The following is a 57,671-nucleotide window of genomic DNA, read 5'->3' as shown; positions in this document are numbered from 1 at the left end:
TCACCAGGTGACCCTGGCAGAACCGGCTGCACCCATGCTCGACGGCGCCCGGGCCCGTTTTGCCGAAGCCGGCCAGACGGCCACCTTCGTCCAGGCCCCCTGGCAAGACCTGCTCGGCCAATTGAACGAGCCCTACGACCTGGTGCTGTGCCACGCTGTGCTGGAATGGCTGGCCGAACCCGAGAGCATCCTGCCCGTGCTGCACCAGCTCACCGCCACGGGTGGCTGGTTGTCGCTGGCGTTCTACAACCGCGACGCCCTGGTCTATCGCAACTTGCTCAAAGGCCATTTCCGCAAGCTGCGCAGCAACCGCCTGGAAGGTGAAAAGCAGAGCCTGACGCCACAGAAACCGCTTGATCCACGCGAGCTCAAGGCGCACCTTGAACCCTTGTGGCAGGTGCAAAGTGAAAGCGGTGTGCGGGTGTTCCACGACTACATGCCCAAGGAGTTCCAGGCCAAGGCCGAACTGCTCGACCTGCTGGAGATGGAGCTGGCGTACCGCCGCCACCCTGGGTTCGCCCGGCTCGGGCGCTATCTGCACTGGGTTTGCCGCCCTCGCTGAGCGGCCTGCCGGGAGGAATACATGCCATACCGTCTGTTGTACCTGGCCCTGCTGCCGCTGGCCCTGGCTGGCTGCCAGAGCCCCAATCCGTATGTTGCCAGCAGCCGGCCGTTGCCCCCGGCGCCGGCCCAGGCGGCCGCTATCTTCGATGCCAGCGCCTACCCGGCACCGGCACGGGACTATGGGCGCTACCGCAGCTGGAGCTGGCGTAACGGCCGGTTGCCCAGTGGCTCGGCGGGGGCCGACCCGGCGCCCCTGGCCGATGCCGTTGGTGGTGCCCTCGACCAGCATGGCCTGCGCCCGGCGCGGGGCGGCCCCGGCGACTTGCTGGTAAGCGCCGACATGCGCCTGGAAAGGCGCTTGCGGCAAGTGCGCGATTACGACACCTATGACCCTTACCCCTACGGCAGCGTGGGCTATGGCGGTTACCGCCATGGCTACGGCGGCTATGCCAGCGTGCCAGTGGTGCGGACCTACGAGGTGCAGGTGATGGTGGTGCGCATCGACCTCTACGACGCCCGTACCGGCCAACCGGTATGGAGCGCCAGCGCCGAAAGCGGCAGCGACAAGGACTCGCCACGCGAACGCGAAAACGCCGTGCGCGATGCTGTGCACAAGGCGCTCAGCGGCTATCCTCCCAGTTAATAGCCAACGGAGAACCATCATGTTGCGCCGTCTCGTTCTACTGTCATTCGCGCTGGTATTGTCAGCCTGCTCGAGCACTAACGTTCAGCAGGATTTCGATGCCAGCCGCGACTTTGCCGCCTACCGCAGCTGGGCATGGCAGGAGCCAGGTTTGCAGTACCGCCCGGATGACCCTCGCATCAAGAGCGACCTGACCGAGCAGCGCATTCGTACGGCAGTGGCCGAGCAGCTCGACCAGCGCGGCCTGCGCCCGGTGCAGGGCGGCGCGCGGCCAGACCTGACCGTACGCACCTACCTGATCGTCGAGCAGCGCCAGCAACAGATCACCACCAATTACGGCGGGGGCTGGGGTGGTTATTGGGGCGGGTACTGGGGTGGCCCCATGTACAACGAAACCCGCAGCGTCGATTACAAGGTGGCCACCATTCAGATCGACCTTTTCGATGGCCGTGACGGCAAGCTGGTCTGGCGCGGCAGTGCCGAGCAGATCATGAACAACTACCCACCGGGCCCTGAAGAGCGTAACAGCGCCATTCAGAACACCGTGGCCAAGGTGCTGGGCAATTACCCGCCGGGTAGCCGGAAATAACCTCCAAAAGCAGCCAGGGGCTCAAGCGCAGCCCCCGGTGACAGCTACGACAAAATCCGTTCCGACTACGCCTTTTTCGGTTGCAAGGCCTACTCGTGCGCACGTTCCGGTCTATCTTCAGTCAAGGAAACCTGACTGACCGGGTAGAAGTGTTCAACTTTTAGGAAGGGCGACCTGCCAATGCAAAGCATTGTACTGCTGCTGTGGCTTGCCTTGTGCTCCGAACAGGATGTGCGTCAACGCCAGATCTCCAACCTGCTTACCCTGGGTGTGGCCAGCTGTGCCCTGCTCTGGCTGTTCGCCACTGGCCATAGCTGGATGGGGGCCGATGCCAGCGATGCCGGATGGGCGCTGGCCATCGTCATGCTGTTGACCCTGCCCGGCTATATGTACGGCCACTTCGGCGCCGATGATGTCAAGCTGATGGGCGCCCTGGCCTTGGCCAGCGGCACGCAATACGTGCTTGGCACGTTCATTGGCGCTGGGGTCAGCGTGCTGGTCTGGCTGCTGGCCCGTCGGCGTCTATGGCTGCTGCTCAACCCCAAGATCAAGAAGCGCCTGCAAGCCCTGGCCGAGGAAATGGGCGACAAGCAGGCGTTCGTCCCCTATGTGCTCACCGGCTTTCTGCTGACAGCCGTATGGATCCAATAGCGATGCCTGTGGTCGGACAATGTGTACAGGTTTTGTACAGAATCGCCGTGTGCGACTACTTTTTACATTGCCAGAGCGTCTGGCCCGGGAGCAGGGCCGTATACGAACAGGGAGTTGATCGTGTCCAGACCAGTGAGTGAAGTGAAGGTATTGGTGGTCGACGACCAACCGGTCATTGTCGAGCAGCTATGTGAATACCTTGAAACCGCGGGTTACACCTGCGTACCCGCCTATTCCACCGACGAAGCCATAGAGCGGTATACGTCGGACCCCGCAGTTGGCCTCATCATCTGCGACCTCGAAATGCCCGAACGGGACGGCATCGAGCTGGTGCGCGCCTTGAAGGAGATCGACGGCAGCCAACGCATGTTCGAGGCCATCATGCTGACCGGCCGGGGGGAAAAACAGGACGTGATCCGCGCCCTGCGCGCAGGTTTTGCCGACTATTACCAGAAACCCATGGACCTTGAGGAACTGCTCGAAGGTGTGCGCCAGCAGGAGCAGGCCTTGCTCGAGCGCCAGCGCAACCTCCGCAACCTGGGCGGCTTGAACCAGCGTTTGCAAGACTTGGCCGAGTCTGTGGACGAGCTCTATCAGGAGCTGGAGAAAGCCCGCGGCCAAGGCGCCCACCGGCGTGCCACGGATGGCGAAGAGAGCGAGAGCGAGCTACCCGCAGCGTTCGAGAAACTGTCGCCCCGCCAGTTGGAGGTCGCGCGGCTGGTGAGCAAGGGCAAGACCAATTACCAGATTGCCTGTGAACTGGGGATCACCGAGAACACGGTCAAACTGTACGTGTCGCAGGTGCTGCGGTTGACACATATGCATAACCGTACCCAATTGGCGCTGGCGCTGACGCCCAGCTCATCGCCAGTGCATCAACGCTTCACTACCCACTGAGCGGCGGCCTGTTGTACCCGGGGCGTATTACCGCTCCACATTGCGCTCGGGCACCTACTCACTGACCTGAAACGCCACCCGGGCAGTCTCACCGCTTTCATCCAGGGCGCTGAGTTCGGCCTGGCCAACCTGGGGCAAACGCAGCAGCAGGCTGTCCTGCCCCTGGGTCTCCCCCAGCGGCTGGCCATTGAGGAACCACCAACGCCGGCCGCCGCCTCCCAGGGCCGAAACATGCAACTGCAAAGGCTCGCTGCTGGTGGCCGGCCGCCGCAGATTGTCGCCCGGGCGCACCCCCACGATCGACAGCGGTGGTGCGCTGGCCGGTACCTGTGGCGGGCAGTTTGGGTCGATGGCCGGCAACCGTGCGGCACGCCGCTCCATCCGCGGTAGCCAAGGCTCCAGCGGTGCCGGCCACAGGGCAATATCGCGGGCCGTGGCGCCTGGACAACTCCCATCCACACGCAAGCCATGCGGGTTGACCCACACCGTCTCGCGCAAGCCCAGGCCCAGCGGCTGGTCGGCGGCCTGCAAGGTTGGCGGCGTGGTGCCGTCCAAGGTCCAGGCAAACCGCTGGCGCCGGCAGTTACTGTCCTGCCTGGCCATGGGCTGGCCAAGCGGCCAACAGATCGCGGCCACGCCGACACTGGCGGGCACCGGCAAGACTGGCACGCTGATACCCCGCTGGCTGTCGCGATTGCTCAACAGGTCGTGCACCTGCAACATCAGGGGGGCGGCCGATGCCAGGCCGAACTGCCCGGCTACCGGCGTACCGTCTGGGCGACCGATCCACACACCAATCAAGTAGCGCGGGCCCACGCCAATCGACCAGGCATCGCGAAAGCCATAGCTGGTGCCGGTCTTCCAGGCCAGTTGCGGGCGCTGCACCAGTTCGGCATGCGGGTCGCGGTCGGGGCGTGCCTGGCCGCTGAGAATACGCCGCACGATCCAAGCTGCACCCGGCGACAACAGACGCCGCTCGAGCAGCGGGTCCTGCGGTTGCAGGCGTACCTGCGCGCTATTGCCGCCCCGGGCAAACGCCGCGTAGCCGCCAACCAAGTCTTCCAGGCGGCTGCCGGCGCCGCCCAGGATCAGCGACAGGTTGGGCTCTGCCAAAGGCGGCAGTGCCAGTGGCATACCCGCCATACGCAGTTGCGCGGCAAAGCGCTTGGGGCCGTAGGCTTCCAGCAGCTGCACTGCCGGCAGGTTCAGCGACAGCGCCAACGCCGAGCTGGCCGACACCGGGCCGCTGAAACCCATGGAGAAATTGCCGGGCCGGTAGTCGCCGTAGCGTCGCGGTACATCCTGCAGCAGCGATTCGGAATGGATCAGGCCGTCGTCCAATGCCATGCCGTACAGGAAAGGCTTGAGCGTAGAGCCGGGCGAGCGCAGCGAACGCACCATGTCGACATGGCCAAAGCGGCGCTCGTCGGCCAGGTCGATCGACCCCAGGTAGGCACGCACGGCCATGGTCTGTGCTTCGACCACCAGAATGGCGGCAGAAGTGCGCTCTGGCAGCCGTGCGCGCCAGCCCAGCAGCAAGTCTTCGAGGCGCCGTTGCAAGGCGGCATCGAGCGTGGTGCGGATCAGCGGTGGGCTGTTGGCGCTGTTCAAGCGCCGCGCCAGCAATGGCGCCAGCGCTGGCTCTTGCCGTGGGGCCAGCACCAGCGGTTCTTCGGCCGCTTCACGAATTTGCCGTGCCGGCCACACCTGATACTCCGCCAGGCGCTGCAGTACCTTGTCGCGTGCGCGCTGTGCCCGCTCGGGGTGGCGGTCGGGGCGCAGGCGGCTGGGTGCCTGCGGCAACACCGCCAGCAACGCGGCTTCGGCCGGGGTCAGGTGCCGCGGCGACTTGCCCAGGTAGGCCCAACTGGCTGCGGCCACCCCCTGCAAGGTACCGCCGAACGGCGCGCGGTTCAGGTAGATTTGCAGGATCTCGCGCTTGGACAGGTGCCATTCCAGTTGCAACGTGCGCCACAGCTGGCGCAGTTTGCCAGCCAGGGTGCGGTCGTGCGGGTCGAGCAGGCGGGCCACCTGCATCGACAGCGTGCTGCCGCCCGACACCACTCGCCCACCGCGCAGGTTCAGCCAGGCAGCACGGGCCAGCGCCAGCGGGTTGAACCCGGGGTGGTGATAGAACCAGCGGTCTTCGTAGGTCAACAACGCCTGCAGATACAGCGGTGAAACCTCATCAGGGCTGACCGGGTAACGCCACACGCCATCAGTATCGGCAAACCGCCATAACGGTGTGCCATCCTCGGCCAGCACTACCCGCGCCAGGTCGTCACCCGGCATGGGCAGGGGCAAGATGCGGTCTGCCAGCCACAACAGGCCAGCCAGCAACAGCAGGCCGAGCAGCACGGCGCGCAACAACCTGCCCGCACGGCTGCGTGGCCGCGCTAAGCTTGGCATCGGGAACCGACCTGGCCAGGTAATGGCCAAAGGCTTTGGTACGGCAAACTCGCCGGCTCGTTCATCAGGAAGCAACTATGCATGTAGAAGGTTTTTTCGAGTGGCTGGGCCAGGCACTGGGATCGTTGATTCGCTTCATCGTCGACGCATTGAGCGGGCTGTTCAACCTGCTGGCCAATGCCGGTGGCAATTTCATCGACGGTCTGGCGCGCACCTTGGGCATGGACACCTCGCTGGTCAGCATCCTGGCCCTGATCATCGGCCTGATGCTGCTGTACTCGGCCATCCGCGCATTCATGCGTGCGTCGATCATCCTTGGGATCATCTGGCTGGTGCTGGGGTTGTGGGTAATGAGCTGGGTCATCCACTGAGCCTTCCCGGGGGCCGCCCGGGAAGCCGCACGGCGGTCCGATCGCCAGCAAGCCGGCTGCCACGGTGACCGCAGCGGCATCGAAGCCAGGTGCAGCACCTGGCTTGCCAGCATGAGGCCGGTAACAGCAGCACAAGCCTAGCGGGCTTTTACCGTCATCTCGCCTTGCCCATCACCCACCGCCTGCAGGTTCGGCCGATACATCGACTCAACCTGCGGCGGCGGTATGCGGTAGGTGCCCGGGGTCACCGCCCGCGCCAGGTACAACAGGTGCGTGGTGCCATAACCGTCGAGCTTGAGCGCCGCCACATAGCGGTCATCACGGTACTCCTGATGCACCACGCTGGCGTTCTGCATCGATTCGCGCCATTCCTTCACCGCAGTGCTGGCGTTGTCCAGGCTGGCGGCACTTTGCGCCAGGTTCTGGTTCTCCAGCTCCAGGCCAGCCGGCAGCAGGTCCACTACCAGCGCGTCGGGCACGCGGTCCTGGGCCTTGAGCGCCAGGTGCACCAGGACCAGATCGCCACTGCGCAGGTTGTGCAAGTCCAGTGGCTGGCCATTCATGCCCAGGTATTCGCGGCGGATCTGCATGCCGTTACCGCCGGCGGCAGGCGCCTGGCGCGGGTAGCCAGACAATGTCAGTTGCTGGTAGAGGGTCGCGCTGCCTTCATTCTGCACGCTCAGCGGCGAGGCCAGCAGCGGGCCCTCCAGCTTCATGCCAGACTCGGCGTTGTTCAATTCGCGCACTTCGCCGGCACTGTCCAGGCGCGCCTGCCACTGGCCCTCGGGCTTGCCCAGCAGGCCACGGCCGGCGAGGAACAAGGCATTTCGCTCCTGGGTCGACAGCCAGCGGTTGGCCGACAGTTCATCCGACAGGGCAAACAGACGCTGGTCGACCTGGTTGGTGGCCAGGTTGCTTTCCTGCAGCAGCGCCAGGATCAGCGCCTGATCACGCAGCGGGCTGCCATAGTCAGCCATCCAACCTTTGCTGCGGCTGATGCCAAGCCCGGCTTGCAGGGCTTGCTGGGCACGCGGTTTGTCGCCCATCTTGTCCAGTGCCACCGCCAGTTGCACCAGCGGCAGCCCAGAGCGGGCATCGGCCCGGCGCTCGAACAAACCACGCAACGCGCCCAGCGGCGCTTGCTGGCTGCGCGCGAGCACCAGCGCGGCATAGGCCTGCACGGCGAAGCGGGTATGTTCGGCGTTTTCGCTGTAGTCGACCTCGATCAGGTTGCGCTCCTGCAGGTAGCGCAGCAGGCGCTCGCTGGCCTTCTTCAGCGCTTCGGCCGGTACCCCATAACCTTGGTCGCGGGCCCGCAGGAGGAAGTCGGTGACATAGGCGGTCAGCCAGTATTCCTCCTCGCTGTCCGAACTCCACAGGCCAAAGCTACCGTTGTAGCGCTGCATGCCCAGCAGGTGCTCGATGCCCATCTCGATCTTGCGCTTGCGCACATCTGCCGGCTCACCCTTGATGCCCAGGCGCTTGAGGCTTTGGGCATCGGCATACAACGACGGGTAAAGGCCACTGGTGGTCTGCTCCAGGCAACCGTACGGGTACGCCTCCAGCGCGCGGATCTGCTCGGCCAGGTTGAGCGGTGGCCGGCTCGACAAGGCCAGGCTGGCTTCCAGGCCCGCCGGTTCGAAGGCCGCCAGGTCTGCTTCGGGCAGCGTCCATGGCTGGTCCTTCAAGGCCACGCGGTAGTGCTTGAGCATCGCCGGGTAGGCAGGGCGCACGCCCAGCGCCCACTCGCGCTCGAAGGCGGTGCTTGGCTCGTTGGGCAGTTGCAACCCGGTGACACGCACCCGGACCTTGCCCTGCCCCAGGCCGCCCTGGGCCTGCACTGGAATCAGCAGCGTCGAGCGCTGGCCTTCGGCCAGGGCCACGGTATGCAAGGCATTGGCGGCCAAGCTCAGTTGCCCTTCGCTGCTGACTTCAACCTGCAACTGCTGGGCCCGGCCCGACAAGTTGGCCAAATCCAGGGCCAGGTTGGTGCGGTCGCCGCCGGCGAGGAAACGCGGTGCCGACAGCTCGGCGATCAGCGGCGCAGCGACTACCGTCTTGCCTTCGGCCATGCCGAAGTGGTCGTCGGTCCAGGCTTGGGCCATCAGGCGCAGTTCACCATTGAAGTCGGGGATATCGACCGTTACCTGGCCCTGGCCGTTGTCATCCAGGGTAACCGGCACGCTTTGCTGGGCGACGATGGTCACCGTGGTGTTGGGGCGCTTGCCCCCCTTGGCCATGGCCGCGTCACCGCCGAATGCCAGGCTGGCCAGGCGGCCTTGCCCGGCCTCGATCAACTGGCCGTAGATGTCCAGCTGGTCGGCACCGTAGGCCTTGCGCCCGAACAGGCTGGCGAACGGGTCAGGGGTCTTGAAGTCGGTGATATTGAGAATACCTACGTCCACTGCCGACACCAGCACATGCACTTGCCGCGGCACACTACCGTCGGCGTTGGCGGCCTTGACGTTCACCGTCAGCGGCTGTTTGGGGCGCATTTTCTCAGGGGCTTGCAGGCTCACCGCCAGCTTGCGGCCGGCGCGGTCCAGCGGCAGGTGCAGCACACCGACCGAACGCTTGGGCGTGGCATTGGCCTTGCGCTCGCCAGGGCGGATTACCAGCGCACTGATGTACAGGTCGTGGCGGGCCCAGGCCTTGTCCAGTTGCACGTCGAACGTCTTGCCCTCGGCGGGCACGTCGATTTCCTGCCACCACAGCGGGCCGTCACTGGACTCGATCATCAGGTAACCGCTGCCCGCAGCCGGCGGGGTCACGGTGACTTTGGCCAAAGCGCCATCAGCATAGGCCGGCTTGTCCAGCGCCAGTTTGACCTGGTCGGGGCGTACGGCACCGCCTTCGGCGTTGTCCTGGGCACGGTAACCGGCCCAGAAGCGCTCGCTGGACACCAGGCCGGTCTGCGGGTCTTCCACCTCGACCCGGTATGGGCCCCATTCCACCTGGAAGCTCAGCTTGGCCGTGGAGCCGGCCTTGACGCTGACCGTCTCTTCGCTCTGGGTCAGGAACTTCTCGTTGTAGGCATAGCTCCAGCCATCGCTTTGCGAGTAGTTCCAGTAGTAATCACGGCGCTCACGCACCAGGCGCACCTTGAGGTCGTTGGCCGCCAGCTTGTTGCCGTCGTGGTCGGCCACCAGTACCTCGAACTCCACCGGCCCGTCGCTATCGGTTTCCTCACCGTCAAACAGGCCGCGCAAGCCTGGCAGGCGCTCGCCCGGCCAGATCGTCTGTTCCAGGCGCCGGGTGATCGGCCGGCCGCCGGACTCCTGCAAGCTGGCCTGCACGGTCAGTTGCAACGGCGAGCGGGCTTCGGCCCAGCGGCTTTCGATATCGACCACGGCCTTGCCCGCCTGGTCGAGGGTGACTTCATCCAGCTCCAGGTCCTGGTTCAGTTCGGTTTCGGTGACCGAGCCGAACTGGTAACCCGGCAACGCCGGCACCGCCTCGCGCAAGGGGCGCACGTAGGCTTGGCCACTCAGGCGGTTGCCGGCCGCCGGAGCGCCGTACAGGTAACGGCCAGTGACCTGGATACGCGCGTTTTCATCCGGTGACAGTGGCTGGCTGCTGCCCTTGAGCTCCAGCGCAAGGCGCTCGGGCAGGAAGTCTTCAACCAGGAATTCATAGACCTGCTGGCGCCCACCGCCGAGGTCGAGCAACAGCTGCCAGCGACCGGTGGGGGCCTCGCTGGCCAGCTGCAACTGGTACTGGAACAGGCCATTGGCATCGGCCTCCCAGACGAACTTGCGGCTGACCTGTTCATCCGGGCGGCGCACTTCCACGTTCACCGGTTGGGCCTTGACGGGCTTGCCGTCCTGGTCACGCAGCAGGCCGTTGAGCAGCACTGTTTCGCCCGGGCGATACAGGTCGCGCGGGCCGAAGATGAACAACTGCAAGGGGTTGGCCTGGGGCCCGGTGATGTCGAACTCGGCGAGGTCCAGCGCGGCCGTGTTCAAGCGCAGCAGCGTGGTGTGCACACCCTGGGTGGCGATCAGGGTGTCGGCCTTGGGCGTGATCGGCAACTGGGCGTGGCCCTTGCCATCGGTGGCGGCCTGGGCCAGCAGCTTGCCCTTGTCGTCATGGATTTCCAGGTTGACGCCGCTCATGGCCTTGCCGCCTTCCAACGCCTGGGCGAATACGTCCAGGCGGTCACGGTAGCGGTGCGCGGAAACGCCAATGTCGCTGAGGGTGAACAGGGTGGCCGGCTGCGAGTAATCGTAGGTGCCGGAGGCACGCATCACCGCCAGGTACACGCCAGGCGCCTGCAGCGGCTTGATGCCAGCGATGGGCAGCAGCACGGTCTCGCGCGTGTTGCGTGCCGGGTTCAGGTCGAAGCGGCCACTGTAGACCAGTTCGGCCATGTCCAGGGTTTCCTTGGACTGGTAGTAGTACAGGCTGCTGTTGCGCCCCCAGCTGGCCAGGAAGTTCGAGAGCATCTCCGGCTTGACCCGGAAGAATTCGACATCGACCTTGTCGACGTTCAGGGCGATGACCGGCAGGCCCTCTGCCAGGCGTGTGGGCAGCAGCGAACCGCGGCTGGCGAAGCCGATGGTCGGCTGCATGTCGCGGGTTTCCAGGCGGGTCACCGACTCACTGGCCAGTTGCTCGCCGTTCACCGCCAGCAGGCCTTTGTCCACGGTCAGCACCAGCTTGCGCTGGGGTTCGAGGTGGCGCAGGCGCAGCTCCATCTGGTTGTCGGAGAGCTCCCAGGCGCCATCGAGTTTGCCTTTGACGGTATCGACCAGGTGCACTTTGGTGGCGAAGTCCTGCTTGGCATCCAGCGGGGCAGAGAAGCTGATCGACAGCGTCGCGGCGCCGTCGAGCTGCACTTCGGAAACGTCGAGCACAGTCAGCTCGCGGCCTGCATAGCGCTTGGCGAGCACAGCAGGGTCTTCGCGTTTGGCAGCGGGGGCCTCGGCGGCCGCGGTGGCTGCCGGCTTCTCGGCCGGCGCCGGTTTGTCCGGCGTGGAAGAGTCACAGGCACTGAGCAAGGCCAGCGCGCAGGCCAGCAACAATCCTTTGTTGAACATGGAGTAGGAACTCTTTGGCAGCGGGTACTTAAGGGCCGCAATTATAGCTGGCCGGAATCATGTTCGCGCGGTTTGCTTGCCTGGCCGTTACACTGTGCCCATTCAGAATAGCCCACAAAGGCCTGCGTACGCCGATCAATGTGGGAGCGGCCTTGTGTCGCGATTGGGCTGCGCAGCAGCCCCAGATTCCCAGGGACCGCAATGACTGCACTGACCGCCGACTGGCGCCACCGCCCCACCCACCACAAGGTCTGGGCGCTGGCCGCGCCGATGATCCTGTCCAACATCTCCGTGCCCTTGGTAGCCCTGGTCGACAGCACTGTCATCGGCCACCTGCCCCACGCCCACCAGTTGGGCGCAGTGGCCGTGGGCGCCACGTTGTTCACGTTCATGATCGGCCTCATGGGCTTCCTGCGCATGGGGTCCACTGGTTTCGCCGCCCAGGCCGCCGGGCGGCGCGACGGCGCGGCGTTGCGCCAGGTGCTGGTTCAAGGGCTGCTGCTGGCGGTCGGCTTCGCCCTGTTGATTGGCCTGCTGGCCATTCCCTTCAGCCAATTGGCACTGCATGCGATGCAACCCAGCGACGCGCTGCAGCAAGCCACCGAAGACTTCTTCCACACCCGCCTGCTCGGGCTGCCTGCGGCGCTGGCCAGCTATGCCTTGGTCGGCTGGTTCCTTGGCACGCAGAACGCCCGCGCGCCGCTGGCGATCCTGCTGACGACCAACCTGCTGAACATCGCGCTGAACCTGTGGTTCGTTCTGGGCCTGGACTGGGGTGTGCTGGGTTCAGCGCGGGCCTCGGTGATTGCCGAGTGGAGTGCCGCCCTGCTTGGCCTGGCCCTGACCCGCCCGGCGCTGCGCGCCTACCCGGGGCAGGTCGCATGGGCAGCACTGAAGCACTGGCACGCCTGGCGACCGCTGCTGGCCGTGAACCGCGACATTTTCCTGCGCAGCCTGGCGCTGCAGTTGGTGTTCCTGCTGATCACCCTGCAAGGCGCACGCCTGGGCGAGGCGACCGTAGCGGCCAACGCATTGCTGCTCAATGGCCTGCTGCTGACCGCCTATGCGCTGGATGGGCTGGCGCATGCGGTGGAGGCACTGTGCGGCCACGCCATCGGTGCCGGTGATCGCCTCACCTTGCGCCGCTCGCTGGTGGTGGCCTGCGGTTGGTCACTGATCACCAGTCTCGGGTTTGCCGGGATGTTCCTGCTGGGTGGGCACCTGTTCATCGATCTGCAGACCGACATCGACAGCGTCCGCGCAGCGGCTTACCCGTACTTGCCTTACCTGGCGTTGCTGCCATTGATTGCGGTGTGGAGCTACTTGCTGGACGGTTTGTTCATCGGCGCCACCCGCGCGCGGGAGATGCGCAATGCGATGCTGGTTTCGGTGCTGATTGCGCTGCCGGTGGCGGTGGCCATGAGCGGGTTTGGCAACCATGGCTTGTGGTTGGCGTTTCTCGGGTTCATGGGGTTGCGGGCGGTGACGTTGGGGTGGGTGGGGTGGCGGTTGCAGCAGCGGGGGCTGTGGGTTGGCTGAGCGGGGATAGCCCATCGACCGGATAACGCGGCTCCAACTGTCATAGTCAGTAATGATCCACCTGCGCCGATCCTTGTCCCGCCTCCTATCCTGCGAACGGGATGTTCAAAGGAAATCGACATGGATCGTCGCGGCAATCACCGTTTGCGCCAAGGGCGCTTCTCAGAGCCGGGCAGACTGTATCTGCTCACAACCATTACTCGCCAGCGGTACCCCTTGTTCCGCAACCTCTGGTTTGCGCGCGCGGTGATCCGGCAGTTGCAACTCAGCGATCAGCAAGGCGACTGCCGGACTCTGGCCTGGGTATTGATGCCGGACCATTTGCATTGGCTGATCGAGCTTGGGCCAACCCATCTGAGCAAGCTCATGTGCGCCTTCAAGTCGCGGAGCAGTTGTGCCCTCTACCGTACCGGTGCTGCGCGCCAGCACATATGGCAGCCAGGCTTCTACGACCGCGCGCTGCGCAAAGACGAAGATGTGAGAGTTGCCGCACGCTATATCATCGCCAATCCCATTCGCGCCGGTCTGGTGCGCAAGGCGGGTGAATATCCACATTGGGATTGTGTGTGGCTGTGACAGCGCCGGTGAGGGCTTCGCCCTCATTTCGCGACACAAGGCCGCTCCTACAGGGATGAGCTGTAGGAGCGGCCTTGTGTCGCGATGGGCCGCAAAGCGGCCCCGGCATTTACGACGACAGGTATGACGACCGGGTCAGACCAAGCCGCAAGGCATCCAGATACTGCGTGCGCTCACGGGCCGTGATCTTGGCGCTGGCAACCTTGTCACGGTAGTGGGTCATCAACTCTTCGGGCGACAGGTGCACGTAGCGCAGCATGTCCTCGATGGTGTCGTGGGTTTCGATGCCCGCGTGGTACACGCTGCCATCGGCGTTCTGGTAGATGTTCACCGAGTCGGTGTCACCAAACAGGTTGTGCATGTCACCCAGAATTTCCTGGTACGCACCGACCAGGAACACGCCCAACAGGTAATCCTCGCCCTCCTGCACCGCATGCACCGGCATGCTGGTCTCGATGCTCTGCTCGTCGACGTACTGGTTGATCTTGCCGTCGGAGTCGCAGGTCAGGTCCTGCAATACCGCACGCCGCAGGGGCTCTTCGTCCAGGCGGTGCAGCGGGATGATCGGCAGTACCTGGCCAATGGCCCAGGTGTCGGGCAGGCTCTGGAACACCGAGAAGTTGCAGATGTACTTGTCGGCCAGCTTGTCGTTGAGTTCGTCCAGCACCTGACGGTGCGAACGCTGGCGCGCCTTCAACGAGTTGTGCAGGCGGCGGCAGACCGCAAAGTAGCACTGCTCGGCCAGGGCCTTCTCGCTCAGGGTGAGCTTGCCATCGGCATACTGCGCAGCCACGTCACCCATATAGTGGGTGGCACGCCAGTAGGTTTCGGTCACCATCTCGATGTCGGTCGGGCCAAGCAGGTCGACCAGCCACTGCACGGTCTCGGGCAAGGCTTCCTTGTTCTCGATGGTCGGAACCTGGTCGTTGTGCTTCTCGACGTCGGTCACCTGGATCACCAGCATGGCGTGGTGCGCGGTCAGCGAACGGCCGCTCTCGGAGAAAATGTGCGGGTGCGGCAGGCCCTGCGCATCGCAGAACTCCTTGAGCATGCCCACCACCACGCCGGCGTAGTCGTCCATGTCGTAGTTGATCGAACTGGCATTGCGCGAGTGGGTACCGTCGTAATCGACACCCAGGCCGCCACCCACATCGATGTGGTCCACCGGCAGGCCCAGCGCACGCAACTCACCGTAGTAACGGATGGCTTCCTTGAAGCCGTGCTGGTAGTCGGCCAGGTTGGCGATCTGCGAACCCATGTGGAAGTGCAGCAGGCGGATACCCTGGTCCAACCCGGCATCGCGGAAACGCTGGACAACAGACAGCAACTGCGCGGCCGACAACCCGAACTTGGACTTTTCACCCCCGGTGTCGGCCCACTTGCTCGAAGCCAGCGACGACAGGCGTACGCGCAGGCCAACCTGGGGTTTGACCTTGAGCTCGGCGGCCTCTTCGATCACCAGGGCCACTTCCGACTCTTTCTCGATGACGATGAACACATTGTGGCCGAGCTTCTGGCCCATCAGCGCCAGGCGGATGAATTCACGGTCCTTGTAGCCGTTGCAGACAATGGTGCCGCCTTTCGGCGCCAGCGCCAGCACCGCCAACAGTTCTGGCTTGGAGCCGGCCTCCAGGCCAATCGACACGTTCTGCGTGGCGATGATGTTCTCCACCACCGCTTCCTGCTGGTTGACCTTGATCGGGTACAGCGCGGTGTACTGGCTCTGGTACTCCAGGCGCGCGATATTGGCGTCGAAAGCGCCGGTCAGCTGGCGAACGCGGTCCTGCAGAATGTCGGGGAAGCGCACCAGCAAGGGCAACGACAAGCCGCTCTGGCGCAGTTCGTCGACCTGTTCGAACAGGTCGATCGGCGCGCTGTTCGGGCCGTTGGGGCGCACTTCGACGCGCCCGGCCTCATTGATGGCGAAATAACCAGCGCCCCAATGGCGGATGCCATAAACACTGCGGCTGTCGGCCACGGTCCATTGGCTACCATCGTCTTTGCGTGTGCGTCGTACGGACATTCAAGTCCCCTATAGATAAGTCGAAGACACTGCCCTGCATGCTGGCGGGCGCAGTGTAAAAGCCGAAAATGACGATTCGTCCGTGCCCCAGGGTAGACCCTGGCCACGGCAACGAGTTTAGAAAGCACTGGGCAAAAATGCGCGCCGGCTCAGCCGCCGGACTTTTTCGCCTTGAAGCCCTGCTTGATCAGCTCGGCGATCAGCAGCTCGACATGCTCGCCCTGGATTTCGATGACCCCATCCTTCACCGCGCCACCGGTACCGCAACGGCGCTTCAGGGTGGTGGCCAGCTCCTTGAGCTGATCGGGCGGCAATGGCACACCGGTGACGGTCGTCACGGTCTTGCCGCCGCGGCCTTTGCTTTCACGGCGCACACGGGCAATGCCATCGCCTTCGGGGATGACCTGCTGCTTGCAGGTACAGGCACCCACCGGCTGGCCACAGTCGGGGCAGTGCCGACCGGCGTCGGTGGAGTAAACGAGACCGCCAAGGGCGGCGAAGGAAGAAGCTTTCTTGGCCACTTTTGTTCCTCGGTGCAGAGGACAAAAACTGGTCGTACCTTGGGGATGAGGCCGACCGCGAAGCCCCACTCTGGCAGGGGCGGCGCTACTGCTGCAAGACATGCGGCAGCCCGAAAAGGGCGCGCAGTGTAACGATAAATGCGGCGATTGCTAAGTACAGGATTGCGGCATTTTGCGAATGTTTTGCGACTACCCGGGAACTGGGGCTGCTTTGCAGCCCTGTCGCGACGCAAGGCCGTTCCCACTAGGTCCTGCATACGCCGATCGATGTGGGAGCGGCCTTGCGTCGCGAAAGGACCGCAAAGCGGTCCCCACGTCATCCCAGGCTGGCTTTGTAGCGCTGCAACGCCGCCAGCGAATCCGGGCAATACGGCTTCATCAGGCTTTCTTCCTCAGCCTGCGCCAGGCCAATGAACCGCGCCTCGATCACCTCTTCCGGCTGCAACCGCAGCGGCGCATCCGACACCGCCGAATACACCGCACACCACAAACGGTTATCGGGCTGGTCAAAGTAGAACCGCTCATGAAAACGCAGTGCCGCGCCTTCAATGCCCAGCTCCTCGGCCAGTTCACGCGCCGCCGACTCGGCATACCCTTCGCCGGCCGTGACCATGCCACCCGCTGCCACATCCCAGTACCCTGGGTACAGCGCCTTGCTCAAGGTACGCCGGTGTACACACAACTCACCAGCACTGTTGAACAGCAGAATGAACGTGCAGCGGCCAATCAGGCCGCGCTCACGCAGCTCGGCGCGGGGCAAGGCGCCAAGTACCTTGTCGGCTTCGTCGACCCAGGTGACCAGCTCACGGTCGGAAGCCGCCCGGTGGGCGGCCTCGTTGGCGCTGATGGCCATGCTCAACCCTGCGACAGCAACTGGCGCAGGTCGATGACCGCCGCGTTGGCCCGGGAAATGTAGTTGGCCATGACCAGCGAGTGGTTGGCCCACATGCCGAAGCCGCTGCCGTTGAGCACCATCGGGCTCCACAGCGGCTCTTGCGAGGCTTCCAGCTCACGAATGATCTGCCGCACGCTGACCGTGGCATTCTTTTTCGCCAGTACATCGGCAAAGTCGACCTCGATGGCACGCAGCAAGTGCGACAGCGCCCAGGCCTGGCCACGGGCCTCGTAGAACACGTTGTCGATCTGCAGCCATGGGGTTTCCACCAGCTCTTCGTCCACTTGCGGCGCCTGGCCGGCAACCACCGACTCGGTCTTCAGCGTGGTGTTGAGCTTGACCCGGCCAACGCTGGCCGACAGGCGCTGCGACAGCGAACCCAGGCGGGTGGCGACGTCACCCAGCCAGTTGTTCAGGTTGTCGGCGCGGGTATAGAAGATCGCGCCCTTGTCGCCAGCAGCCAGACGGGTCTGGTAGCGCGACAGCGACTTGATGCCCTCTTCGAACTCCGACTCGCTCGAGGGCAGGATCCAGCTCTTGTTGTCGAAGTTGAAGCGCGGCTCGGCCTTGGCCAGGTCGGCGTCTTCGGTAGATTGCGACTGCGAACGGGCGAAGTCCTTGCGCAAGGCGCGGGACAGGTCGCGCACCTGGACCAGCACGCCGTACTCCCAGCTCGGCATGTTGTCCATCCACAGCCCTGGCGGGAAGCGGTCGTTGGAAATGTAGCCGCCCGGCTTGTTCAGCAGGGTGCCGGCCACGGTCTTGAGGGTTTCCACGGTGGTGTAGCCAATCACCATCTGCTGGCCATTGCGCTCGGCAGCAGCCTGGGCATTCTGCTGCACCGGGAACAGCGCAGGTTCCTGGCTCCAGTACCAGCCCAAGCCGATGCACACCAGCAGATACAACCCGATCAGGGTTCCCAGGGCTCGGCTCCAAAGGCCGCCAAGGTAGCTACGGGCGGCAGCGCCGCGGCCGTCGACACGCTCACGGGGCTCGGCTTTGGCCTCGCGGTTTTTCCAATCCAGCATGGCTTTGTCCTTAATCAGTCACGACGGTTCAGGGGCTTTGACCACAGGCCTGCGCCAGGGTGCCACGGCAAGCCCGCGTGGCAGCACTATAAAGCAGACACCGCCTTACGCATAAGCGACCAATCAGTCGGTAACTGAATATTCGTTCTGAACGCAATGTTGATACAGGGCACTCATGCGAGGGAAAAGAGCTGCTAGCATAGAGCCATCATTGCCCCTGCATATCCCAACCTACAAGTAGCCAGGTCATGAGCCAAGCCGTCGAGCCAAGCCCGCTGTGCCCCGACCCGCAACTGTCGCGTAGCGGCCTGCGCAAGGACGACTCCCTTGACGAGGTACTGGTGCCCCTGCGCAAGCCGGTGTACATCCTGTTGCAGGACCACGAGCGGGCCCAGCGCCTGGCCCAGCAACTGGAATTCTTCGGGCTGCTGGTGCAGGCGCTGCCCAACGCTGCCGCGTTTCTGGCTTCGGTCGGCGAATACCCGCCTGCGGCCATCATCATGGATGTCGACTTCACCGGCAGCGGCCAGGGCCTGCTGCTGGCCGCCCAGGTACAACACGGCCTGGCGCAGAACATTCCGCTGCTGTTCTTCAGCCACCACGAAGCTGACACACCGACGCGCCTGGCTGCCGTGCGCGCCGGTGGGCAGGACTTTCTGACCGGCAGCCTGGAAGCATCCAGCCTGCTGGAGAAGGTCGAATTGCTGACCAACGCCGGCCCGCACGACCCATTGCGAGTGCTGATCATCGACGACTCACGCACCCAGGCGCTGCACACCGAACGGGTGCTGGCCAGCGCCGGCATGCTGACCCGCAGCCTGACCGACCCGATCCGCACCATGGCCGAGCTGGCCGACTTTCAGCCCGACCTGATCATTCTCGACCTGTACATGCCGGCTTGCACCGGCCCGGAACTGGCCAAGGTGATCCGCCACAGTGACCGCTATGTGAGCGTGCCGATCATCTACCTGTCCGCCGAAGACGACCTGGACAAGCAACTGGATGCCATGAGCGAAGGCGGCGATGACTTCCTGACCAAGCCGTTTCGCTCGCGCCACCTGATCACCACAGTGCGCAACCGTGCGGCCCGCGCGCGGCACCTGAAGGCACGCATGGTGCGTGACAGCCTGACCGGGCTGTACAACCACACCCATATTCTGCAATTGCTTGAGGATTGCAGCTTCCGCGCCCGCCGTGAGCAGCAGCCGTTGAGTTTCGCCATGCTCGACATCGACCACTTCAAGAAGATCAACGACCGCCACGGCCACCCCATGGGGGACCGGGTAATCAAGAGCCTGGCGCTGTTCCTCAAGCAGCGCCTGCGCAAGACCGACTTCATTGGCCGTTACGGCGGCGAGGAATTTGCCATCGTCATGCCCAATACCGCGCTGGAGGCCGCCCACAAGGTGCTTGACGAGATTCGTCGGCGCTTTGCCGAGATCATCTACCCGGCACAGCCGCAGGATTTGCAGTGCACCTTCAGTGCCGGGGTGGTGCAGATGGATGAGGGGCTGGACGCGTTGACCATGGCCAGCGCGGCGGATGAAGCCCTGTACCGCGCCAAGCATGCCGGGCGTAACTGTGTAGTACGGGTAGAGCGCTGAAACGGCCCTGCCCGCGAGGAATCAGAAGCGCCATCAGATAGAGGCACTCTGCCACTTTTTTCTGACGCCAAGCCCTCGGCGTCATCATCCGGTCACACAATCGCAATAACTTCAGCCGCCTACCCCCACTCCCCTCCGCAGGAAGTTCGCGGCTATGCGCCTGAAGTGGCTGACCAATTTCAATACGCTGTTGCTGGTGACTGTGTGTTTCACCCTGGCCGCTACCCTGTGGTGGTCGCAACGGGCGCTGGAACGGCCCTATCAGCTGATGGAGCGCTACCTGGGCCTGTCCCAGCAGTTTCAGCAGCAGGTGGCGGGCAATATCCACGCCTACCTGGGCAGCGGGGATGCCCTGCGCCATGCCGCCGCCACGCAGGCCATCCAGCAACTGCAAGGCGCCCTGGCCGACTGGCCCGCCGAACTGGCGGCCAACCTGCGCCCCAGCCTGGCCAGCCTGCAGGCCTTCACCGGCAACGAGTTGCTGGCGGCCGGCAAGCTGGCTGGCGACCCGCAAGCGCTGCTGTTGCAGGCCGAACGGGAATTGGGGGCCAATTTCGAGCAACTGGCCGGATACGCCCGCGACAGCGGCACTGCCGAGGCCGACCGCTATTTGCTCCCGCTGCTCGACGCCAGCGTGCACCTGGGCCGGCTGGCACTGGCCCGCGACAAGCTGGTCAGCAGCGGCCGCCCGGAGCTTGCTGACGAAGTGCAGCGTGAGTTGCAACTGATCCGCAGCCAGGCACAGGCCATCGATGCCCTGCCTTTGCTCGGTGTCACCCGCGCTGCTGCCTCCGGTGCCGACGACTTCGCCGCCATGATGGGCCTGCAAACCCAGGCCAGCGCCCGGCAGGAAGACATCGCCGTGGGCCTGAAGCGTGAGCTGCAAAACCTGCTGGGCCGCTACCCGGCCGAATTGCAGCGCACGCGCGAACAGATCGAGCGCCGTGCCGCCCTGGCTGCCAGCACCGGCCAGCGCCTGGAAGCCGTACAGCAGGCCATCGCCGCGCTGGAACCGCTAGTGCGCGCCCAACATGGCCAAATTGCCGGCGAGGTGCGCATCATCCAGTGTTTGATGATCGCCCTGATCCTGTTCATCGCCCTGTTGATCGATACCCTGCAACGGCGCCTGGCGCGCACCCTGACCGGCCTGGCCCCGGCGCTATCGTGCTGGGCCGAGGGCGACTTCGCCCAAGTGATCGCCCTGGGCAAGACCAACCGCGAACTGCATGACATTCAGGCATCGCTCAACCGCCTGCGCCAGTACCTGGTCGAACTGGTGGGCACCATTCGCCACAATGCCGAGCAGGTCGCCGGCAGCAGCCATGCCCTGGCCGGCATGAGCGCCGCGCTGCACGATGGCGCCCACCGCCAGGCCGGCGATACCGGGCAGATCCGCGACGCCCTGGGCGAGCTGGAAGCCACCATTCAGCAAGTGGCCGGTGACGCCAGCGCTGCCGCCCATGCCAGCCGCGATGCCGGGCGTGCGGTGGAACAGGGCCAGGCGGTGATTGGCCAGAGCCTGTCGGGCTTGCGGGAACTGGTCGATGAGGTACAGGGCAATGCGCGCATGATCGAGCAACTGGCCGAAGAGTCGGCCACCATCGGCGGGGTGCTGACGGTAATACGCTCGATTGCGGAACAGACCAACCTGCTGGCGCTGAACGCCGCCATCGAAGCGGCCCGGGCTGGCGAGATGGGTCGCGGCTTTGCCGTAGTGGCTGACGAGGTGCGTTCGCTGGCGCAGCGCACCACCGGGGCTACTGGCGAAATCCAGGCACTGATCGACCGCTTGCAGCAGGCGGCGCGGGAGTCGGTGGCCGGCATGCGCACCCAGCTCGAACACGCCGAAACCACCGCCAACCAGGCCCAGGCCGCCGATGGCGCGCTGGATGAGATCGTCAGCGCGATCCGCACGATCGCCGATACGGCGGTACGCATTGCCGACGTCACCGCGCAACAGACTGGCGCGGTGAGTGAGATTCGTGATCATAGCGAGCGGATTCACGCGTTGGGTGAAGACAACCTGCAGCGCATTGGTGAAGGGCGTGAGCAGGGTGAGCAATTGCTGAGCCTAGGCGGGGAGCTGAGCAAGGCGGTGCGGGCCTTCAGGGTCTGAGGCCGGCACAGGCAATACACAAGTGGCGCCAGGTGTCGCCGTCCCTTTCAACCTGCGCCAACTCCGTTATCATGCCCGGCACGTTCCACCTCGCGAGTTCGCCATGCGCCGCCTGTTTTTCCTGCTGTTCCTGCTGCTGGCCAGCCCTGTCTTCGCCACCAGCCTGCTCGACAACCGCCCCAGCGCCACCCTCGGCGCCGCTTCGCTGGCCAACAACGCCGACTTCCTGCCAGTGCACGAGGCGTTCAAGCTCGACCTGATCCAGGCCGATGCGCATACCATCAAGCTGCGCTTCATCGCCACCGACGGCTACTACCTCTACCGCCACCGCTTCCAGTTCCACACCGAACCCGCCGACATCGCCTTGGGCACGCCGAACATCCCTAAGGGCGAGGCCAAGCACGATGAGTTCTTCGGCGACGTGGAGGTGTACCACGGCGTGCTCGATATCGAACTGCCGCGCAACGATCCGCGTGCCTTTACCCTGCTGGTGGGCTATCAGGGCTGTGCCGACAAGGGCCTGTGCTACCCGCCGGAAACCGCCCGGCTGAGCATCGATGGCGAAGCCGGCACAAACATCCCTGGCGCAATCGAACAGGCCTGGAGCTGGAAATCGCTGCTGCTGTTCTTCCTCGCCGGGGTCGGCCTGACCTTCACCCCCTGTGTGCTGCCGATGCTGCCGATTCTCTCCGGCGTAGTACTGCGCGGGCAGGTCGGTGGGCCACGCGGGCTGGCGCTATCGCTGGCGTACGTACTGCCAATGGCCGCCAGCTTCGCCGCACTCGGCGCGCTGATGGGCTTGTTCGGCGCCGGCCTGAACCTGCAGGCACGCCTGCAATCGGCTTGGGTACTGGTGCCCTTCGCGCTGTTTTTCGTGGTGTTCGCCCTGGCCATGTTCGGCCTGTTCGAACTGAAGCTGCCGCAAGCCCTGAATAACCGCCTGAACAACGTCGCCAACCACACCAAGGGCGGTTCGCTACTGGGCGCTGCAGTACTCGGCGTGCTCTCCAGCCTGCTGGTTTCGCCCTGTGTGTCGGCGCCCCTGGCAGGCGCGCTGCTGTACATCAGCGCCAGCGGCGATGCCTTGGGCGGGGCGCTCAAACTGTTCGCCCTGGGCCTGGGCATGGGCGCGCCACTGTTGCTGGTGGCCACCGGTGGCGCAGCCTGGCTGCCGAAAAGCGGCCCTTGGCTGAACACCGTGAAAAACGCCATCGGCGTACTGCTGCTGGGGCTGGCCATCGGCCTGCTCAGCCGGGTGCTGCCCGGCCCGGTAACCCTGTTGTTGGTCGGCCTGCTTGCCGCAGGCGTGGCACTGTTCCTCGGCGCCTTGGAGTTCGTGGTCAAGACTGCGCGCCAGCGCCTGGCGCAACTGCTCGGCCTGGCCTTGCTGGTATACGCGCTGGCTTGCTGGTATGGCGCCCTCAGTGGCCAGGGCGACCCGCTGCGGCCCCTGCCCGTGCCCAGCCAGGCGGCCAGCGCTGGCACTACCGCGGCCACAGCGCAGGCCTGGCAAACCATCACCACCCCGCAAGCCCTGGATGCCGCGCTGGCACAGGCCAAGGCAGCCGGCCAACCGGTGTTGCTGGACTGGTACGCCGACTGGTGCATCAGTTGCAAGGTCATCGAACACGAGGTGCTCAACGCCGCCCAGGTCCAGCCGCAACTGGCGGCGTTCAAGCTGCTGCGGTTCGACATCACCGCAAGCAACGCCGAGCAACGCTCGCTCCTTGACCGGTACCAACTGTTCGGCCCGCCTGCGCTGTTGTTCTTTGCCGCGAACGGCAGCGAAATTACCGCCGATCGGGTGATTGGCGAGATAAATGCCGGGGAATTCGCGCAGATTCTCACGCGCGTGCGCGGCAAACTCGGTCTATAACTTCCCGCGGGCCGGGAAAAATCCTCGATTAGGTGACCAGATTTAAATATTTGGTCACATACTTCGCGCGAATCTCGGACATCGTGCTGGCTATTGCCGGGAACTGGACACTTGCCGTCGCTTTACGGCACACTCGCCGCGCTGTGTCGAATTGCCCTACAAATCCAAGGAATCCACAGATGGCAACGCTACTGGTGCTTCACGGCCCCAACCTCAACCTGCTCGGTACTCGCGAGCCTGGCCACTACGGCGCCGTGACCCTGGCCCAGATCAACCAGGACCTGGAGCAACGTGCCCGCGCCGCAGGCCACCATCTGCAGTACCTGCAGAGCAATGCCGAATACGAATTGATCGACCGCATTCACGCGGCACGCAACGAGGGTGTGGACTTCATCCTGATCAATCCGGCTGCTTTCACCCACACGAGCGTCGCATTACGTGACGCATTGCTTGCGGTGAGCATCCCATTCATCGAAGTGCACCTGTCCAACGTGCACAAACGCGAACCGTTCCGTCACCACTCCTACTTTTCCGATGTGGCCGTAGGGGTGATCTGCGGCCTGGGCGCCAGCGGTTATCGCCTGGCCCTGGAGTCTGCACTGGAACAACTGGCTGCCAACGCACAGCCCAAATGATGAAAACCCCGGCCCCGATGGGCCGGGGTTCCAGAGAAACGTTCTAGATACGTTTTTGTATTTCGCCCCCTGACCGAACCTTTGGGAGTTGATGATTAATGGATATCCGTAAAGTCAAGAAACTGATCGAGCTGCTGGAAGAGTCTGGCATCGACGAGCTGGAGATCAAGGAAGGCGAAGAGTCGGTTCGTATCAGCCGTCACAGCAAGACCCCAGCTGCCCAGCAGTTCTACGCACCGGCCCCGATGGCTGCCGCCCCGGCCGCTGCTGCACCGGTCGCCGCTGCTGCGCCAGCCGCCGAAGCCGCTGCTGCTGCCCCGGCGCTGAAAGGCACCGTGGTCCGTTCGCCAATGGTAGGTACCTTCTACCGCAAACCTTCGCCGACCTCGCCGAACTTCGCTGAAGTTGGCCAGAGCGTGAAGAAGGGCGACACCCTGTGCATCGTCGAAGCCATGAAGATGATGAACCACATCGAAGCCGATGTTGGCGGTGTCATCGACGCCATCCTGGTAGAAGACGGCCAGCCGGTTGAGTTCGACCAGCCGCTGTTCACCATCGTTTGAATCGCGGAGAGCCAACGATGTCTGGGAAGCTCGAAAAAGTCCTGATCGCCAACCGCGGGGAAATTGCCCTGCGGATCCTGCGTGCCTGCAAAGAGCTGGGCATCAAGACCGTCGCCGTGCACTCCACTGCCGACCGTGAACTGATGCACCTGGGCCTGGCAGACGAGTCGGTCTGCATCGGCCCTGCATCGTCGAAGGATTCCTACCTGCATATCCCGGCGATCATCGCTGCCGCCGAAGTGACTGGCGCCACCGCGATTCACCCGGGTTACGGCTTCCTGGCGGAAAACGCCGATTTCGCCGAGCAGGTGGAAAAATCCGGTTTCGCCTTCATCGGCCCGAAAGCCGACACCATTCGCCTGATGGGCGACAAGGTTTCGGCCAAGGACGCGATGATCAAGTCGGGCGTACCGACCGTACCGGGCTCCGATGGCCCGCTGCCGGAAGACGAAGAAGTCGCCTTGGCAATCGCCCGTGACGTCGGCTACCCGGTGATCATCAAGGCCGCCGGTGGCGGTGGTGGTCGCGGTATGCGCGTGGTGCACAAGGAAGAGGACCTGATCGCCTCGGCCAAGCTCACCCGCACCGAAGCCGGTGCTGCCTTCGGCAACCCGATGGTCTACCTGGAAAAGTTCCTGACCAACCCACGCCACGTGGAAGTTCAGGTGCTGTCCGACGGCCAGGGCAACGCCATTCACCTGGGTGACCGTGACTGCTCGCTGCAGCGTCGCCACCAGAAGGTCCTGGAAGAAGCACCAGCCCCGGGTATCGATGAAAAGGCCCGCCAGGAAGTGTTCAAGCGCTGCGTCGATGCGTGCATCGAGATCGGCTACCGCGGTGCCGGTACGTTCGAATTCCTGTACGAAAACGGCCGCTTCTACTTCATCGAGATGAACACCCGGGTGCAGGTTGAACACCCTGTGTCGGAGATGGTCACCGGTATCGACATCGTCAAGGAGATGCTGAGCATCGCCGCTGGCAACAAGCTGTCGTTCCGCCAGGAAGACGTTGTCATCCGTGGCCACTCGCTGGAGTGCCGGATCAACGCCGAGGACCCGAAGAAGTTCATCCCGAGCCCAGGCAAGGTCAAGCACTTCCACGCCCCGGGTGGCAACGGCGTGCGCGTGGATTCGCACCTGTACAGCGGTTATTCGGTACCCCCGAACTACGACTCGCTGATCGGCAAGCTGATCACCTACGGCAAAGACCGCGATGAAGCCATGGCGCGCATGCGCAATGCCCTGGACGAGATCGTCGTCGACGGCATCAAGACCAACATCCCGCTGCACCGCGACCTGGTGCGTGATGAAGGTTTCTGCGAAGGCGGCGTCAACATTCACTACCTCGAGCACAAACTGGCCAACCAGGAGTGATCGTGTAGTGTGATGGACCAGAACCCCGGACTTGTGCCGGGGTTTTTTTTTGCTTAGCCAAGGCTCACACCCCCTGTAGGAGCGGCCTTGCGTCGCGAAAGGGCCGCGAAGCGGCCCCGGCAATATCTGCGGCGAAGCTGAGATCGTGGGGCCGCTGCGCGCCCCATCGCGACACAAGGCCGCTCCTACAGGGACCGCAGGTTACCCCTTCATCCGCGGCATCTCGATACGGTGCTCATGCACCCGCCGATACAGGGTAGCCCGCGAAATGCCCAACGCCCGCGCAGCATCGGCCGGCTTCCAGCGATGGCGAATCAGCGCATCCAGCAACAGTTGCCGCGCCGCGCACGACACCTCGCTTGCGACCGAGCCTACCGCCACACCCCGCACCTCCTGCGGCAAATCCTGCACCCGCACCTGCCCGGCCTCACTGACCGCACAGGCATAGCGCAACACCTGCCGCAGCTGGCGCAAATTGCCCGGCCAGCGATAAACCAGCAGCGCCTGCAAGGCATCGTCCGCCAGTACAACTTCGACGCCACAGGCCGCAGCCTCTTCGGCCAGCAATTGGTGAATCAGCCCCAACCGGTCCTCCCGCTCACGCAGCGGCGGCAACTCGAAGCGGGCATTGGCCAGGCGGAAGTACAAGTCTTCGCGGAAACGCCCGTCTTCTACCATTGCCGCCAGATCACGGTGGGTGGCACAGATCACCTGGATATCCACCCGCTCCCGCCGCGCCGCGCCCAGCGGCGCCACTTCGCCCTCGGCCAGCACCCGTAGCAACCGGGTTTGCAGGTTCAGCGGCATATCACCGATCTCGTCGAGGAACAACGTACCGCCGTGGGCCTGCTGCAACAGCCCTTGCATGCCTTTGCTGGAAGCACCGGTGAAAGCCCCCGCCACATAACCGAACAACTCGCTCTCGATCAGGCTCTCGGGGATGGCTGCACAGTTCAGGGTCACGAAGGGGCCGTCACAGCGCTGGCTCTGCTGGTGCAACTGACGGGCGAACACCTCCTTGCCGGCCCCGGTTTCACCCAGCACCAGCACGGCCAGGTTGCAGTCCTTGACACGGGTAGCCAAGCGCAGATGCTGTTCGATGCGGCTGTCCTGGGCCTGCTGCAGCGGTTGCGCCCGCTGGCGTTGCCGAGGGGCGCTGACCCGGCCGTACAAACCACCCAGGCCAGGCAGGCGCTGGGCCGACGACGCGCTGACCCGGCGTAGCTGGTCCATGTCGAACAGCTCGCCAATGTGCACCGGCAAACGGCCCAGGCGTTCGACCAGGCGCTGCCGGGCCAGGCTGTTGATGGCCTGCAGGCGACCATCGGCATCCCAGGCCAGCAGGTAATCAGGCTGGCTTTCCACATAGCCCGGCGTGCCATGGGCGCGCATCACCCAGTGGCCCTGGGCAGTGTGCATGAAAAAGGCGTTTTCGATGTCGCGAGCGGTTTGCTCGACCAGCTGACGGATCAGGTGCTGGCTGCGGCGGTCGTCCGGTGACTGCAAGGCCGACACATCCACCACCCCCAGCAACTCACCCAACGGGTCGAACACCGGGGCCGCCGTGCAGGTCAGGCCGATGAACGCCGCCCGGAAGTGGTCGCGCTTGTGCACCGTGACCGGGGCCTTGCTGGTGAGCACCGCCGCCACGCCACAGGTACCCTCCTCGCCCTCCGACCAGCAAGTGCCCAGGTACAGGCCGGCTTTGCGACAGTCGTTGCGAATGGCCGATTCGACCCGGTAGTCGATGGTGCGCCCTTGGGCGTCGGTCAGCAGCACGCAATAGTCGGCGCCCCGCACGCGCTCGTGCAGGCGGGCCACGGCGTCGCTGGCGATGCGCAGAAACAGCTGCGCGCGTTCACGGCACTCATTGAGCAGGCTTTGGGAAAGGATGCGCGGGCCCTGCTGGGAGGCGGGGTCCAGGCGGTACAGCTCCATGGAACGGCGCCATGAATCGAGGATCAGCGGCGGTACCGGCGCCTGTGGCAGGCGGTCGGCATTCTTCAGCACCCTGCTGACGCAATCGACATGGGCTCGGGAGTTCGCGGCAAGCATTCGGGCCCTCCGGTTCTCGTTGCTGTTTTTATCGTTGTTCGGCCATTAAGCGCTTGCGCGCCCGCTCCGACAAGCACTGTGTGGTTACCGGCTGGCTTGAGACGCAGCGTCTCAGCGTCTCGCCCAACGCGGCTGCGCACTGGCACCGCGCGTCTCGCCGTGCCCGCCCTGCAGCCGCCACCAAGGCAGGCCAAAGCGCTCTGCAACGGCCCCTTCGGCGCCCTTGGGCAAAGCTGGCACCGCCCTTGCTCCTGTCTTGGCAAACAAGAATACGAGGTGCGCCATGCCGCTACCCGCCCCGCTTGTCGGGATCATTGCCAACCCTGCCTCCGGCCGTGACCTGCGCCGCCTGACGGCCAGCGCCGGGCTCTATTCGAGCACCGACAAGGCTTCGGCAATCCAGCGCCTGCTGGCCGCCTTCGGCGCCACGGGCATCGGCCAGGTGCTGCTGCCCAGCGACATGACCGGCATCGCCGCCGCCGTGCTCAAGGCCAGCCACGGCCCGGCTGCGCTCGACCAGCACTGGCCAGCCATCGAAATACTCGACCTGCCGTTGTCGCAGACCGTAGCCGACACCCGCCTGGCCACCCGACGCATGGTCGAGCGCGGTGTGGCGCTGATCGCCGTGCTGGGGGGCGATGGCACCCACAAGGCCGTCGCCGCCGAGGCGCAAGATGTGCCACTGCTGACCCTCTCCACCGGCACCAACAATGCCTTCCCCGAACTGCGCGAGGCCACCAGCGCCGGCCTTGCCGGTGGCCTGCTGGCCACCGGCCGGGTACCGGCCAGCATTGGCCTGCGCCGCAACAAGCGCCTGGTGGTGACAGTGCCGCAGCAGCAACTGGCCGAATGGGCCCTGGTGGAAGTGGCAGTGTCACCGCAGCGTTTCATCGGCGCCCGCGCACTCAGCCGCCGCGAAGACCTTGCCGAAGTTTTCGCCTGCTTCGCCGAACCGCATGCCATCGGCCTGTCGGCGCTGTGTGGCCTGTGGTGCCCGGTGTCGCGCCAGGCCCCGCACGGCGCCTGGGTTCGCCTGGCACCCGGCGCTGAACAGGCACTGCTCGCGCCGCTGGCCCCCGGCCTGCTGCAAGCCTGTGGCATCACCGCCAGCGGCACGCTGCTGCCCGATGTTGCCCACCGCCTGAGCCTGGCCAGCGGCACCCTGGCCCTGGACGGCGAGCGCGAAATCGAATTCGCCGAACACGACACCCCCACCATCACCCTCGACCACCGCGGCCCGCTCAGTGTGGACGTCGAGGCCGTGCTGGCGCATGCCGCCCGTCACCACCTGCTGGCCGTGCCTCGCGGCCATCGACTGCACCCTGCAAACCCGTGTTGAGACAACCCCGGAGAACAACAACATGTCCAATCAACTCAGTACCGAACAACTGCTGCATGCCTATGAAGTGATGCGCACCATCCGCGCCTTTGAAGAACGCCTGCACGTGGAGTTCGCCACTGGCGAAATCCCCGGTTTCGTGCACCTCTACGCCGGCGAAGAGGCCTCGGCTGCCGGGGTCATGGCCCACCTGCGCGACAGCGACTGCATCGCCTCGACCCATCGCGGCCATGGCCATTGCATCGCCAAGGGCGTGGATGTGTACGGCATGATGGCCGAAATCTACGGCAAGAAGACCGGCGTATGCGGTGGCAAGGGTGGCTCGATGCACATTGCCGACCTGGAGAAAGGCATGCTTGGGGCCAACGGTATCGTCGGCGCCGGCGCCCCCCTGGTGGCCGGCGCGGCGCTGGCGGCCAAGCTCAAGGGGCGCGACGACGTGGCGGTGGCCTTCTTCGGCGACGGGGCCTCCAACGAAGGCGCGGTATTCGAAGCCATGAACATGGCGTCGATCATGAACCTGCCGTGCATCTTCGTCGCCGAGAACAATGGCTACGCCGAAGCCACCGCCTCCAACTGGTCGGTGGCCTGCGACCACATCGCCGACCGCGCGGCCGGCTTCGGCATGCCCGGGGTGACCATCGACGGCTTCGATTTCTTTGCCGTGTACGAGGCCGCCGGTGCGGCCATCGAACGCGCCCGTTCCGGGCAAGGCCCATCGCTGGTCGAGGTCAAGCTCAGCCGCTACTACGGCCATTTCGAGGGCGACGCGCAAACCTACCGCGCGGCGGATGAAGTCAAGAACCTGCGCGAATCGCGCGACTGCCTGATGCAGTTCCGCAACAAGACCACCCGCGCCGGCCTGCTCACGGCCCAGCAGCTGGACGCCATCGACGCACGCGTCGAGGACCTGATCGAAGACGCTGTGCGCCGCGCCAAGTCCGACCCCAAGCCACTGCCCGCCGACCTGCTCAGCGATGTCTACGTCGCCTACCCCTGAGCCGCGCATTACAAGAACAACAGGAGAACCACCATGGCAAGAAAGATCAGCTACCAGCAGGCCATCAACGAAGCACTGGCCCAGGAAATGCGCCGCGACGACAGTGTGTTCATCATTGGCGAGGACGTTGCCGGCGGTGCCGGGGCGCCCGGTGAGGAAGACGCCTGGGGTGGCGTGCTGGGCGTGACCAAGGGCCTGTACCACCAGTTCCCGGGCCGGGTACTGGACGCTCCCCTGTCGGAAATCGGCTACGTCGGCGCAGCGGTCGGTGCCGCCACCCAGGGCCTGCGCCCGGTGTGCGAGCTGATGTTCGTGGACTTCGCCGGCTGCTGCCTGGACCAGATACTCAACCAGGCCGCCAAGTTTCGCTACATGTTCGGCGGCAAGGCAGTCACCCCGCTGGTGATGCGCACCATGTACGGCGCAGGCCTGCGCGCAGCGGCCCAGCATTCGCAAATGCTCACCTCGCTGTGGACGCACATTCCAGGCCTGAAGGTGGTGTGCCCATCCTCGCCCTACGACGCCAAGGGGCTATTGATTCAGGCGATCCGCGACAACGACCCGGTGATCTTCTGCGAGCACAAGCTGCTCTACAGCATGCAGGGCGAGGTGCCGGAAGAGGTGTACACGGTCCCCTTCGGCGAAGCCAACTTCCTGCGTGATGGCGATGACGTGACCCTGGTCACCTACGGGCGCATGGTGCATGTAGCCCTGGAGGCCGCCAACAACCTGGCCCGCCAGGGCATCGACTGCGAAGTACTGGACCTGCGCACCACCAGCCCGCTGGACGAAGACAGCATTCTGGAGAGCGTGGAAAAAACCGGCCGCCTGGTAGTCATCGACGAAGCCAACCCGCGCTGCTCGATGGCCACCGATATCAGTGCCCTGGTGGCGCAGAAGGCTTTCGCTGCGCTCAAGGGCCCGATCGAGATGGTCACCGCACCGCACACCCCGGTACCGTTCTCCGACGCCCTGGAAGACCTGTACATCCCCGACGCGGCGAAGATCGAGGCCGCCGTGCGCAAAGTGATCGAAGCTGCAAGGAGTGCCGCATGAGCCAGAGCCAGATCCATACCCTGACCATGCCCAAGTGGGGCCTGTCGATGACCGAGGGCCGGGTAGACACCTGGCTCAAGCAGGAAGGCGACCCGATAACCAAAGGCGATGAGGTGCTGGACGTCGAGACCGACAAGATCAGCAGCAGTGTCGAGGCCCCGTTCAGCGGCGTGCTGCGCCGCCAGGTGGCCAAGCCGGATGAAACCCTGCCGGTGGGCGCGCTGCTGGCCGTGGTCGTGGAAGGCGAAGCCGAAGAGGCCGAGATCGATGCCGTGGTGCAGCGCTTCCAGGCCGAGTTCGTCGCCGAAGGCGGCGCCGACCAGGCCCAGGGCCCGGCCCCGCAAAAGGCTGAAGTGGGCGGCCGCCTGCTGCGCTGGTTCGAGCTGGGTGAAGGCGGCACGCCGTTGGTGCTGGTGCACGGCTTTGGCGGCGACCTTAACAACTGGCTGTTCAACCACCCGGCGCTGGCGGCCGAGCGGCGGGTGATCGCCCTTGATCTGCCGGGGCATGGCGAGTCGGCCAAGGCCCTGCAGCGCGGCGATCTGGATGAACTGAGCGAGAGCGTGCTGGCCCTGCTTGACCACCTGGGCATTGCCAAGGCGCACCTGGCGGGGCATTCGATGGGCGGTGCAGTCAGCCTGAACCTGGCGCGCCTGGCACCGCAGCGGGTGGCCAGCCTGAGCCTGGTGGCCAGTGCCGGCCTGGGTGAAGCGATCAACGGGCAATACCTGCAAGGCTTCGTCAGCGCAGCCAACCGCAATGCCCTGAAGCCACAGATGGTGCAGCTGTTCGCCGACCCGGCGCTGGTCACCCGGCAGATGCTGGAAGACATGCTCAGGTTCAAGCGCCTGGAAGGCGTTGACCAAGCCCTGCAGCAATTGGCTGCGGCACTGGCCGAAGGCGACCGCCAACGCCACGACCTGCGTGGCGTGCTGGGGCAGCACCCAGCGCTGGTGGTGTGGGGCGGCAAGGACGCGATCATCCCGGCCAGCCATGCCGAAGGGTTGGAGGCCGAAGTACTGGTGCTGCCCGAAGCCGGCCATATGGTGCAGATGGAGGCGGCCGACCAGGTCAACCAGCAATTGCTCGCATTCCTGCGCAAGCACTGAACCTATTCCGTGAGCCTGGAGAACAACCATGAATGACTTGAGCCACACCCACATGCGCGCTGCCGTATGGCATGGCCGCAACGACATTCGCGTAGAACAGGTCCCCCTGCCAGCCGACCCGGCGCCGGGCTGGGTGCAGATCAAGGTCGACTGGTGCGGCATTTGCGGCTCCGACCTGCATGAGTACGTCGCCGGGCCGGTATTCATCCCGGTCGAGGCGCCGCACCCGCTGACCGGCATCCAGGGCCAGTGCATCCTCGGCCACGAATTCTGTGGTCAGATCGCCAAACTGGGCGAAGGCGTCGAAGGCTTTGCCGTCGGTGACCCGGTGGCTGCAGACGCCTGCCAGCATTGCGGCACCTGCTACTACTGTACCCATGGCCTGTACAACATCTGTGAACGCCTGGCCTTCACCGGCCTTATGAACAACGGCGCCTTCGCCGAGTGGGTCAATGTGCCGGCGAACCTGCTGTACCGCTTGCCGCAGGGCTTTCCGGCAGAGGCTGGCGCGCTGATCGAGCCGCTGGCGGTGGGCATGCATGCGGTGAAGAAGGCCGGCAGCTTGCTGGGCCAGACCGTGGTGGTGGTGGGCGCCGGCACCATCGGCCTGTGCACCATCATGTGCGCCAAGGCAGCCGGTGCGGCGCAGGTGATTGCGCTGGAAATGTCATCTGCGCGCAAGGCCAAGGCCAGGGAAGTCGGCGCCAGTGTGGTGCTCGACCCGAGCCAGTGCGATGCCCTGGCAGAGATTCGCGCGCTTACCGGCGGCCTGGGGGCGGATGTGAGCTTCGAGTGCATCGGCAACAAGCACACGGCCAAGCTGGCCATCGACACCATCCGCAAGGCCGGCAAGTGCGTGCTGGTAGGCATTTTTGAAGAGCCCAGCGAATTCAACTTCTTCGAACTGGTATCCACCGAGAAGCAGGTGCTGGGGGCATTGGCGTACAACGGCGAATTTGCCGATGTCATTGCCTTTATTGCAGACGGGCGGCTGGACATTCGACCGCTGGTGACCGGGCGGATCGGGCTGGAGCAGATTGTCGAGCTGGGGTTTGAGGAACTGGTGAACAACAAGGAGGAAAACGTGAAGATCATCGTGTCACCAGGCGGGCATTGATTGCACCTCAACCTGTGGGAGCGAGCGTGCCCGCGAAGCCGACGACTCGGTAGATGGCACCGGCTTCGCCGGTGTTCGCGGGCACGCCCGCTCCCACAGTTATCGAACAAGGCTCAAGGGATGTAAGACATTTCTGAATCTGAAACCAAATGCTTCAGCTTGGATCATCTAGCGAATTATCCTACGAGCTTGTCGGAAGTCGCTCCATTGTCGGGGAAACACCTCAGGGATACCGTCACAGAGTCGCCATGTATGGTGGCCGGGCGTGAGAAACCCGAAGATGTGTGATTGCGGCATTTGTCATGGCAGCCGTGCGCGGGCAGGCTTCGGTCTGGCCGAGCTCACACGTCCTCGGGTTTCTCACCCCGTGCACGGTCGCCACCCTATCCCGTGAGAAAGGATGCAGTGGTGACTATTTCCTGAACCGACGTGTGAGTTGTGATCATGAAAAAGATTGTCCCCGATCCACCCAAAACACTGACTTCCCGCCCCTTCTACACCATCAACCAGGACATGCCCTCGGTCGACGCAGTAATCCACACCCTGCAGTTGATGGCCGGCATTGAAGACACCCTGGACGAGTACATCTGCGCCAATGCCGGTGAGCCGGGTATCAACATGCTGGTCAATGCGGTACATCACGTACAGATGACCAAGGTACTGGCCGAGTTGCTGTTACATCGCCAGACCGGGGATATCACCTGGCATTGAGGTTGAGCTGACTGGCTTCATCTCCGGTAAGCCCACAGGTACTGCACAAGACCAAGGGCCAGCACAAATCCTGTAGGAGCGGCCTTGTGTCGCGATGGGGCGCGAAGCGGCCCCGGCGATATCTGCGGCGAAGCTGAAATCGTGGGGCCGCTGCGCGGCCCATCGCGACGCAAGGCCGCTCCTACAGGGGTGTCCGTCAGCGCAGGCGCTCGCTGTTTCAGGATCCCAATCTGCGTCATAATCGGCAGACCTATTGCCCGGTTCTCGCCATGCGTCCACTGCTCCCCATTACCCTGGTCCTGCTGCTCGCCGCCTGTGGCGATGGCGAATCGTTGCTGCCGCCGGATGCCCGCCTGCCCGACGGTGGGCGCTACCGGGGCCAGGTGGTCGATGGCCTGCTGCAGGGTGAGGGGCGGATCGACTACCCCAACGGCAGCTGGTATGCCGGCACCTTCAAGGACGGCCAGTGGCATGGCCAGGGCGAATGGCATGGCCAGAACGGCGAGGTGTACCGCGGCCAGTTCGCCGCGGGGCTGTTCGAGGGGCTGGGCGACCTGACCACACCGGGCAGCCACTATGCCGGCACGTTCAAGCACGGCCGCCGCGATGGCGAAGGCACCCTCAAGCAAGCCGACCAAACCTACCGCGGCCAATTCAAGGACGACCTGTACGACGGCGCCGGCGAGCTGGTGCTGGCCGACGGCAGCCGTTACCAGGGCCTGTTCGCCAAGGGCAAGCCCAACGGCGCGGGGGTGCGCAGCGACGCCAGCGGTAACCGGTTCAGCGGCCATTTCAGCAATGGCCAACTGCAAGGCAGCGGCACCTACGACAGCGTCGATGGCGAGCAGTACATCGGCGAGTTCAAGGACAACCGTATTGAAGGCCGTGGCCGCTACGAGAGTGCCGATGGCGATGTTTGGATCGGCCAATTCAAGGACGGCTCGCTGATCGGCGAAGGTGAATTGCTGGGCAGCGACGGCAGCCATTACAAAGGCACGTTCGCCGACTGGCGGCTGTCTGGCCAAGGCAGCTTGCAACTGGCCGAGGGCAGCCAGTACGTAGGCGGCTTCCTCAACGATGCCTACAACGGCAAGGGGCGCCTGATCCTGCCCAACGGCAAGGTCGAAAGCGGCGTGTGGGCCAACGGGGTGCGCGTGCGCGACCAGCATGGCACGCTGCTGCCCGACCCGCTTGACCTGGCCCTGCTCAACCAGGGCCGGCTACTGCAACAGGCGCTGGCCGCAGTGCCGCGCTCGGCCCCGCCGATTCAGCTGTACAGCCTGGTGGTGGGCGGTGATGGGCAACAGAGTGTGTTCCTACGTGAAGCCGACTACGTCAGCAACATGCTCAAGGTACGCTTTGGCGCCCGCGGCCAGGTGACCCTGGTCAACCACCGCGACCACCTGGCCAACCGCCCCATGGCAACCCGCGAGAACCTCACCCGTGCCGCCCGCACCCTGGCCGAGCGCAGCGGCCCGGAAGACCTGGTGTTCATCTACCTCACCAGCCACGGCAGCGCAGACCACCAGCTGGTGCTCGACCAACCCCGCCTGCAACTGGCCGACTTGTCCGCCGACGAGCTGGCAACGGCCCTTGCGCCGCTGAAGGATCGCGACAAGGTCATTGTCATCTCGGCCTGCTATTCAGGGGGGTATATCGCCCCGCTGAAAGATGAGCGTACCCTGATCATGACTGCCGCACGCGCCGACCGTGTCTCCTTCGGTTGCTCGGAGGAAGCTGATTTCACCTACTTTGGCGAAGCCCTGTTCGCCCAGGCCCTGAACCAGACCGACGACCTGAAACAGGCGTTTGAACTGGCACGCGGCAGTGTTGCCGAAAGGGAACAAAGGGAAGGTTTCGACGCCTCTGAGCCTCAGTTGTGGGCGCCGCCGGCGGTGCTTGAGCATTGGCAGCAGCTGCGCCGGCAACAGGCCGAAGAAGCATTGCGCAACACGACCCAGGCCAAGGTGGGCGCACAGGCAAAAAACCCGGGCAACCACTAGACTTGGGTGTAACAAGGGAGAGACATCATGTACTTGACGCCTCAGCATGTCCTGCTTGCCGGTGCCACCGGCCTCACCGGTGAACACCTGCTCGACCGCCTGCTCAACGAGCCCACCATCACCCGCGTGCTGGCCCCGACCCGCCGGCCGTTGGCCGAACATCCGCACCTGGAAAACCCGGTGGGTGACCCGGCAGTGTTCCTGCCGCAGCTGGCCGGCAGGGTCGACGTTGCCTATTGCTGCCTGGGCACCACCCTCAAACAGGCCGGCTCCGAGTCGGCGTTCCGCGCGGTGGACCTGGACATGGTGGTGGCGTTCAGCAAACGGGCCCGGGAAATGGGCGCACGGCATTTGCTGGTGGTCAGTGCCTTGGGCGCCGACCCGAAATCATCGATTTTCTACAATCGGGTGAAGGGCGAGATGGAAGAGGCGCTCAAAGCGCAGGATTGGCCGCAACTCACCATCGTGCGGCCGTCTCTGCTGCTGGGCGAGCGCATCAAGCCGCGGCTGGCAGAGCAGTTGGTTTCACCGTTGTCCCGGCTGATTCCGGGCAAATACCGAGGGATCGAGGCCTGCACCCTGGCCCGTGCGCTATGGCGCCTGGCCCTTGAGGAAGAAGACGGGGTGCGGATCGTGGAGTCGGATGAACTGCGCAAGCTGGGCAAGAAGTAAGCCGCAAGCATTGCACGGTACCTGTGGGAGCGGCCTTGCGTCGCGAAAGGGCCGCGCAGCGGCCCCGGATTTCAGCTTTTGCACAAACATGGCTGGGGCCGCTTTGCGGCCCATTCGCGACGCAAGGCCGCTCCCACACCACAGGACCGTGCAACCCCTCACAGCCCCCCTGTGGCCTGGAAGCCTACACCGGCAGCAGTCAGCAAGGACAACGGCAGCAACAGGGTATCAAGCAGCATGCTCCCTGGCAGGTCCAGCCCCGGATAGCTCGGGGCTTGAGCCCCAAACCGATCCTGCGGGCAGCAACCACCGTTGATCACATACAGATCCAGACGCGTACCGGCATACACCACCGGCGCCCCCGGCTTGTTGGCATCCAGCGTGCGCACCGTGGCACAACCACTGAGCAACCCCAGCGCCAGCAAGCCGGCCAGCGCCCGTTTCAATCATCCACCCCGAAGTGGTGCTCGCCCCAACGCGGCAGCATGTCCTGGGGAATGTTCAGCAGGTTGAGAACACGCGCCACGACGAAGTCGACCAGGTCGTCGATGGTTTGCGGCTGGTGATAGAAGCCCGGCGCCGCCGGCAGAATCACCGCGCCCATCTGCGACAACTTGAGCATGTTCTCCAGGTGAATGGTGGAGAATGGCGCTTCGCGGGGCACCAGAATCAACTGGCGGCGCTCCTTGAGGGTCACGTCGGCTGCGCGCTCGATCAGGTTGTTGCAGGCCCCGGTGGCAATCGCCGACAAGGTGCCGGTGGAACACGGCACCACCACCATCGCTGCTGGCGCGCCCGAGCCCGAGGCCACTGGGGACATCCAGTCTTCCTTGCCATACACGCGGATCTGCCCATCGGCAGCACCGGTGTATTCGGTGAGAAAGGCCTGCATCGCCTGGGGCTTGGCCGGCAGCAGCACATCGGTCTCGGTGGCCATTACCAGTTGCGCCGCCTTGGAGATCAGAAAATGCACCTCGCGGTCCTCGCGCACCAGGCAATCGAGCAGGCGCAGGCCGTACTGGGCGCCTGAAGCGCCCGTCATGGCCAGGGTAACGCGTTCCGGCCCGTTCACTTCAGCGCCTCGGCCAGCTTGCCATGCAGGCCGCCGAAGCCGCCGTTGCTCATGATCACCACGTGGGTGCCCGGGCGGGCCTGGCCCTTGATGCGTTCGATGATCGCTTCGAGGCTGTCGGCAACCACACTCGGTACCTTGCACTGCGCAGCAGTAGCAGCGAGGTCCCAGCCCAGGTTGGCCGGCGCGTACCAAATCACTTGGTCGGCGTCGTTGACGCTTTCTGGCAGGCCATCGCGGTGTGCACCCAACTTCATCGAGTTGGAGCGCGGTTCGATTACCGCGATCACCGGCGCCTCGCCAACGCGCTTGCGCAGGCCGTCGAGGGTAGTAGCGATGGCAGTAGGATGGTGAGCGAAGTCATCGTAGATCGTCACGCCCTGCACTTCGGCAACCTTCTCCATGCGCCGCTTGACGCTCTTGAAGGCGCAGAGGCCCTCGATGCCCATGGCCGGCACCACGCCTACATGGCGGGCGGCTGCCAGGGTAGCCAGGGCGTTGGCGACGTTGTGCTGACCGGTCAGCGCCCAGTCCACCACGCCTTGCGCCTGGCCCTCGAACAGCACTTCGAAACGCGAGCCATCGGCGCTGAGCAGGCGGGCCTGCCACTGGCCACCTTCACCCGTGGTGTGTACCGGCGTCCAGCAGCCCATGCCGATGACCCGCTCCAGCGCTTGTTCGGTGGTCGGGTGGATGACCAGGCCTTCGCTGGGGATGGTGCGCACCAGGTGGTGGAACTGCCGCTCGATCGAGGCCAGGTCCGGGAAAATGTCTGCGTGATCGAACTCAAGGTTGTTGAGGATCGCAGTGCGCGGGTGGTAGTGCACGAACTTTGAACGCTTGTCGAAGAAGGCACTGTCGTACTCGTCGGCTTCGACCACGAAGAACGGCGTAGCCCCCAGGCGGGCCGACACCGAGAAGTTCTGCGGTACACCGCCAATCAGGAAGCCCGGGCTCATGCCGGCGTGCTCCAGCACCCAGGCCAGCATGCTGCTGGTGGTGGTCTTGCCGTGGGTACCGGCAACGGCCAGCACCCAACGGCCTTGCAGCACGTGGTCGGCCAGCCACTGCGGGCCGGAAACATAAGGCAGGCCCTTGTTCAGCACGTACTCAACCGCCGGGTTGCCGCGCGACATGGCGTTGCCGATCACCACCAGGTCGGGTGCCGGCTCCAGTTGAGCCGGGTCGTAGCCTTGGGTCAGCTCGATGCCCTGGGCTTCGAGCTGCGTGCTCATCGGCGGGTAGACGTTGGCGTCCGAACCGGTCACGCGATGGCCAAGCTCCTTGGCCAGCACTGCCAGCGAGCCCATGAAAGTGCCGCAAATACCGAGAATGTGAATATGCATGGTCGACCTCGCAAAACATCGAGGCAGGGTAGCCCAGGGCGCGACAAATCGCACCCGCTGTTTCGCTCAGTCGCCCCGGGTGATGCCGTGTTTGCGCAGTTTTCGATACAAGGTATTGCGGCTGATGCCCAAGTGTTCGGCGACACGGGTGAGGTGCCAGTGTTTTGCCTGCAGCACCTCAATGAGCGCTTGCCGTTCTGCGTCCTGCAACACCTCGATACCCTCACCTGGTCCATTGTCGGACCTGTGGGAGCGGGCGAGCCCGCGAACCGGGGCAACGCCCTCGCCTTGTGTCGACTGGGCAGACGGCTTCGCGGGCGCGCCCGCTCCCACAGACCCGGTGTGGCTGCGCACAATGGCAGGGAGATCCGGGAAAGTGATGCGGGCACCTTCGCAAAGCGCCACCAGGGTACGCAGCACGTTGCGCATCTGCCGCACGTTGCCCGGCCAGGCGAAGTCCAGCAGCGCCTGGCGCGCCCTCGGTTCGATGTCGATCAATTGGCCCTGCGCCTCCTGGCGCAGCAGGAAGTCCAGCAACTGCGCCTTGTCACTGCGCTCGCGTACGGCCGGCAATGCCACTTCCAGGCCGTTGAGGCGGTAATACAGGTCTTCACGGAAACTGCCCTGCTCGACCCGCTGCAGCAGGTCACGGTGGGTGGCGCTGACGATGCGCACGTCCACTGCCTGTGGCTCGCCGCCGATCGGCACTACCTGACGCTCCTCCAGCACGCGCAGCAGGCGTGTCTGCAGGGCCAGCGGCATGTCACCGATCTCGTCCAACAGCAAGGTGCCACCATCGGCTTGCAACAGCTTGCCGCGCATGCCTTCCTTGCGCGCACCGGTGAAGCTGCCACCGCGGTAGCCGAACAGCTCGCTCTCGATCAGGCTTTCAGGGATCGAGGCACAGTTGATGGCCACGAAGGGTTGGCTGCGGCGCTCACTGGCCTGGTGCACGGCCTGGGCAAAGGCCTCTTTGCCGCAGCCGGTCTCGCCGCGCAGCAGCAGTGGCACATCGCGCTCGAACACCCGCACACTGCGGCGGAAATCATTCTGCAACGCCGGGTCGAGCAGGCATACCAGCGGCTCTGCAGCACGCGTAGGCCGCGGCTGGGCCACGGGCACCGACCATACAGGCGCGCGCGCCTGCCCGCGCAGGCTGGCGAACACCTGGCGGCCGTCCAGGGTGCGCAGCGGCCAGGCCGTGCTGCCCCCGGGCGTGGCGCGGCCGAACAGCTCATCGTGGCTGCAGGCAAAAAACCGCTCCAACGGCTGGCCCAGCACACCACTGCGTACGCTGCCCAGCAGGTTCAGGGCGCTCTGGTTGGCCGCGCAGATCCGGCCATCACCGTCGAAGGCCAGCAGGCCCTCGCTGAACAGGCCAACCGACTCCGCCTGCAGGTGAAAACGCAGCAGCCACTGCTGCTCGAAATGGCGCAGGAAGTAGCAGCTTTCGATCATCTTGGCCGACAGGTTGACCAAGGCCATGGTATGGAACTGGCTTTGCCGTGAAACGTCGGGGCGTGCCGAGGATACGTCGAGCACCGCCAGCAACTCGCCATGGGGGTCGAACACCGGGCTGGCCGAGCACGTCAGCCCGGTGTGGCGGCCGCGGAAGTGCTCGTTCTGGTGGATGGTCAGCGCCTGGCGCTCGACCAGGCAGGTGCCGATGCCATTGGTGCCTTCACGCGCCTCGCTCCAGTCGGCGCCCAGCCACAGCCCGGCATGCTCGAAGCTGCGCCGCTCGCTGGCCGCGCTGACGCAATTGAGGATCACCCCGCGGGCATCGGTCAGCAACACCGCATGGCCGGCCCCGGAGAGCTGCTGGTGCAGGCTGTTCATTTCGTGGTCGGCGATCTGCAGCACCTGGCGCAAGCGCTCGCGGCTTTCCAGCAAGCGCCCGTGCTCGAGCACCACCGGCGCCTCGATCACCGTTGGGTCGAGGTGGTAGTCCTCCAGGCAACGCAACCAGGAGCGGGCAATGGAGGGGTCGCTGACGCCCTCGCCAGCACCACCATGGGCCACAGTGTGGACCTGCCGGGCATGGCGGCTGAAGTGATTGCTCTGCATTGTTGTAGTTCTCCGCAGATAGAGCGTGCCACCAGCATCCTCCACCGGCGAAGGCATTGCAATGCACCCACGGGTGACGTGTCGTGAACGGCACAAAATGTCACCCCCAGGCGTACCGCAACCGGCACAGGCTGGCTGCCAAGTGCCCGCCACACCCGCCCAAGCCATTGATTTTACGGGTGCCGCCCACGCTGGCCCAACCTTTGCTCTACGCTTTCCAACTCCCTAACAAACACAATAGCCAGGAGACACACCATGCGTTACGCACATCCCGGTACCGAAGGCGCGAAGGTTTCCTTCAAGAACCGCTACGGTAACTACATCGGTGGTGAGTTCGTTCCTCCGGTAAAGGGTGAATACTTCACCAACACGTCCCCGGTGAACGGCCAGCCGATTGCCGAATTCCCCCGCTCCACTGCCGAAGACATCGACAAGGCACTGGACGCTGCCCACGCTGCCGCCGACGCCTGGGGCCGCACCTCGGTGCAGGACCGCTCCAATGTGCTGTTGAAAATCGCCGACCGCATCGAGCAGAACCTCGAACTGCTGGCCATTACCGAAACCTGGGACAACGGCAAACCGATCCGCGAAACCCTGAATGCCGACATTCCGCTGGCGGTCGATCACTTCCGCTATTTCGCTGGCTGCATTCGTGCACAAGAAGGTGGCGCCGCCGAAATCAACGAAGGCACCGTGGCCTACCACATCCACGAACCGCTGGGCGTGGTCGGGCAGATCATCCCGTGGAACTTCCCGATCCTGATGGCCGCCTGGAAGCTTGCACCGGCCCTGGCCGCTGGCAACTGCGTGGTGCTCAAGCCGGCCGAACAGACCCCGCTGGGCATCACCGTGCTGCTGGAAGTGATCGGTGACCTGCTGCCCAAAGGCGTGCTCAACGTGGTGCAGGGCTATGGCCGCGAAGCAGGTGAAGCGCTGGCGACCAGCAAGCGCATCGCCAAGATTGCCTTCACCGGCTCTACCCCGGTTGGCTCGCACATCATGAAATGCGCCGCCGAAAACATCATCCCGTCCACCGTGGAACTGGGCGGCAAGTCGCCGAACGTGTACTTCGAAGACATCATGCAAGCCGAGCCGAGCTTCATCGAGAAAGCGGCCGAAGGCATGGTGCTGGCTTTCTTCAACCAGGGCGAAGTGTGCACCTGCCCATCGCGTGCGCTGGTGCAGGAGTCGATCTACCCGCAGTTCATGGAAGTGGTGATGAAGAAGGTGCTGCAGATCAAGCGCGGCGACCCTCTGGACACCGACACCATGGTTGGCGCACAGGCCTCGCAGCAGCAGTTCGAGAAGATCCTCTCGTACCTTGAGATCGCCCAGCAGGAAGGTGCCGAGTTGCTGACCGGTGGCAAGGTTGAAAAACTCGAAGGCTCGCTGGCCACCGGTTACTACATCCAGCCGACCCTGCTCAAGGGCAACAACCGCATGCGCGTGTTCCAGGAGGAAATCTTCGGCCCGGTGGTCAGCGTCACCACCTTCAAGGACGAAGCCGAAGCGCTGGCGATCGCCAACGACACCGAGTTCGGCCTGGGCGCCGGCGTGTGGACCCGCGACATCAACCGCGCTTACCGCATGGGCCGCGGGATCAAGGCTGGCCGTGTATGGACCAATTGCTACCACCTGTACCCGGCGCATGCCGCGTTCGGTGGCTACAAGAAGTCCGGGGTTGGGCGCGAAACCCATAAGATGATGCTCGACCACTACCAGCAGACCAAGAACCTGCTGGTGAGCTACGACATCAATCCGTTGGGCTTCTTCTAAGCAACTAGCTGCAAGCTTCAAGCTTCAAGCTTCAAGCTTCAAGCTTCAAGCTTCAAGCTTCAAGCTTCAAGCTTCAAGCTTCAAGCCGCAAGAATAAAGCGAATCGCCCGCCGACTCGCTTTTCTCTTGCAGCTTGCAGCTTGCAGCTTGCAGCTTGCAGCTTGCAGCTTCAGTCTTGCAGCTCCCTGGCTCGCTTCCTGCAGTACCCATCACCATCGGCGCGGATCCCTTCCGCCCACCAAGAAAAACAACAGGTGAAACTATGCCAAGCGATCAATCCGCCGGCTCGCCGGCAGGCTCTTCCGTCGACTTCGAGAAGGTCGGTTCGGACTATTTCCAGCAACGTGAATTGAAAAAAGGCGCGGCCGGCTGGGTGCTGCTGGTCGGCCTGGGGGTGGCCTATGTCATTTCCGGCGACTACGCCGGCTGGAACTTCGGCCTGGCCCAAGGTGGCTGGGGCGGCATGTTCCTCGCGACCCTGCTGATGGCCACCATGTACTTGTGCATGTGCTTCTCGCTGGCCGAGCTTTCCTCGATGATCCCGACCGCTGGCGGTGGCTACGGCTTTGCCCGCAGCGCCTTCGGCCCCTGGGGCGGTTTCCTTACCGGCACGGCGATCCTCATCGAATACGCGATCGCCCCCGCCGCCATCGCGACCTTCATCGGCGCCTACTGCCAGTCGTTGTTCGGCATTGGCGGCTGGATGATCTACCTGGCGTTCTACGTGGTGTTCATCGGCATCCACATCTTCGGGGTGGGCGAAGCACTGAAGTTGATGTTCATCATCACGGCCATCGCCGCCATTGCCCTGGCGGTGTTCCTGGTGGCCATGGTGCCCCATTTTGATGCAGCCAACCTGTTCGACATCGCCAAAACGGACGCTGTCGGCGCCAGCAGCTTCCTGCCGTTCGGCTATGTCGGGGTATGGGCGGCGATCCCGTATGCCATCTGGTTCTTCCTCGCCGTCGAAGGCGTGCCTCTGGCCGCCGAAGAAACCAAGAACCCCAAGCGTGACCTGCCACGCGGCCTGATCGGCGCCATGCTGGTGCTGCTGGCCTTTGCCCTGCTGATCCTGGTGGTCGGCCCTGGCGGCGCGGGTTCCGAGGCGCTGAAAGCTTCCGGCAACCCCCTGGTCGAAGCATTGGCCAAAGCCTACGGCGGCGCTACCTGGATGGGCAGCTTCGTCAACCTAGTCGGCCTGGCCGGCCTGATCGCCAGCTTCTTCTCGATCATCTATGCCTATTCGCGGCAGATTTTCGCCCTGTCCCGCGCCGGCTACCTGCCGCGCAAGCTGTCGGAAACCAACAAGAGCAAGGCGCCGGTCATGGCCCTGGTCATTCCTGGCATCATCGGTTTTGCGCTGTCGCTGACTGGCCAGGGCGACCTGCTGATCCTGGTCGCGGTATTCGGCGCTACGCTGTCGTACGTGCTGATGATGGCCGCGCATATCACCCTGCGCATCCGCCGGCCGAAGATGGAGCGCCCGTACCGTACCCCTGGCGGCATCTTCACCTCCGGCCTGGCCCTGGTGCTGGCGTGCATCGCCGTGGTCGCCGGTTTCCTGGTGGACCCGCGCGTGGTGATTGGCGCCGCAGTGATCTATGCGGTATTAATTGCCTACTTTGCTTTCTACAGCCGCCACCACCTGGTAGCGGGCACCCCGGAAGAGGAATTCGCCGCGATCCAGCAGGCCGAAGAGGCTCTGCACTGACCGGCGCCACCCGCCGCGGGGCAACCCGCGGCTCTGGAGATTCTGTATGGCAAGTTTCGTACACACGGTCGGCCACCTGGTCTACCGCTTCGACAGCCTCAAGGATGTCATGGCCAAGGCCAGCCCGGCGCGCTCCGGGGACTACCTGGCAGGCGTTGCGGCAAGCAACGACGGCGAGCGCGTAGCCGCGCAGATGGCCTTGGCCAATATCCCGCTGACGCATTTTCTCAACGAAGCCCTGATCCCCTACGAAGCCGACGAGGTCACCCGGCTGATCATCGACAGCCATGATGCCCAGGCATTTGCGCCGGTCAGCCACCTCACCGTCGGCGGCCTGCGTGACTGGTTGCTGAGTGAAGAGGCCAACGAGGACAGCCTGCGCGCCCTGGCGCCAGGGCTGACCCCGGAAATGGCGGCGGCGGTATCGAAGATCATGCGCGTGCAGGACCTGGTGCTGGTGGCGCAAAAAATCCGTGTGGTCACCCGTTTTCGCGGCACCATGGGCCTGCGCGGGCGCCTGTCGACCCGCCTGCAGCCCAACCACCCGACGGACGAGCCGGCCGGCATTGCCGCCAGCATTCTCGACGGCCTGTTGTACGGCAACGGCGATGCCATGATCGGCATCAACCCGGCAACCGACAGCATTGCCTCGATCTGCGCCCTGCTGGAAATGCTCGATGCCATCATCCAGCGCTACGACATACCCACCCAGTCCTGCGTGCTGACCCACGTCACCACCTCCATCGAAGCGATCAACCGCGGCGTGCCGCTGGACCTGGTGTTCCAGTCCATCGCCGGTACCGAAGCGGCCAATGCCGGCTTCGGCATCAACCTGAACGTGCTGCAGGAGGGTTACGAAGCCGGCCTTTCGCTCAAGCGCGGCACCCTGGGGCAGAACCTGATGTACTTCGAAACCGGCCAGGGCAGTGCGCTGTCGGCCAATGCCCACCACGGGGTCGACCAGCAAACCTGCGAAACCCGCGCCTATGCCGTGGCCCGCCACTTCAAGCCGTTCCTGGTCAACACCGTGGTCGGTTTCATTGGCCCGGAGTACCTGTACAACGGCAAGCAGATCATCCGCGCCGGCCTCGAAGACCACTTCTGCGGCAAGCTGCTGGGCGTGCCGATGGGCTGCGACATCTGCTACACCAACCACGCCGAGGCCGACCAGGACGACATGGACACCCTGCTGACCCTGCTGGGTGTGGCCGGGATCAATTTCATCATGGGTATCCCCGGCTCCGACGACATCATGCTCAACTACCAGACCACCTCGTTCCACGACGCGCTCTACGCGCGCCAGACCCTGGGCCTGAAGCCCGGGCCGGAATTCGAGGCATGGCTGGCCCACACCGGCATCTTCACCCAGGCCGATGGCCGGGTGCGCTTCGGTGACAACCTGCCGCCGGCCTTCCGCCAGGCCTTGGCACAGCTTGCATAGGGATCACCATGGACCATCACACCCCTACCCCTGAAAACCCTTGGCTGGCCCTGCGCACGCTGACCCCGGCGCGTATCGCCCTGGGCCGCAGCGGTACCAGCCTGCCGACCGGGGCGCAACTGGACTTCCAGTTCGCCCATGCCCAGGCCCGTGATGCCGTGCACCTGGCGTTCGACCACGCTGGCCTGGCTACCCAGCTGGCTGAACGCGGCCGCGAAAGCCTGGTGCTGCACAGCGCCGCCAGCGACCGCCACGAATATCTGCAACGGCCCGACCTGGGCCGGCGCCTGAACGAAGCATCGGTCGCCACCCTGCGCCAGCACGCCCAGGCCAACCCAGGCGGGGTCGACCTGGCCATCGTGGTTGCCGATGGCCTATCGGCGCTTGCCGTGCACCGGCATACCTTGCCGTTGCTGAGCCGGTTCGAGGAACAGGCCGCCGCCGACGGCTGGACCAGCGCACCGGTGGTGCTGGTGCAGCAGGGCCGCGTGGCAGTGGCCGATGAGGTGGGTGAACTGCTGGGCGCTCGCATGACAGTAATGCTGATCGGCGAGCGGCCCGGGCTCAGTTCGCCCGACAGCCTGGGGCTGTATTTCACCTATGCGCCAAAGGTCGGCCTGACCGATGCCTACCGCAACTGCATTTCCAACGTACGCCTGGAGGGCTTGAGTTATGGCATGGCCGCACACCGCCTGCTGTACCTGATGCGTGAAGCCTGCCGGCGCCAGCTGTCGGGGGTGAATCTGAAGGACGAAGCCGAGGTCCATAGCATCGACAGCGAACATGGCCCCGCGCAGCGAGGCAACTTCCTGCTTGGCGAGGGCTGAACACCCTGTCATGCAAAGCGGATTGCGCCGCGGGCCGGGCTTGGGGCAGCATGCCCTCGAAGCTGCTGGCAATCCGCTGTTTTCCCTAATGGACTCTGAGGGCCGCACATGCGCATCATCAAGGCAAAACTGGAACACCTCGACCTGTTGACGCCTATGTTCGTCAAATACCGTGAATTCTATGGGCAACTGCCCTATCCCGACAGCTCGCGCAGCTTCCTGGAAAAACGCCTGCAGCGGGACGAATCGGTGATCTACCTGGCACTCCCCGATGATGACGACAACAAGCTGCTGGGCTTCTGCCAGTTGTACCCGAGCTACTCGTCGCTGTCGCTGAAGCGGGTATGGATCCTCAACGATATCTACGTGGCCGAAGACTCCAGGCGCATGCTGGTAGCAGACCACCTGATGCGCGAAGCGAAGAAAATGGCCAAGGACACCAACGCCGTGCGCATGCGGGTGTCCACAAGCAGCAACAATGACACGGCGCACAAGACCTACGAGTCCATCGGTTTTCGTGAAGATACCGAGTTCAAGAGCTACATTCTGCCCATCAACCCGGATTGACCTGCGTCCGCCCCTGCGCGGGCAAGCCCACCCAGGGGCGGATACGGCACTACCGCGTGCAGTAACCCCCCGCTACAAACTCCCCGGGCATGATCGTCACTTAGCCGTATAATGGCCGGCCTGTCATGTGTGAAAATTTACCGATCCGCCGGTAAACCGAGCCTACGCCCAAGAACACAGGTGCTGTACATGGATTTCAACCCGCTCGACCTTATCCTGCATCTCGATGCCTACCTCGATTTGCTGGTCACCAATTACGGCCCCTGGATCTACGCCATCCTGTTTACCGTGATCTTCTGTGAAACCGGGCTGGTGGTGATGCCCTTCCTGCCGGGCGATTCGTTGCTGTTCATCGCCGGCGCCGTAGCCGCAGGGGGCGGCATGGACCCGGTCTTGCTGGCCGGCCTGCTGATGGCTGCTGCAATCATGGGCGACAGCACCAACTACGTGATCGGGCGCACGGCAGGCGAGCGTTTGTTCAACAACCCCAATTCGAAGATCTTCCGTCGCGATTACCTGCAGCGGACCCACGACTTCTACGAGCGCCACGGCGGCAAGACCGTGACCATGGCGCGCTTCCTGCCCATTCTGCGCACCTTCGCCCCGTTCGTGGCCGGTATTGCCCACATGCATTACCCGCGCTTCCTGGGCTTCAGCGTGGCCGGCTCGTTGCTGTGGGTAGGTGGCCTGGTCACCTTGGGCTACTTCTTCGGTAACGTGCCGTTCATCAAGCAACACCTGTCGCTGATGGTAGTGGGCATCATCATCCTGTCGTTGGTCCCGATGATCCTCGGCCTGCTGCGTACCCGCCTGGGCCGCGCAGCCAAGGCGCACTGACCGGCCAGCATGTGGTCGTTCCGCGCCTGGCGGCGCAAGCGGGCCTTGGCACGCTACCCGATCACGCCACAGCAATGGCAGGCCGTACGCGAATGCCTGCCGATGCTGGACGGCATCACCGACGAAGAAGACCACTGGCTGCGCGAAGCCTGCATCCTGTTCCTGCTCGACAAGCACCTCACGTGCCTGCCGGGCGTTGAACTGGGCGACCAGCAGCGGCTGCTGCTGGCCGCCCAGGCGCAACTGCCACTGCTGCACCTGGGCGAACTGAACTGGTACCAGGGCTTTCACGAAATCGTGCTCTACCCCGACGACTTCAAGAGCCCGCAGCGCCACCGCGATGCCAGTGGCGTGGAGCACGTGTGGGACGGCGAGCACAGTGGCGAGGCCTGGCAGCAGGGCCCGATCATCCTGGCCTGGAACGGCGTACTGGCCAGTGGCGGCTGGGAGGCCTACAACCTGGTCATCCACGAACTGGCGCACAAGCTCGACATGCTCAATGGCGATGCCAACGGCCTGCCGCCGCTGCACAGCGGCATGCCCGTGGCCGAGTGGGCCACCGCCATGCAACAGGCCTACGACGACCTCAACCGCCAGCTCGATGCCAACCCCGACGCCGAAACCGCCATCGACCCCTATGCGGCAGAGAACCCCGCCGAGTTTTTTGCCGTCACCAGCGAATACTTCTTTAGTGCCCCCGACCTGCTCCATCAGGCCTATCCATTGGTCTATCAGCAGTTGGCGCTGTTCTACCGGCAAGACCCGCTGGCGCGCCTGCGCCGGCTTCAGGCCGAGCACCCCGACTACCGCGAAAGCCACGCCTGACGCGGCCGCACATCAGGCCAGGCGTGGCATGCCCCGGCAGAATGTGCCTATAATCGTCGCCACTTTTTTGGTCAAACACGGGGGCACTGCCCAATGAGCTACAGCAAGATTCCGGCGGGCAAAGACCTGCCGAACGACATCTACGTCGCCATCGAGATCCCGGCCAACCACGCGCCGATCAAATACGAGATCGACAAGGACAGCGACACGCTGTTCGTCGACCGCTTCATGGCTACCCCGATGTTCTACCCAGCCAACTACGGCTTCATCCCGAACACCCTGGCGGACGACGGTGATCCGCTCGACGTGCTGGTCGTTACCCCGTACCCGGTCGCCCCAGGCTCGGTTATCCGCGCCCGCCCGGTTGGCGTACTGAACATGACCGACGACGGCGGCGGCGACGCCAAGGTCATCGCGGTTCCTCACGACAAGCTGTCGCAGCTGTACGTCGACGTGAAGGAATACACCGACCTGCCAGCCCTGCTGATTCAGCAGATCGAGCACTTCTTTGCCAACTACAAAGACCTCGAGAAGGGCAAGTGGGTCAAGATCGAAGGCTGGGAAGGCGCTGACGCTGCCCGTGCCGCGATCACCAAATCGGTCGCTGCCTACAAGGGCTGATACCGGTTGCAGGAAGAACCCCGCCATGGCGGGGTTTTTTTATGGCCAATCGCTGTACTCGGCGAATACTCCTACACAGCCCTACAGCTGTGCCCTACAACCAGCCACTTTTCATACAAGCCCCGTCAACATCAAGTTGATATCCTTGCTGGCACCGCGCCGCTACACTCGCTGGCATGAAGACCTCCGGTGACCGCCTCAGGGCCCTGCTTCACGAATGCGGCCTTACCCCTTCCGATTTCGCTGCCCAACGCGGCGTCACACCGCAGCACGTCAATAATTGGGTCAAGCGCGGCGTGCCCCTGGCACGGCTGGACGAAATGGCAGACCTGTTCTGTGTGCATCGCCGCTGGCTGCACACGGGCGAAGGGCCCAAGAACCCCAGCCCGATCCTGCGCAACGCCCGGCCGCGAAAGTTGCACACGCCTGCGCCGTCCCCGCTGCTGGTGGACCATGGCCGGCTGGTCAAGGTGCCGTACTACGAACTGCATGACGGCCTGCTCAGCCCAGTCGCCAGCAAACACCTGCGCCTGCCGGCAAAAGCGCTGCAGGGGTTGGGGGTTCGGGCCGACGATGCAATCAGCGTGACGATGCCCGACAGCAACATGCTGCCGCTGATCCCGCAGGAGGCGGTGCTGGTGATCGACGTGAGCATGACCCAGGTGTTCCAGGGCGAAACCTACGCCTTGCTGCACAACGGCGCGCTGCGGGTGAATACCCTCAGCCTCGGCCAACATGGCACGCTGTACCTGCACAGCCATGACCGGCGCAACTATGCGGTTGAGCGCTATACCCCGGCGCAGCGCCAGGCGCAGGGCCTGGAAGTGCTTGGATGGGTGTTCCACTGGTCGTATTTTCGCCAGCAGCGGCCCGGTTGAAACACCCTGTGCCATTTTTTGCTGGGCATCCAGAGCGTGCCCTTGTATGCTACGCCGCACATTCAGCCCCGACCGGCGCAAGCCGCAGTCCAGAGGGCTCGGCGACATCTCACACGGGTGTCTGCCATCTCTTCCAGGCCCTTGTGGCCACACAGTTAAGGCGATTGCGGCTTACCATAAATTAGTCGGAAGCGTCCCCGAGAAGCCGGCCACAAGCCGGCTTTTTAATGCCCCCGCATACTCGCCCGCCCGCCCGGGCAGAGCGCTTTCAGCCAGAGCAACCCTCAGAAGTCATAGCGCGCGCCCACCATCATGCTGCGCGACGGCCCATAGAAGTTGAAGGTCGACGTCGAGCCCACGCGCGACAAGTAATCGCGGTCGAACAGGTTGTTGACGTTGAATGTGGCGGTCAGCTGCGAAGTGACCGGGTACGACAGCATCGCATCCACCGTGGCATACCCTGGCGCATCGATGCGCACGCCACCGTTCTCGGCGTAAAAGTTGCTCATCGCCGAAATACCGCCCCCGATTGCCAGGCCGCTCAACGGGCCTCGGCTGATGGTGTACTTGCTCCACAATGAGGCCTGGTTGCGCGGCATGATGAAGAACGTGGTCTCGGCATCGCCCTCGACGGTTTCGGTTTCCATCCAGGTGTAGCCGGCCAGCAGTTCCCAGTTCGGCGTCAGCTTGCCGCTTACTTCCACTTCCGCGCCCTTGACCCGGGTTTTACCGGCGGCTACCGAGTCGGTGGTCGCCACGCCATCGGCGTCGTACAGGGTGGTAGCACGGTGCTTGTCGGTCAGGCGGAATACCGACAACCGCGTGTTCAGGTCGCCCCCAAAGTAGCTGCTTTTCAAGCCGAATTCATACTGCTCGCCTTCCCGGGGCTTCAACACCCGGCCGCTGCTGTCGGTGGCTGACTGCGGCTTGAACACCTGCGAATAACTGGCGTACAGCGCGTGGGTGTCGGTGAGGTCGTAGACCACGCCGCCGTAGGGGGTGAAGTGGCCGTCGACGCGCTTGCTGTCGTTGGTGCTGGCGCCACTGCCGAGGGTGGTGGTGTAGAAGTCACCGCGGTACCAGCTGAAACGCCCACCGGCGATCAACGCCAGGCGCTCGACGGGGCGGAAGGTAACCTTGGAGTACAGGCCATATTCCTCTTCCTGCATACCGGTTTCGCTGCTGTAGTTGGGCGACGGCTTGGCAAACTGCTTTGGCGAGTAGGTGTTGACGTTGATGGCGCCCAGGTTGGTCGTGCCATTGAGGTACTCGGTGTCGTAGTTCTTGTAGTCGCTGCCGACCACGAACTCGCTGACCTGGCCGAAGGTCTCGAACGGCTGGCTGTAGCTGGCGTCCAGCGAGTAGGTGTCCTGCGTGAAATCGCGGGCGCTGGCACGCTCGGAATTGCCACCGGTAGTGGCGTTGGTGGCGGTGAAGGCGTACAGGTACTGGGTGTCGCGGTGGGAGCCACGGGCGGCAATACGGCCGTAACCGCCGTTGTCGAAGCGGTGGGTCAGTTCGGCGACCAGGTCGGTGGTCTTGCCGTCGAAGTAGTTCCAGTCGGCCCCGAGGAAGCGTGAATGGCTGAAGTCGGGCACCTCACCCGACAAGGTGGCCGGGTAGCCATTATGCGGGGTGATGTTCTTCACTTCGTGCATCAGGCCGAACGACACGGCAGTAGCGTCGCTCAGGTCGATGTCCAGGGCACCATAGTAGCTATTGCTGGTGTTGGCGTTGTAGTCGACCTCGCCATTGGTGTCATCACGCGAAGCGATGAAGCGCCCACGCACACGACCCGCATCGTCCAGCGGCCCGCTCAGGTCGAGTTCTTCGTGGTTGGTGTCCCATGTGCCATAGCTGCCTTCGACGTGGCCCTGGAACTCGGCGGTGGGGCGCTTGCGCACCATGTTCACGATGCCGCCCAGCTCGCTGGTGCTGCTGAACAGCCCCGCCGGGCCGCGCATGATTTCGACCCGGTCGAACGCTGCCAACGACGGCACAGTACCGAAGATGCTGGCCATGGGCGCCGGTAGCCCGTCGATATTGAACTCGCTGTACTCGTAGCCACGGGCATAGATGGACGAGCGGCCACTGTCGTTGGTCAGGGTCCGCAGGCCGGCGGTGTACTTGGCCAGGTCATCCAGGTGCACGAACTGGCGATCCTTGACGTAATCCTGGGTGTACACGGTGATCGACTGCGGGATGTCCTTGAGCGCCGCCGGGGTCTTGGTGCCCACGGTTGCAGCATCGACACTGTAGCCGCCGGTTTGCTCCGAAGGCAGCATGTCGTACAGGCGGTTGCCCTCGATGGTCAGTGCCGGCAGGTCGAGCGAGTTGCCACCACCGGCCGCCTGCGTCGCTACCGTTTCAGCCAGTGCCGACACCGAAAAGGGCGCCAGCAGCCCTACTACCAGCCAGCCCCGCACCCGTCGCGGGCCCCCCACACTGATCAAACCGCTCATGACACACCCTCGCCCAATTGATAATAATTCGCAAACGACAGAAATTGCTTTTTGCGGAAGATACCGGAGCGAAAACCGGGGTGCAGCATGATTAACCTTCTTAACACATTGCGGCGTTGCCCTCGCCCCACGGTCAATGGGATGATGGCTAACTGATAGAAATTCTCATTCAAGGCTCAACGTGCCCACCTCACTGCTCCTTGCCGAAGACGACCCACGCCTGCGCCAGGACCTGGAACGCCATTTCCTAAACCGTGGGTTTCAGGTGCTGGCCTGCGCCAATGGCAGCCAGGCCCTGAATGCCATACGGCAATCACGCTTCGACCTGGTTTTGCTGGACATCATGCTGCCGGGCATCGACGGCCTCAGCCTGCTGGACGAACTGCGCCACCAGCAAGCGGTGCCAGTGATGCTGATGTCGGCGCTGGGGGCCGAACAGGATCGCATCAGTGGCTTCACCCGGGGCGCGGACGATTACCTGCCCAAGCCGTTCAGCCTGGCCGAACTCGACGCCCGGGTCGATGCCCTGCTGCGGCGCGTGGCGCTCGACCGCGGGCCGGCGTTGCGGGCCGATGGGGGGGCAGTGATGCTGGACCATGAACGCCAGGACGCCCTTCACCAAGGCAGGCCTGCCGGGCTGACCGCATCCGAATTCCGCCTACTGGCCACGCTGCGGGCTCACCCCGGCGAGGCCTTGAGCAAACCTTTCCTCTACCAGACCGTGCTGCACCGCGCCTACACGCGCCTGGACCGTGGCCTGGATGTGCATGTGTGCAACTTGCGCCGCAAGCTGGCCGACATCAGCGCCCAGCACTTGCAGATCCAGGCGGTCAGGGGCCAAGGGTACATCCTGATAGACACGGACCAGCCCTGATGCGGCGGCACCCCCTGCTGTGGAAACTGGCCCTGTTGCAGGTCGGTTTCTGTCTGCTGCTGACCTGGCTGATCTGGACCTGGGGGCTGTCGGTGGAACGCAGTACCTACTTCCTGTCGCCGGCTGACCAGCAATACCTGGCGCGCTACGCGCAACAGGCCGAACACGCCTGGAACCAAGGCGGCGCCACGGGCGCCGAAGCCTGGCGCAGGCAGCTGCAACGTACCGAAGGCACCTGGGCAGCCTTGATCGGCCCCCACCTGCAAAGCCTGGGCACCACGCCACTGAGCGCCGAGGAGGCCAGCCACCTTACCTTCATGCGCAAGCTGAACTGGCCCATGAGCCGGCGCCTGCAGGACGAACTGCCGTACGTCAGCATCGCGTTCCCGCAACACCCCGAAAACGGCCGGCTGGTGATGCAATTACCCGAACGCCTGCTACCCACTGGCCTTACACCCTGGACCCACCTGATCACCCATGGGGTCGCCCCCACCCTGCTTGCCCTGTTGCTGGGCCTGGCCCTGTACCGCCATCTGGTAGTTCCCCTGAACCGCCTGCGGGACCGGGCCGACGGCTTGCGCGCCGACGACCTCGACAGCCCCGCGCTGCCGTTGCAGGAGCGCCGCGATGAGCTGGGTGAGCTGGCCCAAGCCTTCGAGCACATGGCGGTACGCCTGCGCCAGAGCCTGGAGCAACAGCGCCTGCTGCTGCGTACGCTGTCCCACGAGCTGCGTACGCCGTTGGCGCGGCTGCGCATCGCCCATGACAGCGACTTGCCGCCGCCGCAGTTGCGCGAGCGCCTGGACCGCGAAGTCGCCGACATGCAAAAGCTGCTGGAGGACACCCTGGACCTGGCCTGGCTGGACACCGAACAGCCCAGCCTGCCGACCGAGCCGGTGCTGATGGTGGCCGTCTGGGAAGCCTTGTGCCAGGACGTCTGTTTCGAAAGTGGCTGGGCGCCAAGCCGCCTGCCTTGTTCGTTGGGCACCGCGTGCCGGGTGCAGGCCAACCTCGACAGCCTGGCCCAGGCCCTGGAAAACCTGATCCGCAATGCCGTTCGCCACTCGCCCGCCGAAGGCCGGGTCAGCCTGGATGGCTGGCGCGAGGGGGATTACTGGCACCTGCGCCTGAGTGACCAGGGGCCGGGGGTCGCGCACGCCGACCTGGAGCGCATCTTCCAGCCTTACCAGCGGCTGACCGAAAGTGGCGCTGGCTTTGGCCTGGGCCTGGCCATCGCCCGCCGCGCCATCGAACTGCAGGGTGGCCGCTTGTGGGCCAGCAATGCCCACCCTGGCCTATGCCTGCACATGACCTTGCCGGCGGCCCGGGACTGTTTAGAAAGTTAATGCGCTTTACCCTCAATCAGGACTGATTATCATCCTGCTGTTCCCGCTTTGCGCGCCTGCAAACCCCTGAAGAGATGCCTGATGAGCAAGTTGACCCTGGCCGTGACGATGGCACTGTGCCTGGCACAGCCGCTTGCTGCTCATGTTGCCCTTGCGCAGCCCGACCATGAGCAGAAGATGGACACCTCACTGCTGCAGCGCCATGACCTGGCCTACCGCTTCACTCAGCTCGACCTGGACTCGGCCGACGGCCAGCGGCATTACCGGCTGTGGGTCGGCAAACCGAACCAGCCGGCGCCAGCGGCGGGCTACCCGGTGCTGTGGATGCTCGATGGCAATGCCGCGCTGGGGGCACTGGATGGCCAGCAACTGGGCCGGCTTGCCGCAGGGCAGGCGCCATTGCTGGTGGCGGTGGGGTACCAGACCGAGCAGCGTATCGACCGTGCCGGGCGCACCCGGGATTACACCCCGGCGGTGCCTGGCCAGGCTGAGCAGCTTGACCCACTGACCGGAGCGCCCAGTGGCGGTGCCGACGTTTTCCTGGACCTGCTGACCGGGCGCATGCGTGCGATGGTGGCAGATGTGGCACCGATCGACCTGCAACGGCAGACATTGTGGGGGCATTCCTATGGCGGGCTGGCCGTTTTGCATGCGCTTTTCACCCGGCCTTGGTCATTCAGCGACTATGCGGCTGCCAGCCCTTCGCTATGGTGGCACGACGGCGCGATCGCGGGTGAGGCGCAGGGGCTCGAACAGCGCCTGGGAAGCAGCCGGCCGCGGCTGTTGCTGATGCGTGGCAGTGAAGAGCCGGCGAACCCGCGCACGCAGGTGCAAGGCGATGTCGAGCGGCCGGCGCGTGAGCTGGTGGCAAGCCTGGCCAGGGTGCCAGGCTTGCAGGTTCGTTTCGAGCGGTTTGCCGGGTTGGGGCATGGGCCAATGTTGCCGGCCTCGCTGAAGCAGGTGATTGATGGGATGTCGCGGTAAGCCTGTCAGCACCTTCCACAACGCCCGCCCCACGCTACCGCCAAAGGTCGTAGAACCGCGGCTTGCCAGCGGGGTGGCCACGTGCGGTATGCTGTGGCGGTCTTCAGGGCGGGGTGAAAGTCCCCACCGGCGGTAAATCGAAAGATGAGCCCGCGAGCGCCCCGGCCATGCCGGGGGTCAGCAGATCTGGTGCAACTCCAGAGCCGACGGTCATAGTCCGGATGAAAGAAGGCGTCAGGCGGGGGCCATCCGGGCGCCCCTGCGCACGCATTTTGTTCGCCCCGAGACGTTCATCGATCATTCACGAGGAGCGTTTCATGTCCACCCAGCACCACGCGCACTACCCCAATGTTTCCGCCGCCATCGCCGCCTTCAAGGCTGGGCGCCCTGTCCTGTTGCTGGACGATGACGACCGCGAAGACGAGGCGGACATCATTGCCGCCGCCGAAAACATTACGCTGCAAACCATGGCCATGATGATTCGCGATTGCAGCGGTATCGTCTGCCTGTGCCTGGACGAAGCCACCGTCGATGCGTTGCAGCTGGCGCCCATGGTGCAGAACAACCAGGCCCGCCATGGCACCGGCTTCACCGTCACCATCGAGGCGGCCGAAGGGATCACCACCGGGGTTTCTGCCCAGGACCGCCTCACCACCATTGCTGCGGCACTGCGTTCCAGCGCCGAACAGCGTCATATCGTCAGCCCGGGGCATGTATTCCCGCTGCGTGCGCGCAATGGCGGCGTGCTGGCCCGCCGTGGGCATACCGAAGGCTCGGTGGACCTGGCCCGCCTTGCCGGCCTGCGCCCGGCGGCGGTGCTGTGCGAACTGATGAACCCGGACGGGACCATGGCCCGTGGCGAACAGGTGGCAGTGTACGCGCGGCAGTACAATTTGCCGGTGCTGACCATCGAAGAGCTGGCGCGGTACCGGGAGGCGATGGTGGCGCTGGAAGCCGAGCCGGCCTGATAAGCCACTTTGGGGCAATTCGCGGGCACGCCCGCTCCCACAGGTATGGCGCAGCGCTTGAAGGCTGTGATGGACCTGGACTGCCCCCAAGAAGT

The 57,671-nt window shown here is 64.4% G+C and carries 47 protein-coding genes and 1 riboswitch (1 of these 48 running past the window's edge); of the genes, 35 read left to right on the top strand and 12 right to left on the bottom strand.

Annotated features, from left to right (window positions below; all coding sequences use genetic code 11):
* From B3361_RS20080 to B3361_RS20060, 5 genes are all read left to right on the top strand, one after another.
* Positions 1 to 562, top strand: the 3' portion of a protein-coding gene (locus B3361_RS20080) for a methyltransferase domain-containing protein (protein WP_054904339.1). It extends 188 nt beyond the left edge of the window; 562 of the gene's 750 nt are visible here — the last part of the coding sequence; its start codon lies off the left edge, out of view; its stop codon occupies positions 560 to 562.
* A 21-nt stretch (positions 563 to 583) separates the two neighbouring features.
* Entirely contained in the window at positions 584 to 1,207 is a 624-nt protein-coding gene (locus tag B3361_RS20075) for a DUF4136 domain-containing protein (protein ID WP_054904340.1), read from the top strand.
* 19 nt (positions 1,208 to 1,226) lie between these two features.
* Complete coding sequence (locus tag B3361_RS20070) at positions 1,227 to 1,796, top strand: DUF4136 domain-containing protein (RefSeq protein ID WP_054904341.1); 570 nt, start codon at positions 1,227 to 1,229, stop codon at positions 1,794 to 1,796.
* Positions 1,797 to 1,976: 180 nt separating this feature from the next.
* A complete protein-coding gene (locus tag B3361_RS20065) occupies positions 1,977 to 2,447 on the top strand; it encodes a prepilin peptidase (RefSeq protein WP_054904342.1) in 471 nt (156 codons plus the stop codon).
* A gap of 120 nt (positions 2,448 to 2,567) precedes the next feature.
* Positions 2,568 to 3,344 (top strand): response regulator transcription factor, encoded by a 777-nt coding sequence (locus B3361_RS20060; RefSeq protein WP_178126201.1) that lies wholly within the window; start codon positions 2,568 to 2,570, stop codon positions 3,342 to 3,344.
* 54 nt (positions 3,345 to 3,398) lie between these two features.
* On the opposite strand, the gene pbpC is transcribed toward B3361_RS20060, so the two are convergent.
* Complete coding sequence (gene pbpC / locus B3361_RS20055; RefSeq protein ID WP_054904343.1) at positions 3,399 to 5,753, bottom strand: peptidoglycan glycosyltransferase PbpC; 2,355 nt, start codon at positions 5,751 to 5,753, stop codon at positions 3,399 to 3,401.
* 77 nt (positions 5,754 to 5,830) lie between these two features.
* On the opposite strand from pbpC, the gene B3361_RS20050 reads away from it, so the two are divergent.
* On the top strand, positions 5,831 to 6,124 hold the full coding sequence (locus B3361_RS20050; protein ID WP_009685776.1) for a hypothetical protein: 294 nt from the start codon (positions 5,831 to 5,833) through the stop codon (positions 6,122 to 6,124).
* Between the two features lie 137 nt (positions 6,125 to 6,261).
* Here B3361_RS20050 and B3361_RS20045 read toward each other — a convergent pair whose 3' ends face one another.
* Positions 6,262 to 11,163 (bottom strand): alpha-2-macroglobulin family protein, encoded by a 4,902-nt coding sequence (locus tag B3361_RS20045; RefSeq protein WP_182336571.1) that lies wholly within the window; start codon positions 11,161 to 11,163, stop codon positions 6,262 to 6,264.
* 201 nt (positions 11,164 to 11,364) lie between these two features.
* Between B3361_RS20045 and B3361_RS20040 the strand changes: the two genes are divergently transcribed.
* Both B3361_RS20040 and B3361_RS20035 read left to right on the top strand, forming a co-directional pair.
* Positions 11,365 to 12,702, top strand: a complete 1,338-nt coding sequence (locus B3361_RS20040) for an MATE family efflux transporter (protein WP_054904345.1) — start codon at positions 11,365 to 11,367, stop codon at positions 12,700 to 12,702.
* Between the two features lie 120 nt (positions 12,703 to 12,822).
* A complete protein-coding gene (locus tag B3361_RS20035; protein ID WP_054904346.1) occupies positions 12,823 to 13,278 on the top strand; it encodes an REP-associated tyrosine transposase in 456 nt (151 codons plus the stop codon).
* A 109-nt stretch (positions 13,279 to 13,387) separates the two neighbouring features.
* Here B3361_RS20035 and speA read toward each other — a convergent pair whose 3' ends face one another.
* From speA to B3361_RS20015, 4 genes are all read right to left on the bottom strand, one after another.
* Entirely contained in the window at positions 13,388 to 15,301 is a 1,914-nt protein-coding gene (speA, locus tag B3361_RS20030; protein WP_029885908.1) for an arginine decarboxylase, read from the bottom strand.
* 149 nt (positions 15,302 to 15,450) lie between these two features.
* On the bottom strand, positions 15,451 to 15,822 hold the full coding sequence (locus tag B3361_RS20025) for a translation initiation factor Sui1 (protein ID WP_054904347.1): 372 nt from the start codon (positions 15,820 to 15,822) through the stop codon (positions 15,451 to 15,453).
* Positions 15,823 to 16,138: 316 nt separating this feature from the next.
* Positions 16,139 to 16,675, bottom strand: a complete 537-nt coding sequence (locus tag B3361_RS20020; RefSeq protein ID WP_054904348.1) for an NUDIX hydrolase — start codon at positions 16,673 to 16,675, stop codon at positions 16,139 to 16,141.
* A gap of 2 nt (positions 16,676 to 16,677) precedes the next feature.
* Positions 16,678 to 17,745, bottom strand: a complete 1,068-nt coding sequence (locus B3361_RS20015) for a DUF2333 family protein (RefSeq protein WP_009685766.1) — start codon at positions 17,743 to 17,745, stop codon at positions 16,678 to 16,680.
* Between the two features lie 248 nt (positions 17,746 to 17,993).
* On the opposite strand from B3361_RS20015, the gene B3361_RS20010 reads away from it, so the two are divergent.
* The 6 genes from B3361_RS20010 (at position 17,994) to accC (ending at position 25,912) form a co-directional block, all read left to right on the top strand.
* Complete coding sequence (locus tag B3361_RS20010) at positions 17,994 to 19,349, top strand: diguanylate cyclase (RefSeq protein WP_054904349.1); 1,356 nt, start codon at positions 17,994 to 17,996, stop codon at positions 19,347 to 19,349.
* Between the two features lie 154 nt (positions 19,350 to 19,503).
* Positions 19,504 to 21,465 (top strand): methyl-accepting chemotaxis protein, encoded by a 1,962-nt coding sequence (locus B3361_RS20005; RefSeq protein WP_054904350.1) that lies wholly within the window; start codon positions 19,504 to 19,506, stop codon positions 21,463 to 21,465.
* Between the two features lie 103 nt (positions 21,466 to 21,568).
* Entirely contained in the window at positions 21,569 to 23,341 is a 1,773-nt protein-coding gene (locus B3361_RS20000; RefSeq protein ID WP_054904364.1) for a protein-disulfide reductase DsbD, read from the top strand.
* A 179-nt stretch (positions 23,342 to 23,520) separates the two neighbouring features.
* Positions 23,521 to 23,976: a type II 3-dehydroquinate dehydratase gene (gene aroQ / locus B3361_RS19995; RefSeq protein WP_003255330.1), complete on the top strand. Its 456-nt coding sequence runs from the start codon at positions 23,521 to 23,523 to the stop codon at positions 23,974 to 23,976.
* A 98-nt stretch (positions 23,977 to 24,074) separates the two neighbouring features.
* Positions 24,075 to 24,539: an acetyl-CoA carboxylase biotin carboxyl carrier protein gene (gene accB / locus B3361_RS19990; protein ID WP_029886935.1), complete on the top strand. Its 465-nt coding sequence runs from the start codon at positions 24,075 to 24,077 to the stop codon at positions 24,537 to 24,539.
* A gap of 17 nt (positions 24,540 to 24,556) precedes the next feature.
* Positions 24,557 to 25,912 carry an acetyl-CoA carboxylase biotin carboxylase subunit gene (accC, locus tag B3361_RS19985; protein ID WP_054904351.1) on the top strand — a complete coding sequence of 452 codons (1,356 nt, stop codon included), beginning with the start codon at positions 24,557 to 24,559 and terminating at the stop codon, positions 25,910 to 25,912.
* A gap of 201 nt (positions 25,913 to 26,113) precedes the next feature.
* On the opposite strand, the gene B3361_RS19980 is transcribed toward accC, so the two are convergent.
* Positions 26,114 to 27,967, bottom strand: coding sequence for a sigma-54-dependent Fis family transcriptional regulator (locus B3361_RS19980; protein ID WP_054904352.1), 1,854 nt, complete (start codon positions 27,965 to 27,967; stop codon positions 26,114 to 26,116).
* Between the two features lie 283 nt (positions 27,968 to 28,250).
* On the opposite strand from B3361_RS19980, the gene B3361_RS19975 reads away from it, so the two are divergent.
* The 8 genes from B3361_RS19975 (at position 28,251) to B3361_RS19940 (ending at position 36,974) form a co-directional block, all read left to right on the top strand.
* The gene (locus B3361_RS19975; RefSeq protein ID WP_047149809.1) at positions 28,251 to 29,306 is read left to right on the top strand and encodes an ATP-NAD kinase family protein; all 1,056 of its coding nucleotides are present in this window, start codon (positions 28,251 to 28,253) and stop codon (positions 29,304 to 29,306) included.
* Between the two features lie 22 nt (positions 29,307 to 29,328).
* Positions 29,329 to 30,306: a thiamine pyrophosphate-dependent dehydrogenase E1 component subunit alpha gene (locus B3361_RS19970; protein WP_029886938.1), complete on the top strand. Its 978-nt coding sequence runs from the start codon at positions 29,329 to 29,331 to the stop codon at positions 30,304 to 30,306.
* Positions 30,307 to 30,339: 33 nt separating this feature from the next.
* On the top strand, positions 30,340 to 31,362 hold the full coding sequence (locus tag B3361_RS19965) for an alpha-ketoacid dehydrogenase subunit beta (RefSeq protein WP_009685756.1): 1,023 nt from the start codon (positions 30,340 to 30,342) through the stop codon (positions 31,360 to 31,362).
* Positions 31,359 to 32,471, top strand: coding sequence for an acetoin dehydrogenase dihydrolipoyllysine-residue acetyltransferase subunit (locus B3361_RS19960; protein WP_054904353.1), 1,113 nt, complete (start codon positions 31,359 to 31,361; stop codon positions 32,469 to 32,471). Before B3361_RS19965 ends, B3361_RS19960 begins: the two co-directional genes overlap by 4 nt.
* Positions 32,472 to 32,523: 52 nt before the next feature.
* Complete coding sequence (locus B3361_RS19955; RefSeq protein WP_223809663.1) at positions 32,524 to 33,588, top strand: 2,3-butanediol dehydrogenase; 1,065 nt, start codon at positions 32,524 to 32,526, stop codon at positions 33,586 to 33,588.
* 444 nt (positions 33,589 to 34,032) lie between these two features.
* Positions 34,033 to 34,299, top strand: coding sequence for a hypothetical protein (locus tag B3361_RS19950; protein WP_029886942.1), 267 nt, complete (start codon positions 34,033 to 34,035; stop codon positions 34,297 to 34,299).
* 269 nt (positions 34,300 to 34,568) lie between these two features.
* Complete coding sequence (locus B3361_RS19945) at positions 34,569 to 36,302, top strand: C13 family peptidase (protein WP_286920332.1); 1,734 nt, start codon at positions 34,569 to 34,571, stop codon at positions 36,300 to 36,302.
* A 27-nt stretch (positions 36,303 to 36,329) separates the two neighbouring features.
* Positions 36,330 to 36,974: an oxidoreductase gene (locus B3361_RS19940; RefSeq protein ID WP_009685749.1), complete on the top strand. Its 645-nt coding sequence runs from the start codon at positions 36,330 to 36,332 to the stop codon at positions 36,972 to 36,974.
* Between the two features lie 158 nt (positions 36,975 to 37,132).
* Here B3361_RS19940 and B3361_RS19935 read toward each other — a convergent pair whose 3' ends face one another.
* From B3361_RS19935 to B3361_RS19920, 4 genes are all read right to left on the bottom strand, one after another.
* Complete coding sequence (locus tag B3361_RS19935; RefSeq protein WP_054904355.1) at positions 37,133 to 37,420, bottom strand: YceK/YidQ family lipoprotein; 288 nt, start codon at positions 37,418 to 37,420, stop codon at positions 37,133 to 37,135.
* A complete protein-coding gene (gene ubiX / locus B3361_RS19930; protein ID WP_029886945.1) occupies positions 37,417 to 38,046 on the bottom strand; it encodes a flavin prenyltransferase UbiX in 630 nt (209 codons plus the stop codon). The genes B3361_RS19935 and ubiX overlap by 4 nt, the downstream gene beginning before the upstream one ends.
* Positions 38,043 to 39,392 carry a UDP-N-acetylmuramate:L-alanyl-gamma-D-glutamyl-meso-diaminopimelate ligase gene (mpl, locus tag B3361_RS19925; RefSeq protein WP_009685746.1) on the bottom strand — a complete coding sequence of 450 codons (1,350 nt, stop codon included), beginning with the start codon at positions 39,390 to 39,392 and terminating at the stop codon, positions 38,043 to 38,045. The genes ubiX and mpl overlap by 4 nt, the downstream gene beginning before the upstream one ends.
* A 66-nt stretch (positions 39,393 to 39,458) precedes the next feature.
* Entirely contained in the window at positions 39,459 to 41,459 is a 2,001-nt protein-coding gene (locus B3361_RS19920) for a sigma-54-dependent Fis family transcriptional regulator (RefSeq protein WP_054904356.1), read from the bottom strand.
* A 255-nt stretch (positions 41,460 to 41,714) separates the two neighbouring features.
* Here B3361_RS19920 and B3361_RS19915 point away from each other — a divergent pair, with 255 nt between their 5' ends.
* The 9 genes from B3361_RS19915 (at position 41,715) to B3361_RS19875 (ending at position 50,942) form a co-directional block, all read left to right on the top strand.
* Complete coding sequence (locus tag B3361_RS19915) at positions 41,715 to 43,235, top strand: aldehyde dehydrogenase family protein (RefSeq protein ID WP_009685743.1); 1,521 nt, start codon at positions 41,715 to 41,717, stop codon at positions 43,233 to 43,235.
* 262 nt (positions 43,236 to 43,497) lie between these two features.
* Complete coding sequence (gene eat, locus B3361_RS19910) at positions 43,498 to 44,946, top strand: ethanolamine permease (protein WP_009685742.1); 1,449 nt, start codon at positions 43,498 to 43,500, stop codon at positions 44,944 to 44,946.
* Positions 44,947 to 44,992: 46 nt separating this feature from the next.
* A complete protein-coding gene (locus B3361_RS19905) occupies positions 44,993 to 46,387 on the top strand; it encodes an ethanolamine ammonia-lyase subunit EutB (RefSeq protein WP_009685741.1) in 1,395 nt (464 codons plus the stop codon).
* 8 nt (positions 46,388 to 46,395) lie between these two features.
* Positions 46,396 to 47,214: an ethanolamine ammonia-lyase subunit EutC gene (gene eutC / locus B3361_RS19900; RefSeq protein ID WP_054904357.1), complete on the top strand. Its 819-nt coding sequence runs from the start codon at positions 46,396 to 46,398 to the stop codon at positions 47,212 to 47,214.
* A gap of 108 nt (positions 47,215 to 47,322) precedes the next feature.
* Positions 47,323 to 47,781 carry a GNAT family N-acetyltransferase gene (locus tag B3361_RS19895; RefSeq protein ID WP_029886280.1) on the top strand — a complete coding sequence of 153 codons (459 nt, stop codon included), beginning with the start codon at positions 47,323 to 47,325 and terminating at the stop codon, positions 47,779 to 47,781.
* A 189-nt stretch (positions 47,782 to 47,970) separates the two neighbouring features.
* Positions 47,971 to 48,618, top strand: a complete 648-nt coding sequence (locus tag B3361_RS19890) for a DedA family protein (protein WP_009685738.1) — start codon at positions 47,971 to 47,973, stop codon at positions 48,616 to 48,618.
* Between the two features lie 9 nt (positions 48,619 to 48,627).
* Positions 48,628 to 49,443, top strand: coding sequence for a zinc-dependent peptidase (locus B3361_RS19885; protein ID WP_029886279.1), 816 nt, complete (start codon positions 48,628 to 48,630; stop codon positions 49,441 to 49,443).
* 93 nt (positions 49,444 to 49,536) lie between these two features.
* Complete coding sequence (ppa, locus tag B3361_RS19880) at positions 49,537 to 50,064, top strand: inorganic diphosphatase (protein WP_003255365.1); 528 nt, start codon at positions 49,537 to 49,539, stop codon at positions 50,062 to 50,064.
* 176 nt (positions 50,065 to 50,240) lie between these two features.
* A complete protein-coding gene (locus tag B3361_RS19875) occupies positions 50,241 to 50,942 on the top strand; it encodes an XRE family transcriptional regulator (protein WP_054904358.1) in 702 nt (233 codons plus the stop codon).
* 284 nt (positions 50,943 to 51,226) lie between these two features.
* Here the strand turns inward: B3361_RS19875 and B3361_RS19870 are convergent, their stop codons facing one another.
* The gene (locus B3361_RS19870; protein WP_286920331.1) at positions 51,227 to 53,404 is read right to left on the bottom strand and encodes a TonB-dependent siderophore receptor; all 2,178 of its coding nucleotides are present in this window, start codon (positions 53,402 to 53,404) and stop codon (positions 51,227 to 51,229) included.
* Between the two features lie 181 nt (positions 53,405 to 53,585).
* Here B3361_RS19870 and B3361_RS19865 point away from each other — a divergent pair, with 181 nt between their 5' ends.
* The 4 genes from B3361_RS19865 to ribB all read left to right on the top strand — a co-directional run bounded on the left by B3361_RS19865 (position 53,586) and on the right by ribB (position 57,576).
* On the top strand, positions 53,586 to 54,278 hold the full coding sequence (locus tag B3361_RS19865) for a response regulator transcription factor (RefSeq protein WP_029886276.1): 693 nt from the start codon (positions 53,586 to 53,588) through the stop codon (positions 54,276 to 54,278).
* Positions 54,278 to 55,624, top strand: a complete 1,347-nt coding sequence (locus tag B3361_RS19860) for a HAMP domain-containing sensor histidine kinase (RefSeq protein ID WP_286920330.1) — start codon at positions 54,278 to 54,280, stop codon at positions 55,622 to 55,624. Before B3361_RS19865 ends, B3361_RS19860 begins: the two co-directional genes overlap by 1 nt.
* 81 nt (positions 55,625 to 55,705) lie before the next feature.
* Positions 55,706 to 56,608 (top strand): alpha/beta hydrolase, encoded by a 903-nt coding sequence (locus tag B3361_RS19855; RefSeq protein ID WP_054904361.1) that lies wholly within the window; start codon positions 55,706 to 55,708, stop codon positions 56,606 to 56,608.
* Between the two features lie 95 nt (positions 56,609 to 56,703).
* A riboswitch (FMN riboswitch) is annotated at positions 56,704 to 56,845 on the top strand.
* An 80-nt stretch (positions 56,846 to 56,925) separates the two neighbouring features.
* A complete protein-coding gene (ribB, locus tag B3361_RS19850) occupies positions 56,926 to 57,576 on the top strand; it encodes a 3,4-dihydroxy-2-butanone-4-phosphate synthase (RefSeq protein ID WP_054904362.1) in 651 nt (216 codons plus the stop codon).
* The last annotated feature ends 95 nt before the right edge of the window (positions 57,577 to 57,671 follow it).

Source organism: Pseudomonas sp. UBA6699 (assembly GCF_002454615.1).
Lineage (GTDB): Bacteria > Pseudomonadota > Gammaproteobacteria > Pseudomonadales > Pseudomonadaceae > Aquipseudomonas > Aquipseudomonas juntendi.
The sequence above is the reverse complement of the archived record's forward strand: the minus strand, read 5'-3'. Positions and strand labels throughout refer to the sequence as shown.

Excerpts from the sequence above, each read along its gene's own strand:
- B3361_RS20075 (WP_054904340.1), top strand. The coding sequence starts at position 584 with ATGCCATACCGTCTGTTGTACCTGGCCCTGCTGCCGCTGGCCCTGGCT.
- B3361_RS20070 (WP_054904341.1), top strand. The coding sequence starts at position 1,227 with ATGTTGCGCCGTCTCGTTCTACTGTCATTCGCGCTGGTATTGTCAGCC.
- B3361_RS20065 (WP_054904342.1), top strand. The coding sequence starts at position 1,977 with ATGCAAAGCATTGTACTGCTGCTGTGGCTTGCCTTGTGCTCCGAACAG.
- pbpC (WP_054904343.1), bottom strand. The coding sequence starts at position 5,753 with ATGCCAAGCTTAGCGCGGCCACGCAGCCGTGCGGGCAGGTTGTTGCGC.
- B3361_RS20050 (WP_009685776.1), top strand. The coding sequence starts at position 5,831 with ATGCATGTAGAAGGTTTTTTCGAGTGGCTGGGCCAGGCACTGGGATCG.
- B3361_RS20045 (WP_182336571.1), bottom strand. The coding sequence starts at position 11,163 with ATGTTCAACAAAGGATTGTTGCTGGCCTGCGCGCTGGCCTTGCTCAGT.
- B3361_RS20040 (WP_054904345.1), top strand. The coding sequence starts at position 11,365 with ATGACTGCACTGACCGCCGACTGGCGCCACCGCCCCACCCACCACAAG.
- B3361_RS20035 (WP_054904346.1), top strand. The coding sequence starts at position 12,823 with ATGGATCGTCGCGGCAATCACCGTTTGCGCCAAGGGCGCTTCTCAGAG.
- speA (WP_029885908.1), bottom strand. The coding sequence starts at position 15,301 with ATGTCCGTACGACGCACACGCAAAGACGATGGTAGCCAATGGACCGTG.
- B3361_RS20020 (WP_054904348.1), bottom strand. The coding sequence starts at position 16,675 with ATGGCCATCAGCGCCAACGAGGCCGCCCACCGGGCGGCTTCCGACCGT.
- B3361_RS20015 (WP_009685766.1), bottom strand. The coding sequence starts at position 17,745 with ATGCTGGATTGGAAAAACCGCGAGGCCAAAGCCGAGCCCCGTGAGCGT.
- B3361_RS20010 (WP_054904349.1), top strand. The coding sequence starts at position 17,994 with ATGAGCCAAGCCGTCGAGCCAAGCCCGCTGTGCCCCGACCCGCAACTG.
- B3361_RS20005 (WP_054904350.1), top strand. The coding sequence starts at position 19,504 with ATGCGCCTGAAGTGGCTGACCAATTTCAATACGCTGTTGCTGGTGACT.
- B3361_RS20000 (WP_054904364.1), top strand. The coding sequence starts at position 21,569 with ATGCGCCGCCTGTTTTTCCTGCTGTTCCTGCTGCTGGCCAGCCCTGTC.
- aroQ (WP_003255330.1), top strand. The coding sequence starts at position 23,521 with ATGGCAACGCTACTGGTGCTTCACGGCCCCAACCTCAACCTGCTCGGT.
- accB (WP_029886935.1), top strand. The coding sequence starts at position 24,075 with ATGGATATCCGTAAAGTCAAGAAACTGATCGAGCTGCTGGAAGAGTCT.
- accC (WP_054904351.1), top strand. The coding sequence starts at position 24,557 with ATGTCTGGGAAGCTCGAAAAAGTCCTGATCGCCAACCGCGGGGAAATT.
- B3361_RS19980 (WP_054904352.1), bottom strand. The coding sequence starts at position 27,967 with ATGCTTGCCGCGAACTCCCGAGCCCATGTCGATTGCGTCAGCAGGGTG.
- B3361_RS19975 (WP_047149809.1), top strand. The coding sequence starts at position 28,251 with ATGCCGCTACCCGCCCCGCTTGTCGGGATCATTGCCAACCCTGCCTCC.
- B3361_RS19970 (WP_029886938.1), top strand. The coding sequence starts at position 29,329 with ATGTCCAATCAACTCAGTACCGAACAACTGCTGCATGCCTATGAAGTG.
- B3361_RS19965 (WP_009685756.1), top strand. The coding sequence starts at position 30,340 with ATGGCAAGAAAGATCAGCTACCAGCAGGCCATCAACGAAGCACTGGCC.
- B3361_RS19960 (WP_054904353.1), top strand. The coding sequence starts at position 31,359 with ATGAGCCAGAGCCAGATCCATACCCTGACCATGCCCAAGTGGGGCCTG.
- B3361_RS19955 (WP_223809663.1), top strand. The coding sequence starts at position 32,524 with ATGCGCGCTGCCGTATGGCATGGCCGCAACGACATTCGCGTAGAACAG.
- B3361_RS19950 (WP_029886942.1), top strand. The coding sequence starts at position 34,033 with ATGAAAAAGATTGTCCCCGATCCACCCAAAACACTGACTTCCCGCCCC.
- B3361_RS19945 (WP_286920332.1), top strand. The coding sequence starts at position 34,569 with ATGCGTCCACTGCTCCCCATTACCCTGGTCCTGCTGCTCGCCGCCTGT.
- B3361_RS19940 (WP_009685749.1), top strand. The coding sequence starts at position 36,330 with ATGTACTTGACGCCTCAGCATGTCCTGCTTGCCGGTGCCACCGGCCTC.
- mpl (WP_009685746.1), bottom strand. The coding sequence starts at position 39,392 with ATGCATATTCACATTCTCGGTATTTGCGGCACTTTCATGGGCTCGCTG.
- B3361_RS19920 (WP_054904356.1), bottom strand. The coding sequence starts at position 41,459 with ATGCAGAGCAATCACTTCAGCCGCCATGCCCGGCAGGTCCACACTGTG.
- B3361_RS19915 (WP_009685743.1), top strand. The coding sequence starts at position 41,715 with ATGCGTTACGCACATCCCGGTACCGAAGGCGCGAAGGTTTCCTTCAAG.
- eat (WP_009685742.1), top strand. The coding sequence starts at position 43,498 with ATGCCAAGCGATCAATCCGCCGGCTCGCCGGCAGGCTCTTCCGTCGAC.
- B3361_RS19905 (WP_009685741.1), top strand. The coding sequence starts at position 44,993 with ATGGCAAGTTTCGTACACACGGTCGGCCACCTGGTCTACCGCTTCGAC.
- eutC (WP_054904357.1), top strand. The coding sequence starts at position 46,396 with ATGGACCATCACACCCCTACCCCTGAAAACCCTTGGCTGGCCCTGCGC.
- B3361_RS19895 (WP_029886280.1), top strand. The coding sequence starts at position 47,323 with ATGCGCATCATCAAGGCAAAACTGGAACACCTCGACCTGTTGACGCCT.
- B3361_RS19890 (WP_009685738.1), top strand. The coding sequence starts at position 47,971 with ATGGATTTCAACCCGCTCGACCTTATCCTGCATCTCGATGCCTACCTC.
- B3361_RS19885 (WP_029886279.1), top strand. The coding sequence starts at position 48,628 with ATGTGGTCGTTCCGCGCCTGGCGGCGCAAGCGGGCCTTGGCACGCTAC.
- ppa (WP_003255365.1), top strand. The coding sequence starts at position 49,537 with ATGAGCTACAGCAAGATTCCGGCGGGCAAAGACCTGCCGAACGACATC.
- B3361_RS19875 (WP_054904358.1), top strand. The coding sequence starts at position 50,241 with ATGAAGACCTCCGGTGACCGCCTCAGGGCCCTGCTTCACGAATGCGGC.
- B3361_RS19870 (WP_286920331.1), bottom strand. The coding sequence starts at position 53,404 with ATGAGCGGTTTGATCAGTGTGGGGGGCCCGCGACGGGTGCGGGGCTGG.
- B3361_RS19860 (WP_286920330.1), top strand. The coding sequence starts at position 54,278 with ATGCGGCGGCACCCCCTGCTGTGGAAACTGGCCCTGTTGCAGGTCGGT.
- B3361_RS19855 (WP_054904361.1), top strand. The coding sequence starts at position 55,706 with ATGAGCAAGTTGACCCTGGCCGTGACGATGGCACTGTGCCTGGCACAG.
- ribB (WP_054904362.1), top strand. The coding sequence starts at position 56,926 with ATGTCCACCCAGCACCACGCGCACTACCCCAATGTTTCCGCCGCCATC.